We start from the raw sequence: 57,671 nt of genomic DNA on the forward strand, positions 1-57,671 counted from the left end.
TATATAGAAACAATAAAGTATGACTTCTTGCTGAGATTTAGGATAATCATCAGCAAGAATCCTGCTTCGCAGGACAAAATTTGTCTTGACGACAAATTATGGTCAGGTACGGTTCTTGATTTTCCTGATGAAAATAAGAACCTATAGAATTTCAATGATTAGGATTTTTGCACAATAACTATTGTGAATAAGAATATTTGCCTTAATCAATCATTTGGATGCATATGAAAATTACCTTCAAGTTGTTCTGTTTTAAGAATATTTATAAATGCATGAGGGTCAATCTTTAGTATTTCTGCAGTTACACGTTTAATTTCATCACTTGATACAACGGAATAAACTATAGTCCTTTTATCAAGTTCATAAGCACCATATGCATGAATATCAGTTGCACCATGGTTGGTTATTTGATAAATACGTTCTGTAACACGTCTAGGATGTTCTGTAATGATTAAAAGAGTGTTTTTCTTGTATCTTTTATATAGTATATGAATTACCTGTGTGGAACTGAATTGGAAAATAATAGAATACAAAGCCTTATTCCAACCAAACAAATATCCATCACAGATAAGCATAACGGCATTCAATCCTAAGATATAATTAAAAGAATCAATTCCGAATTTCTCTGACAAGTAAATAGCGATAAAATCGGTTCCTCCGCTGGTAGCATCAGCACTTAAGCATAGTGTAATAGCAAATCCATTTATTAAACCTCCAAAGATACTGATGAGCAAAATATCATAAGTAAATGCATGAATAGGAATTATATCAGTTAGCAAAGTTATGGTTACTATTGTTATACAAGAATAGATGGTAAATTTTTTTCCTATTTTTTTATACGCCAGAATAATAGGAAAGGAATTAAGCAGAATATAAATTGGGCCATAAGGTAATTCCCGATGAAAGAAGAACGAAAAAATGTTTTGAATAAGCAAAGATAAACCTGCGAAACCACCAGGTAGTAGATTACCAGCTTTAACAAAGGTTCTAAGGTTGACTGACATTAAAATGCCGGCAGATATACACAGAATTATTCTGGTTAAATCTCTTTTTTGAAATTCAAATCGAACAGGTTCAAGGTCAGATTGATTATTATCTTTTTTCATATTAATCTCCTGTAAAAAATAATTAAGTTGTTTTAATATATTATTAGTGTTATTTAAACAAAAGCCTTTATGAATATCTCAAGGCCGATGATAATCAAAATGCTACCCCCAAGGAAATTTGCATATGAGTTTACTTTTTTTCCAAATATTTTGCCAAGTTTAACCCCAAATACGCAGATAGCATAGGTTACAATCGCTATTATCAAAGAACTTAGAAATGCTTTAATAAAGTTATAAGATGAAATTGTAAAACCAACTGAAAGGGCATCAATTGAAGTTGCTATTCCCTGAATTAGCAAAGTCTTTAAGGAAAGCTTTTCGTGGATGTTTTTTTGCCCATTTTCTGTATTGATACAGTCATTATCAATATTGGATTTAGCCTTGGATTCGCGAATTCCTTCAATAATCATTTTTGTTCCAATGTAACTAAGAAGGATAAGTGCAATCCAAGGAATAAATTTTTGGAAAGTTTTAAACCATATTGAAATAGTGTGGACACAAATCCAACCAGTAAGCGGCATTATAAACTGAAAAAATGCGTATATAAGCGCCATTTTTGCATGCCTTTTTCTAGACATGGAAGGTTCTTTAAGACCATTAGCTATGCAAACAGAGAATGCATCCATGGCAAGTCCTATTCCTAAGCCAACACTGTTGATAAAAAAAATAGTCAGGAAAAACATAAAATACCTACCTTTGATATAATTCATGACAAAAAAGTTTGTTATTGTATGACTTCTTGTCACTTATATTCAGAAACTCGCATTTACTGCGAGTTTCGTGAGAACAAAAGTCAAGCGGCAAACTGGTTCAAGGCGAAGCCTTTTTAAATGGCCAGTTTGCGTGGTTTTTGGAACGCAGTGACAAAAATTTATAAATTATCAGCACATAAAAACTCATGCAAAATCAAATTTTCGATATAAACTTGATTTCACATGAGTTTTGAATGTATGTAAATACAAAAACAAAAAACTCCGATTGAGTATAATTACCTTTTATCATGTATTAGAAAGCAATTAGCCAGTTAAAAATATATTTAAAAATATATTCAATACAAACTGCTATTCACATCTTGCAATCTAATAAGAATATCATGGTAAAGCTAAAATTTCAATAGGTATATGCTTTTTGATAGTGTCAAATAATAATAATATTATTATTGTTGTTATTTCCCTATAAACTTTAATACTTCAGACTTCTGCTTTGCACCTACACTTTTATCGACAAGTTTTCCGTCTTTTACCAATGCAAGAGTAGGAATACTCATAACGCTGAACTTCTCTGCAAGGTCGCTTTCTTCATCGACATTTACTTTGAAAACTTTTATATCATCGTTTTCTTCTGCAATCATGTCAACGATTGGAGACATCATTTTGCAAGGACCGCACCAATCTGCGTAAAAATCAATCAAAACTGGTGTAGTGGAATTTAAAACTTCGGTATCATATTCTGCTAAGGTAATTTTCTTTACTTCCATGCATTTTTCCTCTCTCTTTAAAATGAAAAATTAAGGTTATATTTTAAATATAACAAATACTTAATTATTTGTCAGTTGCTTTTTTTCCATTTTATTATGAAAGATAATAGGTCTGTTACTTTTTTAGTGTGTAATTAATGAGGGAAAGCTACTTGATTAGGTATATTTTAGTAATGAGTTCACTTTAGTTTGTAACAGCCATCTTTCAAATCAATAGTAGAAGCAGTTATTGCTTTGGTTACACCATCTAAATCTCTTTTTTGAATGAATTCAAAGATATATTTTAGATTTTTACATAAATCTTCTTTGCCATATTTTTGAACGTACTGCAAAAGCATACTTTTAAATAAATCTTTTATCCCATGAATAATGAATATAATTAAAGAATTTGATGCAAGCAGAGCCATTTTTTCATAATATATATATGTATAATCAACAATTTCATTGTTTTCATCAAGGCTTGATATATATTCAATATGACTTCTAAGAATTTGTATGCTGTCATCATCTGTATATGCTATAATGCTTCTGCAGATAAGCTGTTCTAGAAAGCATCGAAAATCTAAAAGATCTTTTATATCTTTTTCATAGCAAAAATAATTAGAATAGTGAGTTAGTCTAAGTAAGGTATTTATATTTCCTTTTGTTCGGAAATCATCAACAAAAGCCCCTTGTCTTGGAGTAATACAAATAAATCCATCATTTTCGAGTTCTTTAAGAGCAGAATTAATTGTATTTCGGCTTATATTAAGTGTGTTAGATAGTTCTCGTTGGGTAGGTAACTGATCACCAGGGGTAAGATTCTGATGCAAAATAAGCTTGATTATATATTCAATGACTAATTCTTTACTACTATTTTGGTTAATATCAGCCATAATTATCTCCTAATTACATTTATCACAAATTCTAATAATATATCGGTTTGATGATAAGGTGGATTTAGTATTTAAAATAGTAACATAAAATCTAATAACTATAATCACAAAAATAGAATGGAAGCGTAAGTGAATTTCTAAAAAAGAATATGAAAGAAAGTCGTGACAAAGCACATATACAGACAATTAAGTAATGATGCTCGACTTGAACAGTAGTATAAAAAGAAGTAAAATTGTAGATGTTATAAGGATTTGAAGATTATTTTATAGAAATGTTTGCATTTTATTAATGCTTGTTTGAGGTGACTATGCTAGTTCATAATGAAGAAGATTTTAAGTATATCATGCAGGATTTTGAAAAATATTATTTTGGAGCAAGATATACTTATCAGGAAATTATTGATTCTAATCTGATACCATTTAAATTTAAAACAATGATTGAAAGATATATTGCTAGGAATATAGATAAAGATACTACGCTTGAAAGTCATTTTTATTATATGACCAAAGAATCTGAAGGATATAAGTGTTTAAAACTATTACGGACCAGGGTTAGAGTTTCAGAGTTGGCTACATGTGGATTACTCCAAAAAAAAGAACGTTATGTAGAAAGAATTATTCCTGTTGAAAAACTTGTTAAGATGGATATCGAAGAGAAAAAAGAAAAGGCGATTGTGATTCGTGAAATACTAATTTCTAAGATGTCACTTATGGTATTTCAGGTTTAATTATTATTTGGGAGAGAAATATGCAGAAAGTAATCTATTTATCAGAATTGGATTTATATATAAAAGAATTAGAAAAACCAGTTGTTTCTTATATTAAAGAGGGACAGATTGAAACATACGAGAGCTTCGATACGTATACTATTGCTGCGTTTGATTGGTATAATTTATTTGATGAAAATGCTAAACCCGACCAGATTCTTATATATATTGATAGAAATGATATTTTCTTTATCTGTGAGAATGCCGATGCTTATAAGGCGGCAAATTCTTATTTTGAAGAGGGAATGACCAATGATTTAGTATTATATAGCTTTTTGAAAAATACCATGAAAGGCGGAATGCGAATCATGGAAAAGATGGAAACCGAAGTATACAGTCTTGAAGATGAGGTTAATAATGGCTCTAAAGAAGGGCTTAGTGAGCAGATTTTTGCTATGCGTGACCGAATACGTCATGTAAACAGGTATTACGAACAAATTGAATTTCTTATTCAAGAGTTTTGTGAAAATGATAACTATATGATTTCAGAAAATGAGATTAGAAATTTTGAAAACTTGAAAAATAGAGCGATTCATTTTAACACAATGGCGGCCCATCTTAGGGATTATATAATGCAGGTTAGGGAGGCTTATAAGGCACAAATCGGAATAGAACAGAATAATCTTATGAGAGTTTTTACAATGGTTACATCTATTTTCATGCCTCTTACGCTTATAGTGGGATGGTATGGAATGAATGTCAAGATGCCTGAGACGACATGGGAGTATGGATATATATTTGTCGCAGTTTTATGTGTTGTAGTATGTGGTATTTGGATGTACGTGTTTAGAAGAAAAAAATGGCTGTGAAGTGTCTTACTGATAGTATTATGCTAACATAAAAAGAGCCAAAATAACTTGGGGGGATATTGTGGCATATTATTTGACATTATAATCTTGTTTATGCTAACATATCTAAGTTAGCACGATTCAGTGCAGTTCTGCAAGAATTATCTGGTTGCTTCAACCTAAAATTCAGCATAATAATTGCATTAATATTTGACAAGTTCTACTATTTATCCTAAAATGGTTTAGTAAAAAATATGCTAATAATACACTTAAGATAAAAAAGTAGAGATAAGCACATCTAGGGTATTGAGGGGAATGCTATCAATAAGCTTTTTAATGTAATACCCTTTGGAAACGTTTTTGTTGCGCATAGGCGCAAAGAAAGGATTGTATGGAAAGAGAAGATAAACAAAAAGCATTAGAAGCTGCCCTTGGTCAGATTGAGAAACAGTTTGGTAAGGGCGCTGTTATGAAACTTGGCGATCCTATGAATCAGATGAATGTAGAGACTATTCCTACAGGATCACTTAGTTTGGATATTGCGCTTGGTTTAGGTGGAATTCCTAAGGGACGTATTATCGAGATTTATGGACCTGAATCATCAGGTAAGACAACTGTTACACTTCACATGATTTCAGAGGTACAGAAGAGAGGCGGAATTGCCGGATTTATTGATGCCGAACATGCGCTTGATCCGGTTTATGCCAAGAACATTGGTGTAGATATTGATAATCTTTACATTTCTCAGCCGGATAGTGGAGAGCAGGCGCTTGAAATTGCAGAGACTATGGTTCGTTCTGGTGCAATTGATATTGTAGTAGTCGATTCAGTTGCAGCTCTTGTTCCTAAGGCAGAAATTGATGGTGATATGGGTGATTCTCATGTTGGACTTCAGGCAAGACTTATGTCTCAAGCGCTTCGTAAGCTTACAGCTGTTATTAGTAAGTCTAATTGTACAGTTGTATTTATTAACCAGCTTCGTGAAAAGGTTGGAGTTCTTTTTGGAAGTCCAGAGACAACAACTGGTGGACGTGCGCTTAAGTTCTATTCATCTATTAGACTTGATGTTCGCAGGACAGAATCTTTGAAGGCAAATGGAGATATTGTAGGAAATCACACAAAAGTCAAAGTCGTAAAGAATAAGATTGCACCGCCGTTCAAGACTGCTGAATTTGATATTATGTTTGGACGAGGAATCTCTCACTCGGGCGATGTTTTAGACCTTGCTGCTGATCTTGATATTGTCAATAAGAGTGGTGCTTGGTATCAGTACAATGGCGAGAAAATTGGTCAGGGACGTGAAAATGCCAAGAACTATCTTGAAGATCATCCGGTAATGATGGCTGAAATTGAAGCACAGGTTCGTGAACATTATGAACTTCCTGAAGATGAGTATACCAAAAATCAGATTAAAGAAGCTCTTTCTGCAGGAAAAGCAGATGAGAAAAAGACTGATAATGTAGATGAAGCTGCATCTAAAAAGACTACTAAGAAAGCGAAAGCAGAAGTCTAATGATCATTCTTGAAATAAAAGAATACGATAAAAAAAGATGTGAGATTCTCCTTGATACAGATGAAAGATTTCTTTTGTATAAAGGAGAAATCAAACATCTGAAATTACAGAAAGATATGGAAATTGCTGAAGAAGTCTATTCTGAAATTATTGCTCTTCTTAAAAAAAGAGCAACTCTTCGAGCTATGAACTTATTACAGGTAAAGGATTACACAGAATACAAACTAACCGAAAAGCTTAAAGAAAGCGGTTACCCAGGGATATGTATAGAGTCCGCAATTGAATATGTTAAATCATACAAATATGTTGATGACTACAGATATGCATCTGATTATGTGAAATATCAAATTGATAAACGTAGTGAGAGAAGGATTAAACAGGATCTTGCTCAAAAAGGAATTGATAGCGAGATTATTGAAGAAGTATTAGATGAAGTAAGAGATGATAATCCTGATGCAGAAATTGGCCAGATTAAAAAACTATTAGAGAAAAAAGGATATTCAGAGGATATGCCGTACAAAGAAAAGCAGAAAATAATGGCTTTTTTATATAGAAAAGGATATTCTCAAGATTTAATTTATAAATCAATTAACATTTAACCGTATAAAAAGCAGTAATTTAGTAGTTTTCCTTGACATGTACCACTAATAAGCATACAATTAAATTGTTGTAAAATTGTATAAATCAATGCTTTAAAATCGCATGATATACAAAATATTGTACAATGAAAATTGAATAAGGAGGTGCTCCTGTAATGATTATTGAGGCTGTCAAACTAGCACTAGTTGCTCTCGTTTCAGCTATCATTGCAGTTCTGGCTACGAATTTTCGTCATAAGAAAATTGATATGCAGAAGATAGGCAATGCACAAGAGAGGGCAAGAAAAATCATTGACGATGCTCTTGAGAAAGCAGAAGAGGACAAGCGTGTAAAATTACTTGAGGCAAAAGAAGAATCTCTGAAAGTCAAGAATGAGCTCGAAAAAGAAGTCAGAGATAGACGTGCAGAAGTACAGCGTTCAGAACGTCGAATTCAGCAGAAAGAGGAAAATGTTGAGAAGCGTTCAGAAGCAATCGAAAGAAGGGAACAGTCTCTATCAGCTCGTGAAGAAAATCTCAGCAAAAAAAGTGCTGAAATTTCAAGACTGAACGAGCAAAGAATTGAAGAACTTGAGAAAATCTCAGGTTTAACTTCTGAGCAGGCAAAGGAATACCTTTTAAAGATTGTCGAAGATGATGTTAAGCATGAATCTGCTGTTATGATTAAGAACGTTGAGGCTGAAGCAAAGGAAGAAGCAGACAAGAGAGCGAAGGAAATCGTTATTGGTGCTATTCAGAGATGTGCTGCTGATCATGTTGCTGAATCGACTATTTCTGTAGTACAGTTGCCAAATGATGAGATGAAGGGACGAATTATCGGACGTGAGGGACGCAATATTCGTACTCTTGAGACAATGACAGGTGTGGATCTTATCATTGATGATACTCCTGAAGCTGTAGTTATCTCGGGTTTTGATCCTATTAGACGTGAAGTTGCTAGAATTGCACTTGAGAAACTTATCGTTGACGGACGTATTCATCCAGCCAGAATTGAAGAAATGGTTGAGAAAGCCAAGAAAGAAGTGGCTGCCGAGATTAAAGAAGAAGGCGAATCTGCAGCAATGGATGCAGGAGTTCACGGATTACATCCTGAAGTTATTAAACTTTTGGGAAGACTTAAATTCCGTACTAGTTATGGTCAGAATGTGTTAAAGCATTCCATAGAAGTGTCTATGTTATGTGGACTTATGGCATCAGAACTTGGTTTGGATACAAGGGTTGCAAAGAGAGCCGGATTATTACATGATATCGGGAAGGCTGTTGATCATGAAATGGAAGGCTCACATGTACAGCTTGGTGCAGATATTTGTAGAAAATACAAAGAAAGTGCGCTTATTGTCAACGCAGTAGAAGCTCATCATGGAGACGTTGAACCACAATCACTAATTGCAGTGCTTGTTCAGGCAGCTGATACCATTTCAGCAGCAAGACCTGGTGCGAGAAGAGAGACACTCGAAACATATACTACTAGATTGAAACAGTTAGAAGATATTACTAATAGTTTCAAAGGTGTGGATCATTCATATGCTATACAGGCTGGAAGAGAAGTAAGAGTTATGGTAGTACCAGATCAGGTTAGCGATTCAGATATGGTCGTTATGGCTCATGATATTTCAAAGAAGATTGAGTCTGAAATGGAATATCCTGGACAAATTAAAGTAAATGTTATACGTGAAAGCAGAGCTACTGATTTTGCAAAGTAAATTTAGGGTCAGAATCTTTTTTGGGTTCTGACTCTTTTTTTGTGAAAGGTTTGCATAGTGTGTTAGGTTATGCTAACATCTTGATTAAGAATAATTAATGTTGCTTTTTATAGCAGCAAGGAGCTCATTACACTAGCATTCTATTGAAAAGAGGTAACGGTTGAAATGCACGAATCAGGTGAAGATTACTTGGAAACTATTTATGTATTAAAACACAGGAACGGAAGTGTGCGTTCTGTTGATGTTGCTCAAGAACTCAATTTTTCCAGGCCAAGTGTTTCTAGGGCTGTTGGAATATTGAAGCAGAACGGATATCTTACTGTGGCAGAGGATGGAGAACTTATTCTTACTAAACAAGGTATAACAAAAGCTGAAAGCGTATATGATAGACATACTAGTCTTACAAAATTTTTGATAATGACAGCTAAAGTCGATGCAAAAACAGCAGAAGCTGATGCATGCAGAATAGAACATATTATTAGTCAATCCACTTTTGCTGGAATAAAGAAATATATTAAGGAAAACGAAAAAGAAAATGAATAATGAACATATTGAAAACACGCTTCCTGAAGTATTCAGGAAGCGTGTTATGAAAATGATGGATAATGAATATGCGGATTTTGTTAAGTCATTATGCATTGAACCTAAAAAGGCACTTAGATTAAATCCATTAAAATCCCGAGAAGAAGATTTGGAAAAAACAGATTTTTCATTACAACGCATTGAATGGGAAGAAAATGGATATATATATTCAGATAAAGACGAACCTGGAAAGTCATCGCTTCATATGGCAGGGATGTATTATATTCAAGAACCTAGTGCTATGGCTCCTGTTACATATTTGAATCCTCAAAAAGGCGACAGAGTCCTTGATTTGTGTGCGGCTCCAGGAGGAAAGAGTACGCAGATTGCGGGGAAACTTGGTGGAGAAGGAATTCTTATTTCCAATGAAATAAATGCTAAGAGAGCAAAAATATTAGCAGAAAATATAGAAAGATTAGGAATTAGGAATGCTATGGTATTGAATGAGACACCGCAGCATTTAAGCGAGAGATTTGAAGGCTGGTTTGACAAAATCCTAGTAGATGCACCTTGTTCTGGTGAAGGAATGTTTAGAAAAAATACAGAAGCTATAAGTGAATGGTCACCGGAAAATGTTGAATTATGTGCTGATAGACAGGATGAGATACTTGATTATGCTGAGAAAATGCTAGCTCCGAATGGAATAATAGTATATTCTACATGTACATTTGCTCCGGATGAAGATGAAGGAACAATTTATCGCTTTCTTTTAAGACATAGGGATTATCATTTACTTGATACACATTTATATAGTGGAATGGATCATGGAGTGAAGGATTTTGCAAAATGGAAAACGTCAGATGAAAGTACATGGACTTATACTAATAAATTTGAAGATGAGGATATTGCTGATTCGTTAACAAAGTGCATTAGACTTTGGCCACATCATTTAGAGGGAGAAGGACATTTTCTTGCTATATTAAAGAAAAATGAAGTAGCTGATAATGGTCAAAAAATAGCATATTGTTTTGGAGGTTTCCAAAAAGGATTTACAATTGAGAAAAATGAGATAGCAGGAACTAAAGACTCCTTTAGCAGGAAGAGTTCATCATTTGAGAGTAAAAATCAAAAGGCAAAACAAAAGAAAAATTCAAAAAGGACATCTCCTGATAATGGAAGACAACTTGAAAATGCATTTAAGATTTATCAGGATTTTGCAAATGATACTTTGACTTCAAAGGGAATAAGTAAGCTTAACGGTACTTTTTTTCTTTTTGGAGAACAGGTTTATTTAGCACCTGATATTATGCCTTCTACTACTGGTTTGAAAGTGATGCGTCCAGGTCTTCATCTTGGAACTTTAAAAAAGGATCGCTTAGAACCATCACACGCTCTTGCACTTTATCTTGATAAAGATGATGTTAAGAGAAGGGCTGAACTTCCAGCAGGTAGTAATGAGGTTAATGAGTATACAACGGGCCTTACAATAAATATAAATCTTAAGGAAAGCGGATGGTGTCTTATTACAACAAATGATTTGAGTCTTGGTTGGGCAAAAAGCGATGGCAAAAAGTTGAAAAATCATTATCCTAAAGGCTTAAGAAATATGATATGATATTATTTGGAATATTGTTTTTGGTTGATGAAGCATTATGACAAGGAGTTTCCATGGACAAAGAAGTATTGTTTAGTAATAATATTCGTAAGTTTTTAGGAAAGCTTCCAGTTGGTCTTGCTGTTTTGGGTTATTGTAAGGGTAGGATAACGTTAGAAGCAGTTACAGATGCCTTAGCTAAAGAATTCAATGTTAGTACGCAGGGAACTGATCTTACTATTGAACTTTTTAGGCATATAATTCATCCAAATGATTTGCTTAAATTAAAAAATTTTTTCATGACCTTGCAGATTGCTCCAGGGACAAGAATGTCGGAGGTTGCAAGATTAAGAGCCATGGATTCGCATGATTATAATTGGTATCGCATAGGTGCGTGCGCGCAGCAGATTGATGATGATTTTTCTTTGGTGTATGCAGAATACGCGAATATTAATGAATTGCAGATTCAGAGCCAGAAAAATGAATATGATAGTGAGAGAAGTTTTAACTTGTTAGAAACAATTCTTGACACAACTCAGGTTCCGATATTTTGGAAAGACAAAAACAGACGTTTTTTAGGCGGAAATAAGGCTTTTAGACAATATTTTGATTTGTTAAGAGATGAGGATTTTATCGGAAAAAATGATGAGGAAATGGGATTTCATCCTGACCCGGAAGTCTTCAAAAATGATGAAGAAAAGGTGCTAAAAGGCAATTCCACCTATATGGTTCATGGAAAATGTTATAAAGGAAAGAATATTAGAGATATTCTTGCAACCAAAAATCCAATATATGAAAGCGGAAAAGTAATCGGCCTTGTCGGAAGTTTTTTTGATATGACTCATACTTTTGAGCAGGAAAGAGAAATAAAGACTCTGAATGAGAAGCTGAATATTGCGCTTGAAAATGAAAAAATTGAATCACAAAAAGCTAGTGATTTTCTTGCACAAATGAATCATGAAATTGAAACTCCTGTAAGTTCAATTATTTCGCTTGCAAATCAGTTGAAGAGTAAGGAAATAAGTGATGAATGTCTGGAAGATATTGACAAGATTATTGCATCTGCAAAATATCTTAAGCATATTTTAGGTGATGTTCGTGAGCTTAAAAAAGGCCATATTGATAATTCATCACTGATTTTCTCAAATACATCAATTGACGATGTGCTTTCTGATGTAAATAAGATTATCGAGCCTTTGGCAAGACAGAAAAATATCGTTTTAAAAATTAATGATAGAGATCTTGTGAAACGCAATTTCGTTGGAGACAAACAGCGAATTGATCAAATATTAGTTAACCTTCTGAGTAATGCTATTCGATTTACAGATGATAATGGACATGTTGAGCTTGAGCTACATCAAAAAAAAGTCGGCAAAGATATAAAAATGACTTTCGTAGTTAAGGATAACGGATGTGGAATGAATCCGTCGTTTTTGCAAAAAATTTTTCAACCTTTTGCTCAGGAAAACAGAAATGCTGATAAGTATGGATCAGGTGCTGGGCTAGGTCTTACTATTTCAAGATATCTTGCTAAAATGATGCATGGAGATATACGAGTTGAAAGTAGTGAGGGGTTTGGTTCAACTTTTATAGTATCCATTATTGTTGGTGATTCTAATACTATTGAGAAGAAAAACAAGAAAAAATCAGATATAAAGCAGTTAAAAGGTAAAAGAATACTTATTGTTGATGATAATGCTATAAATCGCCAGGTTGCAAGTAGTATTTTGCAAGATGTAGAATTAAAGGCAGATTGTGTAGAAGATGGAGAAAGTTGTATTTTGACATTTTCGAAATCTAAAGATGATTATTATGACGCGATTTTACTAGACCTTCAGATGCCAGGATTAAATGGTTTTGAAGTATTACAGAAAATACGAAGTCTACAGCGCAGGGATGCGAAATCAATACCTATAATAGCAATGTCAGCTGATGTTTTTGAAGAAAGTGTAAAAAATGCACTTAGTCAAGGCATGGATGGTTATCTAAGTAAGCCACTTAATCAAAAACAAGTATATGAAACATTGCAAAGACTTCTTTAAGAAATATATGGAGAATTAGTAAATGAAAGAAGAACGTCCAATTTATGTTGTAGGACATAAGAATCCTGATACTGACAGTATTTGTGCAGCTATTGCATATGCAAATTTAAAAAAAATTGTTACAGGTGAATTATATGAAGCAAGAAGAGCTGGAAATCTTAATGAAGAAACCAGTTTTGTATTAAAAAAGTTTGGAATTGAAACTCCAAAACTTTTGGAAGATGTTAGAACACAGGTACGAGACTTGGAAATCAGAAAGATTGCAGGTGTTGAAAAGTCTATCTCACTTAAAGATGCATGGGAGAAGATGAGAAGCGCCGGAGTTGTAACTCTTTGTGTTACAGAAGATCAAAAGCTTCAGGGACTTATTACTACGGGTGATATTGTGACATCTTACATGGATGTATATGAAAGCAGTATATTGGCCAGCGCCAAAACTTCTTACAAAAATATCGTAAAAACTCTCGATGGAGAGATGATACTAGGAGATATAAACGGTTACGTTGAAAAGGGAAAGGTTGTAGTTGCCGCAGCAAGTCCTGAAGTCATGGAGAACATTATTGAATCAGGAGATGTGGTAATACTTGGAAACAGGTATGAGACACAACTTTGTGCACTTGAAATGGATGCAGATTGTATTATAGTTTGTGACGGAGCAGAGGTTGCACAGACAATTCAAAAGCAGGCAAAACAGCATAATTGTAAAATTATAAGAACACCTCATGATACTTTTACAGCATCCAGACTTGTAAATACAAGTATGCCAGTTGAGCATTTCATGAAGGATGATAAGCTTGTAGCGTTCCATCTAACTGACTATATTGATGATATTCAGGAAATTATGGCACAGATGCGACATAGATATTTCCCTGTTGTGGATGATGATGATAACTATGTCGGAATGATTTCTCGAAGAAACTTCCTTGGTGCAAAGAAGAAGAAACTTATATTAGTAGACCACAATGAACAGAGTCAGGCAGTAAATGGTGTTGAAGCTGCAGATTTGTTAGAGATTATAGATCATCACAGATTGGGAACTATTTCAACATCAGGTCCTGTCTTTTTCCGTAATCAGCCGCTTGGTTCGACGTCGACTATTGTATATCTTATGTATCATGAGTATAATATAGAAATTGATAAAAAAATAGCAGGACTTCTTTTAGCTGCTATTTTATCTGATACTTTGATGTATCGTAGTCCAACATGTACAAAAGTTGATAGAGATGCAGGAGCAGATCTCGCAAAAATAGTAGGAATAGATCCTGAGGAATTTGCTAGAGAGATGTTTCATGCCGGAAGTAATTTGGGCAATAAAACAGCAGATGAAATAATTCATCAGGATTTCAAGAAATTCATGGTTGATAATAAGACTATAGGCATTGGACAAATAAATTCCATGAGTTTTGAAGAACTTAAGGAAATCAGAACAAAGATTCTTCCACAGCTGGAGAGTGTTGTTGAGAATGATCATTTGGATATGGTTTTCTTTATGTTGACAAATATTATAAAAGAATCTTCAGAAGTTATTTTTGCTGGAAATAATGCGCAAAATGTACTGGAAAATGGCTTTTCAGTAAAGGCCAAGGGGCAATCCGTACAATTAAATGGTGTTGTATCCCGTAAGAAACAGCTCCTTCCTACAATAGTGGATACAATGGAAAGTTAAGATTATTATTTATGAAACCAGAACAAAGTTTAGAAAAATCAACAAACGTATTAAAATCTGTTATTGAATTACTAAGTCAAAATCAGAATTCATATGCAATTATATATAAAGTTTTTAAGCTTGTAAGCCAAATTGTTCCAATTGCACGAGTAGAGATGTCAATTACGGCACTTCCAGATGGAATGATTATTGATTCCAAAAGAGATTTTTTTTATATAGCGTTTGATACAGGTCATTCTACTAAGAAAAAGAATCTTTTTGAGAGCATGGTATTTGGAACCAAGGAAAAAAATGTAGAATTTATATGCATTCCTAAAGATGGATGTGAATTTTCACAGGATGATTTAGACTATCTTAACAAGGTAACAGGTATTCTATATATTCATGTAGAAAGAACTTGTATTCGATTTGCACTTGAAGAAAGTTACGTAGTCCAGAAATTAACTGGACTACCTAATGCAATAGGATATTTGAGACGTTTGCATAGTATTTACAGTTCTGGTGATATTCAAAAATATACAGGTTTTTTCTTTAATATTCGCGGATTTGGTCAGCTTATGTATGATTTTGATGCTGAGGAAGTTAAGAAAATTTCCAAGCGTTATGCAATAAGGCTTCGTGAATTAGTAGATGAGGATGAGGCTCTTTGTCATACGGGCTGCGATAACTTTGCTGCGCTTATTAAGAATGAACATAGTGATGAATTCTTAAGAAGAATTGAAAAAATTGAAGTATATGGAGTCAGAAATGATGAAAGAGTTCCCGTTGAAATCAGTGCAAGAATAGGCATTTACAGAGTTGATAAGAATAAATGCACACATTCAGCGGAAATTTTATCACAAGCTTGTGCGGCTATGAATTATGCAAGGCAAAAGCATTTAATGAAAGCAGAAATGACTCCAAGACTCTATGATGAAATAATTTTTGACAGACAAGTTTATGCTAATCTTTCAGAGGCTATTGAGAAACAGTGTATTAATGTGTTCTATCAGCCTAAAGTTAACCTTAATACAGGTGAGCTTATAGGAGCAGAGGCACTTGCAAGATGGAATTACGAAAAGAACGGAGAGTTACTTAATCCGGATGATTTTATCCCTGTTTTAGAAAAATCAACCAGAATAAGCGAAATGGATTTCTTTGTTCTAAAAAAGGTATGCGAATTTCAGGCTGAAAGAAAGAAAAAAGGTGAGTATATCGTTCCGATTTCTGTTAATTTCTCTCGAAGAGATTTGGAAATCGGTAGACTTGCAGAAAAAATTGATGAAGTTGTTAGAAGTTATGGGATAAACAGAACAGATATTGCTATTGAAATCACAGAGACAGCATATGTAGATGAAAAAGATACGCTTCTAAATTTTCTTTGGGATATGAAAAAGCTTGGGTATATAACTTCTGTTGATGATTTTGGGACAGGAAATTCATCATTGTTTATGATAAGAGAATATCCTGTTTCTGAAGTTAAAATTGATAAGTCGTTTATTAACAGAGTTGAATTAAGAACTGAAGATGAAGTTGTTGTTGGTGCAATGATTAATCTTGCTCATAAGCTTGGAATACATGTTATTGCGGAAGGAACAGAGTCTTTGATGCAGATTGAGTTTTTGAAGAAACTTGGTTGTCATAAGGCTCAGGGATATTTTTTTGATAAAGCACTTCCTAAAGAAGAGTTTATCAAAAGGTTAAGTATGAAGAAGTATGACATTATGCCTAATAAAGAGTACAATATTTTAGGCAGTAATTGCGAAATTTTGCAATTTAATTATTGAGGGAAAAGTATGGGTATTGTTATTAGTGTTTATTCCAAAAATGCCTGCAAAGAGTTTTTTCTTACAGGTGACGAAAACACAGTACTTTCAATCCATTTAGAAAAAAGAATGTTCAGGATTGAGGAAGATGTTGCCACTTCACTTGAGAATATTGCAGGTGAGTGGCATTTTTCCGCGATGCCTAATGCCAAAATATATCATAGAAATGAGTTATATGATGGCAGGGCGATAAATCCTAAAGATATATATTCACTTCGTACAAGATACGGAGAAATCTTAGAGATTTTTGTAAGTGAAAGAAAAAGTCCATTAATAGTCTTTAATAAATACATAATTCCTGATAAACCACAGTTTACAGTTGGTAGTGATTCTAGAAATGATATTTGTTATAAGTATTATCAGGGAAATTCTAATGTGGTATCAGGTCTTCATGCAAGTTTCTCTAAAATTGGAAATGATGGTTGGCAGATTCAGGATTTAAGCTCAAATGGAACTTATGTAAATGGTGCTATGCTTTATGGTTCTCGTCAACTTGTCTTTGGTGACAAGGTGGAGATATGGGGACTTCATATTGTATTTTTGGGAGAAATACTTGCCATCGAATCTTTCAATGAAGTAGTTGTATCGCCTGTTTTCAAAAGATTCAAAATTAATGAAGATGTCATTTCATCTGTAGAAGATATCGATGTGAAAAATTTTGATTATAAGCCTCCAGTACAGTATTATCATAGACCTCCTAGAAATATGGATAGAATGGAGTCTGGAGATTATTATATTAAAGTTCTTCCTGATAATGAAAATAGTAAAGAAGTCAGAAAAGCTTATTCAGATTACCTTAATTCTGAAGAAAATAAAATTGCCACTTGGTATCAGAAAAATGTTTATATTCTAAGAGCTCGTTACCCTAGTAGTATAGATATTTGTGGCTCAGATCATAGTCTTCCCAGACTGTTGTGGAGCAGAAATAAAACGCATGCTGATTTTTTATATCATAGACTTGGACGAGGCAGAATGCCTTTTCAGGTTCATGTTAAGTTACCTAAAGAACAGAAATTCTTTACTGGAGATAGTTTGCGAGACAGGGCGGAGGATCTTACTAAAAGGTTTGCCATGCTTGAAGATGTACCAATATGTGTGGATCTGAAAGTTGAGAGTCTTATAGGTATAGTAGGAGGAAAAGGCAGAATCGGCTGTTATGAGATTGTCTACGATCTTGTTGCTCAAATAGCTACTCAAAACAGTTATACAGATGTTAAAATGGCTTTTTTAACAAGAGGACAGGCTTCAGGAGATGATACGTGGGAATTTGCATTATGGCTTCCTCATGTATGGTCTGAAGATAAAAGAAGACGTTACGTAGCATTTGAAAACGATGAAGTTAAAGATGTGTGCTATGATCTTACAAATGTTTTTCGTAAGATTTCCAAGAATAAAGAACATTCTTCGGAATTTCCTCATTATGTAATTTTTGTAGAAGATCAGAATCTACTCAAAGATGAACTTCTTTCTAAATATATTTTTGACCCTGAAAATAAGGAAAATATAACAACTTTTCTTATGGCAGAAGAAATATCAGATTTGCCTAACAGCTGTAATACAGTTATTGAAAATGATGCTTCTTTTCAGGGATTATTCCGACTAAGAGAAGGAAGAGATTTCGGCACTCGGATAATGTTTGACAGACTTTCACAGGCTACTATCTGTGATATGTCAAGACGTCTTTCTGATGTACATATCATTGGAGAAAATCAAAGTGGTGAAATTCCTACATTTGTTTCATTCTTTGATATGGAGAAAGTAATTTCATTAGATGAACTAAGGATAGAACAAAGATGGTGTCATAATAATACTTTTGAGAGCCTTCGAGCAGTTATCGGGAAAAAAGCTGGTGGCGGAGATTTGTATCTTGACTTACATGAAAAATATCATGGTCCACATGGACTTATAGCAGGAACAACAGGTAGTGGTAAGTCTGAACTTCTTCAAACTTTTATTCTATCGCTTGCTGTGAATTTTAGTCCTGAAGATGTCAATTTTTTCCTTATAGACTATAAAGGTGGAGGAATGGCTAAAGCTTTTGCAAAACTTCCACATCTGATTGGTCAGATATCTAATCTATCAGGCAATCTTGCTAGAAGAGCAATGATTTCAATAAAAAGTGAGAATAGGCGAAGACAGAGAATTTTTAACGAAAATGGCGTAAGTCATATCGATGCTTATACTAGATTATATAAGCGCCACGAAGTTAATGTTCCTTTGCCTCATTTGTTTATAATTATAGATGAGTTTGCGCAACTTAAAGCAGAAGAACCTGATTTTATGCGTGAGCTTATTAGTGTTGCACAGGTAGGACGAAGCCTTGGGGTACATCTTATTTTGGCAACACAAAAGCCTGGCGGAGTTGTAGATGACAATATTTGGAGCAATTCCAAATTTAGAATATGTCTTAGAGTTCAAGATCAAAAGGATTCTTTAGAAGTGTTGCACAAGAGTGATGCTGCATTTCTTGCAAACCCAGGCAGAGCTATTTTGCAGGTTGGAAATGATGAATTATATGCTGAATTTCAATCTGGTTTCTGTGGCGAAATTTATGATCCTGATGAATATCTTTCTAGTAGAATTACTGCCAGGCTTATTACTAACACAGGAAGAGCTGGTCTTATTTCTGATTATACACAGAGTCGTAGAAGACAGGAACTTCGACATAACTGGATAAAAAGAGTTTTGAACGGTGAAGATATTGAAACAATTACCAATGAAAGATTGATGCAAAACTTTGAAACTTTGGCAGAAGAAATAAGAAGCGAAAACATGAATCTAACTGATGATGAATTTGCTGATAAAATTTTGATTGAGAGTGAAAAAAGAGGTATTCGTATTCCTGAAAGAAGAGAAAAAACGCAGCTTGAAGCAACTTGCGAGTATTTAGCAAAAGAAAGCGAAAGATTAAATAAAACAATTGACAACAAGCTCTGGCTTCCAGAACTTGGGGAAAAGATAAATCTTGAAGAACTTGAAGATTATAATAAGTATTCAAGTTCTGAAAATGGAGTTTGGAAGAATTATAAAGAAAAAAGTGTACTCAGAGCCTTTGCTGGTCTTCTAGATGACCCCGTTCATCAAGAGCAGACACCACTTGTTCTTAATTTTTCTCAAGATGGAAATACAGCTGTCTTCGGAATGGCTATGAGCGGAAAAAGTACATTTTTGCAAACAGTCATTTTTTCGATAACACAGCAGTATTCGCCAAGTGATGTTAATATCTATATTGTTGATTTTGGTGGAAGACATCTTTCTTGTTTTGAAGATGATGCTCATGTGGGCGGAATTCTATTCGACAGTGATATGGAAAAAATGCCTAATCTTATCCATATGATGGAATATACGCTTGAGAGAAGAAAGAGAAGATATGAAGGAAGCGGTTTTAATGCATTTCATGAAAAAGGCGATCCATTCATCTTGTTTGTTCTTGATGATATAGCATCATTTAGAGAAAAAACTGAAGATAAGTATCTTGAACAGCTTATTTTGCTTGCAAGAGAAGGAATGGGAGTTGGAATCTTTATGCTTATTACAGGGGTAGGATTTGGTATAAGAGATATTCCTGTGAGAATGTCTGACAGCCTTAGAAAAATAGTGGCTTTGCAGCTTCCTGATAAAGTGTCATATTTAGATGCTTTGAGGATTCAGAAGATAAACTCACTTCCTGACGAAGGCATACCAGGCAGAGGTCTTGTTATTTCAGATTCAAACGTATTAGAGTTTCAGACTGCGTATGCGGTAGATACAGATGAGTATGGCCGAAATAATGGTATAAAAACTCTTTCAAAAGAGCAGTCTGATAAATATACAGGAAAAAGAGCAGCTACTGTTCCGTTTATTCCCAAGAAACCTACGTACCAGCTATTTGAGGAGGCGATTAAGCGTCATATAGCTGAAAGCGGAAGTGATAAAGAAAGCCTGTGTACAAATGAGCTTGCTTTTGGTTATAATAGAACGAGTGCACAAATTGAAAGTATAGATTTGAGAGATACATATTTATATCTGATAAGTGGCAGAAGCAGATGCGGAAAAACCAATTTGCTAAAAGTTTTACTTAAAACTTCTGAGTATGTCAATGCCAAGAGTTATGTGATAGAAACAGATGGAAGCGAACTTAGAAGAGAAGCAGAACAAAGAAATGTTCCATACTATACAGATGTATTCGAGGTATGTAATCTTTTAAAAGAACTCGTACCTTTATTCAAGGAAAGAGCTAACATTCGTAAACAACTTCGCTTTGAAGGAAAAAGTGATGATGAAATTTTTGAATGTATGCAGGAAAAAGAGAAAATATTTGTTTTTATAGATGATATTATTTCTTTTTCTCTTCTTGCGCATAGTAGCGAAGGAGAAAGGACTAATCTTGCGGGTGCAATTTCTAATCTTTTCGAGAAGGGAAGTCTGTTGAATATTTATTTCTTTGCAACCTATAATGACGAAAAACGTATTCAGGCAGCGGGATTAAAAGTATTAACAGAATTTTTGGAGTATCGAAAAGGAATACATCTTGGTGGTATGGCTGATGGACAGAATGTTCTTCGATTTGAGGGAATTCCTTATAGAGAACTGGTATCAGCATCTGCTCCGGGACTTGGCTTTACAGCTTCAACAAATGGGCAGATATCTCAGAAAGTTTTAATACCACTTGTATAGAATAATAGTTACTGCAAAGACTATGAGTGCTGCGCAGGGATTAAATACTAATGGACAGAAAGGGTTAAATGCATGATAAGATATCTTGCGTTGATGAGCAGCAGACTGGAAACAAGGCAGTTGCAAGAGCTTATTCCACAGTATGCAGCTAAATATACAGATGAAAAATGGGAATATTATTATAGTGAGAATGTAGATTCTGTAATGGGACATATAGAGCAGTATTCTAAACAGGACGTTATAGGATGGGATGTGACAGCAAATGGTGCAGAAGAAGAACTGATTAACTTGCGCAAACACTGTCCAGCTTCATTTTTGATGATTTTTGCATCAAGTAGAATGAATCCTATGAGATATGTTAAGGCTGGAGTTAATCCGGATTCTCTTGTTTTGAAACCATATGAAAAAGAAGATTTAATGGAAGTATTAGATGAGTCATTTTCTGTTCTTGGTGAAAGAATAAGCAAGAGCAAAAATGATCTTCTTACAGTTTATACAGGAAATGCTCAAAAGTATCTTCAGGTTGATATTATCGATTACGTGGAAGCTAGAGAGAAGAAAGTTTTCCTTAAAATGAAAAAAGAAGAATACGGAATGTATGATTCTCTAGAAGATATATCTAAAAGGCTACCACATAGTTTTGTGCGATGTCATAGAAGCTATATCATCAATATGTCTCATATAGACAAAATGTTTTTGTCAGAAAATTATATTATAATGAAAAACGGTGATAGAATTCCCGTTTCTAGAACTTATAAGAAGGCGGTAAAAGAATATGGCATCAAAAATATATAGAGGGTTTTTGTTTAGCCGTTTAGAGTTGGCAGTTTTATTATTGTCTGCTGGAAGAAAGAAAATTGTTGGTCCAAGACTTCCTCATAAGGAAGAGGTTTCAGATATTTCAATGCTTCAGGCTGTTTTCAAGCTTACCAAAAGAGGACTCTTGGATGCAGGAGATACTGACAAGGATAGTGTCACTCCATCGGAAGAGGCATTTAAATTTTTGAAGCCCATGCTCGAGGCTACAAGGGTAATTGAACTTACACCATATGATGATGAGTGGAAACAAAAGTTTTTGTATGTTACATCTGATACAGTGGCTATTATGGAGCTATCTCAAAATGTAAAAGAAGACCAGCTTGCTATTAGTTCTATTCCAAGAGAAGATTTAGATGAATATCTTAGAATTGGATTTGATTTAGAAGATGTTCTTCCTTCTAAATATGAAAAGAGTGAGGAATACATTAAAGAAATAGATCCAGAGCAGATTCAGCTTCAATATCTTAAAGCTTTGAAAGTACCTGGTCCGTGCACTATGAAAGAGTGGATGGATGAAGTTAATAAAGTAGCAGGTGTAGAAGCTGTATTTGCACTTCGATTTTTCAGAAGCAGCGATGGAGAACTCACTCGATTGGGAATGATGTGCAGAGGAAAATATATGAATTATCGTATTGAATGTAGTGCTAGTAACATTCTTGATGATGAAAAAAATTCAATGCAGGTCTTTATAGATAGCGAAGAACTTTGGAGTGATTTATAAAATCCTTTTATGTAAAAAGAGGCATTTAACATGATTTTGGTAGATGTTGAAGTTATGTCTTTGGATAGAAGATATCAGTTTAGTCTGGATGAAAAGGCTAAAGTTGGCGGCGTTTTGCGTGAGATTGCTGACATTTTATGTCAGAAGCATCATTGCCGGTTAATCGGAGATATTGACGAAATGGTATTGTGTTCTAAGAGAAGAGAATGTATTCTTGATAAGAATCTATCTCTAGAATCACAGGGAATTCACAATGCTGACAGAATAATGTTGGTTTGAAGGAAGAATAAATGCGAGTAAATACTAAAGTTTTATTTGAAAATGTAGAAGAAAGAGTCGAAATTTATAAAAAGACTGAAGCAATTCTTGCTGAACTTGAGATAATCGAAAAGCAGCTTAAAAACGAAGAACCAGACAGCAGTGCTTTCATGGAACTTCATAAGATTCATGAAAAGCTCGAGAAGGATTTTATTAAGTTAAGACAGATTGGTTCAGCGTTTAGTACAATAGTTAAAATATATATGGATACAGATAATTTCATAACTGATCATTCTGATGGAGAAGGCTTTATGTATGAATGCAGAGAAGAAGCATTGATGAATTATTTAGAGCCGCTTGAAAGCTCGTATTTGAAGGTGGTTAGAGGTGAAAATCTAGATGATTGAATAAGGGAGAGGTTTTTGAACGTGGACGAGTTTGAAATAGATGTAAATGAACTTCTAGGTGATGTACGCAGTTTTGAAGAGTGTGTTCGCCGTTTGAAGAAGCTAAAAGATGATACCTATGATAGGTTAACTGTTGAACAAAAAAAGACAATAGATACGACAATGACAAATCTTGAAGCGTTTTCTAACAGCCTTAAACTTTCAGCTGAAACCTATTTAAAGGCTGAACAGTCTGTTAGAGAATTAATTGATGGAATACGAGTTGGAGAGGACTAAGTAGAATCAATGAGTCGTGCAGAGAATGAAATAAAAGAACTAGAGAGAATAATGGATAGAACAAAAGCGTATTGGAAAGGGGATGCAGGACGCGTTCATCGTGAAATTTTTGATGAGCTTACAGAAGAACTTTATAAAATGGCTGCTGTTTTGCCTGAAGTAGAGGAAAAACAGCATTCTGATATAGTATTTGACAGTCAGATTATTGATTAATTATCAAAGTCAGTAAAGGATAGAAAAATGAATAGTGAGAAAATATATGATCCTGAAAAATATGGAAAAACAGCTGATAAGATAGAAGAACTAGCTCTTATGCTAAGAAAAGAGACAGTGGATAAGCTTGAGGAAGCAGATGCCAAAGTAAGAGAAAACTGGAAATGTGATAATGCGTCGGCTTTTGCAACAAAATGTCAGATAATGCTAGACAAATTGAATGAAGATATTAAAGAATTAGAAGTACTAGCTTCTTTGATGCATGAAGAAGCAGATAAGCAGCGTGAAAGGAACTAAGGAACATGGAAGAAATCAGCTCTAATGTTTTTATAACAATAATAGCTATATTAGCAGTATTTATTATTGGACTCCTTGCCTATATAGCACTTAATGCTTTGAATCAGAGAAGAGCTGAAAAAGAAGCAAAAAAATTGTCAGAAGCAAGAAAAACTTTTGCCAATAATACATTAAATACCGTTAATAGTGTTAATGGTGTCAAGGCAGCAAATGATAGCGATAATGTTTTTGTTAGCTCTGAACATAAGACAGTGTTCGTAGATTTACCACATTATGATACAAGCGGAACAATGTTCCTTTTTCAAGGGCCATCAAGAATTAAACTTGTTGATAAAGACAGGCCTGATAAGGTCTTTGACTGTTCTTTATCTGAACCTGTTGAAGTGGGCTTTGACACATCATGCAAAGTTTGTGTAAACTATGATGAGACTGTTTCTAACAAGCATTGTAGAATTTATGTTTCAGGTGGCAAGACGTACGTTGAAAACCTTAGTCAGACAAATGTTGTAATTGTAAATGGTCAGAAAATTGATGAACCGATAGCTATTTTTTCGGGTACTGAAATAATACTTGGAAGAGTGAGATTATTGGCAAGTTTTTAATAGTTAAGGGAGGATTAACGTGGGGGATTTGCGTTGTCCGCATTGTTTGGAATTAATCCCTGAAAATGTCGAAAACTGCATTTTTTGTGGGAAAAAGATAAAAATGAAGAATCCTGATTTTACGTTGCCTATTGCAACAGTACTTCAGGACAGATATTATATCGGATGTGCTATTGGTCAGGGCGGATTCGGAATTACGTATTCAGCCTGTGATACACGTCTTGATAAGAAAGTTGCAATAAAAGAATATTATCCTGAAAGGCTTGTGCTTAGAAATCCTGATAAAAGTGGTGAGATTATGCTTATTGCTTATGACAAGGAGGATTTGTATGAATTAGAAAAGGCAAATTGTCTTCAGGAGGCGAGAACACTTGCAGATTTTGAAGGTGATGAAGGCGTAGTCAGAGTACAGGATATTTTTAGTCAGAATAAAACTGTATATATAGTCATGGAATTTTTGGAAGGAGTGACGCTTGAACAGTATAGAAAGCTCAATCCGGATATTTCTTTTGAGGAAATATATGTAATGTTAGAGCCTATTATGAAAGTGTTATCCAGAATTCATGAGCGTGGAATTATTCATCGTGATATAAGTCCGTCCAACATTATGATACAGCCAGATGGAAGTGCTAAGCTTCTTGATTTTGGTTCTGTTAGCCGTTATCCTTCATTTAAGGCTCATGGAGGAGCTCCACTTGCGATGGACACTAATCCGCCTGTTTTTACGAAGAAAATCGAGAAACTTCCTGCTTTACTTAAGCCAGGATATGCCGCTTATGAAGAATATGACAGATCAGTCGAAATAGGGCCATGGACAGATGTTTATTCTTTTTGTGCAATGATATATTACCTTTTGACTGGAAGTGTATTAGAACCGGCAGATAAGAGAAATGAAGAAACAGATCTTATGATAAGACAGCTTCTTTTGGAAAAGCTTAATAAAAGGCAGCAGCAAGTTATAATGAATGGAATAGAGCTTGATAAGGATAAACGAATTGGCAGTATGGAAGAACTTATGGAAGAACTTAAAAGCTCATGTGTGCTGGATTCTTCAAATGGAATACTATCTGTTTTGTCGGGATTGTTCACAAAAAAATGATTATTGGAGATTTTATGTCACAAGAAAAGGTTGTTGATGCAGTTATTTTTGATTTGGACGGAACAATAACTGATACTGAAAAATACTATAAAATTGCTTGGCCTAAGGCTTTGAATCATTTTGGGTATGAATGTGATGAAAATATTGCATTAGAGCTTAGATCCTTGGGAAGACCTTTTGCTCCTTTAAAATTCAAGGAATGGTTCGGAGAAAACTTCGATTATTATAAAGTTAGAGAATATCGTAAGGAAATTGTTGCAAATCTTATAAAAGAAGGTGGAATTCCTTTGAAAAAAGGGGCAGTGGAGATTCTTACTTGGCTTAGAGAAAATGGAATACTTACAGCACTTGCCACGGCTAATGATTATGAGCGCACTAAAGGGTATTTGGAAAAGCTTTCTTTATTTGACATGTTTGATAGAATAATCTGTGCCAATATGGTTGAAAAAGGAAAACCAGCACCAGATATATACAGCTATGCTTGCAAAGAGTTAGGCTTGTCACCAGATAGAACGTTTGCTGTCGAAGATTCACCCAATGGAGTTACATCGGCCTTTGAAGCGGGCTGCAAGGTAATCATGGTACCGGATTTGACAAAGCCTGATGAAGAACTTGAAAAGAAGTTATATAGATGTGTTGATGATTTAACTATAATTAAAGAGTTGTGTTTTAAGTAAAAACCCCCTTAAATGCGTAGTGTTTCAATAATAGCATAAACAAAAAACATATTACAATTATCAAGAACAAGAAAAGAAGGAACTTATTGTTATAATATAAGCTCCTTCTTATTATTTATATAGTAATAAAAAAGCTTGTTGATTCCTCAACAAGCTTTTTTTAGATGCCGGTGATGGGACTCGAACCCATACGCCATTGCTGACAACAGATTTTGAGTCTGTCTCGTCTGCCAATTCCGACACACCGGCATATATGTTTATTTCTGCCTTGGTTGTTCCCTGCGACAGCTATATCAATATATCATATCTATACTAAGTGTGCAATAGTTTTTTTGAAAAAAATCAAAAAAATTTTATTTTGTGAAAATTAAAAAAATATATTGACAAAGTCCAAGCAGGATAGTAGAATAACAAAACATAAGGACAAGGGCGTCTTAGAGATTATCTCTAAGACGCCTTTATTGTTTTATAGGGATTTTGAAAAACAATAGTTTATTCAGCTTGTCCTTTTTTACAAATAGTGCGTTAATCCCGGGTACGCATTCTTTGTATTTCTATAGGTTCTTGTTTTCATCAGGAAAATCAAGAACCGTACCAGACCAAAATTTGTCGTTAAGACAAATTTTGTCCTGCGAAGCAGGATTCTTGCAGATGATTATCCTAAATCTCAGTAAGAAGTCATATTTTTCTGAATAAAAAAGAGTTTGGGAAGAGACAAGTTCTCTAAAAAAAATAAAGTTAAAGCGGTGCAATGGGGCATCAAAACATTGGTTTTGAATCCTGTTGCACCGCTTTTTTCAGGAGGAAGAAAAGTATGAGTGAGGAAATTCTTAGCGCGGTTAATTCCAGCGTATTTGCGGTTTGGTTCTTGATAGGTGCAGCTCTTGTATTTTGGATGCAGGCTGGTTTTGCAATGTGCGAGGCTGGTTTCACAAGAGCCAAAAATACAGGTAATATCATAATGAAAAACTTGATGGATTTCTGTATTGGTACAGTTGTATTCATCATCATAGGTTTTGGACTTTTCCTTGGCGAAGATATGATGGGAATTATTGGTAAACCTGGATTTGATATTTTTACAAATTATTCAAATTTCGATTGGTCAAATTTTGTATTTAACTTAGTGTTCTGTGCAACAACTGCTACAATTGTATCTGGATCAATGGCTGAAAGAACAAAGTTTATTTCGTACTGTGTATACTCAGCAGTTATTTCAGCAGTGATTTATCCTATTGAAGCACATTGGACATGGGGCGGCGGTTGGCTTTCACAGATGGGATTCCACGATTTTGCCGGTTCTAACTGCATTCATATGGTGGGTGGTATCTCAGCTCTCATCGGAGCAGCTTTATTAGGACCTCGTATTGGTAAGTTTGAGAAAGATAAATCTGGAAAGGTAACAAAAGTTAATGCTTTCCCAGGACATAATCTTACAGCCGCAGCACTCGGCGTATTTATTCTCTGGCTTGGATGGTACGGGTTTAACGGAGCAGCTTGTAAATCAGTAGAACAGCTTGGTTCAGTATTTGTAACAACAACAATATCTCCAGCACTTGCAACAGTTACATGTATGATTTTTACATGGATAAAATATGGTAAGCCTGATGTTTCAATGTGTCTTAACGCATCTCTTGCCGGACTTGTTGCAATCACAGCACCTTGTGATGTAGCAGATGCCTTTGGATCAATTGTAATAGGTATTGTAGCTGGCCTTCTTGTTTGCTTTGGAGTATGGTTCCTTGACTATAAGCTTCATATTGATGATCCTGTAGGAGCTGTTGCAGTACATTGCTTAAATGGTATTTGGGGAACTCTTGCTGTAGGACTTTTTGCCACAAATACAGCTCCAGGATATTCTATCGCTGATTCTAAAGGAAAAGAAATGCTTGGTCTTTTCTACGGTGGCGGATTCAAGCTTTTGGGAATACAGTTTGTTGGAATGTTTAGTACAGCTGCATGGACAACAGTAAGTATTACAATCACATTCCTTGTTATTAAAGCAGTAATGGGACTTCGCGTTAGTGAAGAAGAAGAAATTCTTGGTCTTGATGCAACAGAGCATGGTCTTGCATCTGCTTATTCAGGATTTGCTATTATGGATGTTTCCAATACTTTGAACATGTCTATTAATGATAATACAGACCTCGGAGCTGATAGCTATGAAGAGGCTTCAGAAATACAGAAAAATGCCTCTGTAAAGGTTGTAACAACACCTATGCATACAGAGTCAGGCATTTACAAAGTTGTTATTGTTGCTAAGTTATCTCGTTACGACAAGCTCAGAAGAGCAATGAATGATCTTGGCGTAACCGGTATGACTGTAACCCAGGTAATGGGTTGTGGCATTCAGAAAGGCTCAGGCGAGATGTATCGTGGAGTTGAAATGGATGCCACACTTCTTCCTAAGATTAAACTTGAGGTGGTAGTGAGCACGATTCCGGTAGAGAATGTTATAGAAGCTGCTAAGAAAGCCCTTTACACAGGTCACATCGGAGATGGAAAGATATTCATCTATAGTCTTGATAATGTTGTAAAGATTCGCACAGGCGAAGAAGGAATTGCAGCACTCGCAGATGTCGAGTAAAGACTGATATAATTTATAACAAAAGTTAAACATCTACAAAAAATAAAAATGCTTTTACCAAATATTTATATGACTTCTTGTCACTTATAATCAGAAACTCGCATTTACTGCGAGTTTCGTGAGAACAAAAGCCAAGTGGCAAACTGGTCCAAGGCGAAGCCTTTTCAAATGGCCAGTTTGCGTAGTTTTTGGAACGTAGTGACAAAAATCTATACATAATGGTTTTAGACGCACAACTTCCTACCTGCGTTTAAAATACTAAATCCTTTTTTAGAAGTGCTGCTAGCAATCTGAGGCTCAGCACTTCTTTTTTTATAGAAATTCTGCTGACAGGGGAACATTTATTATTGCAAGAAGTCCGTATTATGGTTGTAAAAATACATTGAAAAAATAGAAATATGTTATTGTTAATGGGTATAAAAGATAGAATAAAAGAATGAAAATCAGAGTGAATTTAATCAATTTTGAAAAAATCAAAAACGATAAAGTGATATCTTATAAGAAGAAAACTACTTGGCATAAATCAATTTTAAAATTAAAAATACTTCCATGAAAAAATCAGAAAATCAAGTAAATATCGAATCCAACCATAGTATTCAATTGCGTAAATCTACCTTTAAATCAAAAAACAAAAGAAAAAACAAACGTAATAACGATAAAATAACGCTTGATAATTTAAGTTGTATGTGAGAAAATTAATTTTGAAGATTTCAAAAAAATAATTCTTTCGTGTTGACAAAAAAATAATATGCAGTAAAATGTATTTTAATACAACTGCTTTATCGAAGTGAACCGATAAAGAGGTGAAAAGATGCTGTTAAAAATATAAGAAAGCGAGCCTTGCTTTCTGTGTGATAAAGTGTAACAGATAAAAAAGGTGGAGGTATTTAAGTTATGGCTAGAGTCTATAATTTTTCAGCAGGTCCAGCAGTATTGCCAGAGGAAGTTTTGTTAGAAGCTCAGAGAGAATTACTCGATTATCATGGATGTGGAATGTCTGTTAACGAGATGAGTCACAGATCTAAGACATTTGATAATATCATTCAGACAGCAGAACAGGATATTAGAGATTTATATAATATTCCTGATAATTATAAGGTTTTGTTTCTGCAAGGGGGTGCTTACCAGCAATTTGCAGCTATTCCTATGAACCTTATGAAGAACAAGAAAGCTGGTTATATCGTAACCGGTCAGTGGGCTAAAAAGGCTTATCAGGAAGCAAAGATTTATGGAGAAAGTGTAAAACTTGCTTCTTCAGAAGATAAGACATTTACATATATTCCGGATTGTAGTAATCTTCCAATCACTGACGATATGGACTATGTATATATATGCAAAAACAATACAATTTACGGAACTCATTTCTCCAAACTTCCAAATACAAAGGGCAAAGACCTTGTAGCCGATGTATCTTCATGCTTTTTGTCTGAACCTGAAGATATCTCCAAATATGGAATAATCTATGGTGGAGTTCAGAAAAATGTAGGCCCTGCAGGACTTGTTATCTCCATTATTCGTGAAGATCTTATTAGAGATGATGTAATGCCATTTACACCTACGATGCTTAAGTTCAAAACACAGGCTGATAAAGGGTCACTGTTTAATACTCCTAACTGCTGGAGCATATACATGTGCGGCCTTGTATTCAAGTGGCTTAAGGCAAATGGCGGTCTTAAAGAGATGCAGGCAAGAAATCAGGAAAAGGCAAAGATTCTGTATGATTATCTTGACAACAGTAAGCTCTTTAGACCAACTGTTACAAATGTTGAAGACAGAAGTCTTATGAATGTTCCATTTGTTACCGATAGTGAAGAACTTAATGCAAAATTTGTTAAAGAGGCAGCGGAGAATGGACTTGTTTCTCTTAAGGGACATAGAACTGTAGGCGGAATGAGAGCATCTATCTATAACGCAATGCCTAAGGAAGGCGTAGAGAAGCTTGTTCAGTTCATGGATAAATTTGAAAAAGAAAACTGACCAATTATAAGGAGAAAAGGTATGTACAAATATAAATGCTTAAATCCAATTGCTAAGGTGGGACTTAACAATTTTTCTGATAATTTTACAGCAACTGACAATGTTGATGATGCAGATGGAATTCTTGTAAGAAGCGCAGTAATGAATGACATGGAATTTTCCGACAAGCTTCTTTGCATTGCAAGAGCAGGTGCGGGTGTTAATAACATTCCGCTTGATAGATGCGCTCGTCAGGGAATTGTAGTTTTCAATACTCCTGGAGCAAATGCAAATGGAGTTAAGGAAATGGTTATTGCAGCAATGCTTTTAGCATCCCGTGATATTATCGGAGGAGTAGAATGGGTTAAGGCTAATGCGAGAGATCCTGAGATTTCCAAACTTACCGAAAAGAGTAAGAAGAAATTTGCAGGCACAGAAATTGCAGGAAAAAAACTGGGAATAATCGGACTTGGAGCAATCGGTGTAAGAGTTGCAAATGCTGCTAAACTTCTTGGAATGGATGTTTATGGTTTTGATCCATATCTTTCTGTAGATGCAGCATGGAATCTTTCATCTGATGTTCATCATGTAACAAATGTAGATGATATCTATGCTAAATGTGATATTATCACAATCCATGTTCCTGCGCTTGATTCTACAAAGGGGATGATTAATGACGCAGCTATTGCCAAGATGAAGAAGGGTGTAATTATTTTGAATCTTGCAAGAGATATTCTTTGTGATGAGAATGCAGTCCTTTCTGGTATTAATTCTGGAAAGATACGTAAATATGTTACAGATTTTCCTAACAGTACAACAGCTGGTCATGACAATTGTATCGTTATTCCTCATCTTGGAGCATCAACTCAGGAGTCAGAGGATAACTGCGCAGTAAAAGCAGTAATGGAGATGATGGACTACCTCAATAATGGAAATATCAACAATTCAGTTAACTATCCTAAGGTTGATATGGGCGTATGTACTAAACCAAGAGTAGCTATTTTCCATGAAAATGTTGCAAACATGATTTCACAGTTTACTCAGGGAATTGGTGAACTTGGAATTAACATTAACACAATGGTTAATAAATCCAAGGGCGATATTGCATATACAATGCTTGATCTTGAGAGTGAAGTTGATGAAGGACTTGTAAAGAAACTTGAATCAATAGAGGGTGTTTTCCGAGTACGTGTAGTACGCGGTAATCTGTAAAGAAAAGGGAGTAAGTATGGCGATTGTAAGACCATTTAAGGCATATCGTCCGTCAGAAGAATATGCAAGTAAAGTTGCAGCACTTCCATATGATGTAGTAAGCAGTAAAGAGGCAAGAGCGGTTGTAGAAGACAATCCGCTCTCCTTTTTATCTATAGATAGAGCAGAAGTGAACTTTACCAAAGATACGGACATGTATGCCGATAAAGTATATCAAAAGGCAAGTGAGCTTTTGGAAAAAAGAATAAACGAAAAAGTATTCATACAGGATAAAAAAGACTGCCTGTATATTTATGAACAGACTTTTAGAAATCGCACACAGACAGGACTTGTATGTTTATGCTCAGTAAAAGACTATGAACAAAATGTTATAAAAAAGCATGAGAACACTCTTGCAAAGAAAGAACAAGATAGAATACGCCATATCGACACATGCAGTGCACAGACAGGACCTATTTTTCTTGGTTATAAACACGATGATCAGATAAGAAATTATATTTATTCTTTTAAGAAAGATAAAAATCTATTATATGATTTCACGTCTGGTGATGGAGTGGAAAATAAAGTCTACATAATTGATGATGAAAAAGCCTGTAAGAAAATATCAGAAATGTTCAGGAAAACTGGGGCTTTGTATATAGCAGATGGGCATCATAGATGTGCATCTGCAGTAAGAGTTGCAAATAAGCGAAGAAATAAAGATACGGAAGAAGTAATGGACAAAGAGTATGAGTATTTTCTTTCTGTCATTTTTCCTGATGATGAACTTATGATTATGGATTATAACCGAATCGTAAAGGATTTAAATGGCTATACCAAAGAAGAGTTTCTAAATCTTGTATCTCAAAGATACGAAATAGAGTTAATGGGTAAAGAACCCTATTCTCCGAAAGAAAAATATGAAGCTGGAATGTATCTTGGAGGCGAGTGGTACAAGATAAAGGCAAGAAAATGTTGTCAGAACAAAGACGCTGTTGATAACCTTGACGTAGCTATTTTGCAAAATGAAATACTCTCACCTATTCTGGGAATTGATGATCCTAAAAATGATTCGAGAATAGATTTCGTTGGAGGCATACGAGGTCTTAGAGAACTTGAGAAAAGATGCGAAAATGGTTTTGAAGTTGCTTTTGCAATGTTTCCAACAAGCATAGAGGAACTTTTCAACGTAGCAGATAATAAGAGGCTGATGCCTCCAAAGTCTACATGGTTTGAACCTAAACTTTTGAGCGGCTTATTTATTCATAAATTTTGAAAAAACTCGATAATTATATGATTTTATGTTAAAATATAGTCAATTATCCATTCTTGGGGTATTCATGGATAATTGGCTATATTTATGTTTTCAATAAAGGTAAGAATTAGTTAGTAGTAGTAGCATTGCCGCTTTTTAAGGCAAAGGCCTGTTAAAGCGACATTTAATGGAAAATAGGGAGGAGAACCACCTTGAATAATAAGCTTTACAAACTGATGAATTGGCCCGAAATTGAAGAAATAACATATTCGGACGGAAAAGATCCGCACCGCATTCTTGGTGCACATAAGGTTGAAAATTCACTGCTTATTCAAACTTTTAGACCTGAAGATACCAAGGTCAGCGTCATAGCAAAAGATGGAAAAGAATACGAAATGGAGATGACAGACGAATCCGGATTTTTCGCAGTTCTTGTTCCATATAAAAGTAACTTTTGCTATAGTTACAAAGCTGTTGATAAGCAGGGAAAAGAACATATTTTTCATGACCCTTATAATTTCAAATCACTGTTTACAAGAGAAGATGGAATCAAATTTAACAGTGGAATTCATGACGCGGTTTACAAAATCATGGGTTCGCACAGGATGGAAAGAGGCGACGTAAAAGGCGTTAATTTCGTAGTATGGGCGCCGGATGCGCAAAGAGTTTCTGTTATCGGAAATTTTAACGGATGGGATGGAAGAATCCACCAGATGCGTATGGTTGATGCAAGTGGAATCTTTGAGATTTTTATTCCTGAAGTTAATGTTGGTGATGAATATCAGTATGAAATAAAGACAAAGGGAAATGAAATCTTTGTTCGTCCTGATCCTTATGCATTTAGAATGAAAGATTATAGAAGCGAAGTTTCTATAGTTTCAGAGCTGGGAACAATTACCTGGGAAGATTCTTCCTGGCTTTCATTAAGGAAAAAATATAACAAAGAAGAAAGTGCTCTTTCTATATGTGAACTTTCACTTGATAACTTTGCTCAGACATGCATAGAAGAAGGCGAGAGTACCAATTATAGAAATCTTGCAAAAGAAGTTATTAAATTTGTGAAATCAAATGGATTTAACGCAGTTGAACTTCTTCCTGTATGTGAGCATGAACCTGAGCATAAATATGAAGTCTATAGCTTTTTTGCAATAAAAAGCGAATATGGTGAACTTGTTGATTTCATGGCATTTGTTAATGAAATGCACAAAGAGGGGATAAGAGTAATTCTCGACTGGACTCCAACATATTTTCCTAAGAGAAATGTTGGTTTATCATATTTTGATGGAAATCCTCTTTACGAGTATGGAAATGCGATGAAGGGAACTCAGCCTGGTACAGAAAGACTTATTTTTGATTACGGAAGACATCAGGTTACAAATTTTCTTATTGCTAATGCACTGTATTTTCTTAAGGAGTTCCATATTGATGGATTACGCCTTACAGATATTTCAAAAGTCTTGTATTTGGATTATGACAGAGCACCAGGAGAATGGACACCTAACATATATGGTGGTTATGAGAATTTGGAAGCTGAGGAATTTTTCAGGGATCTTACAAAGTTTGTTACAAAGGTTGATGACGGTATTCTTATGATTACAAAAGAAACTGCCTGCTGGCCCCATCTAACAGATGATGTAGATAACGGAGGACTGGGCTTTGACTATAAATGGAACAACGGATGGACAAGAGATTTTCTTGGATATATGCAGGTAGATCCTTTGTTTAGAGGACAGCATCATAATGAACTTACGTACTCCATGTTGTATTCGTATACAGAAAAGTTTATTTTGTCCTTGTCACACGAGGATGTTGGTGGATATACTTCATTGAAAAACATGATGCCGGGTGATGAGAATCAGAAGGAAGCAAATGTAAGGATGGCACTAGCGTATATGTATGTTCATCCCGGAAGAAAAATGCTCTACCATGGAATGGATAGCCTTTCTATGGAAAAAGGACTGCATCTTGAAAACTTTATGTATCATTTGAACATGATGTATTTTGAACATCCAGCTCTATATGAGCTTGATGATGTGGCAGCTGGTTTTGAATGGATTAATTCCATGGCAGCAGATTTGTGCATGATGTCGTTTGTTAGAAAGAGTAGTAAAAATGAAGAAGAACTCTTAGTAGTAGTGAATATGGCAGGAGTTGAGAGAGAACTTAGAGTAGGTGTGAATAATGATGGAAGATATCAGGAAATTTTAAATACAGATTCTGCTGATTTTGGTGGTAATGGTATAGTCAATGATCACAAGATTGAAGCTGAGCTTACACCAGCTGATGGCAGAAAATACTCTGTTGTATGCCATATGGCTCCATTGTCACTTGCTGTATTTGACTATATTCCTTATACAGAAAAAGAGAAGAAGATTCGTAAGATAAGAGAAGAAGCAATTGCAAGTAAGCTGAAAGAACAGGAAGAAAATAGACAGAATCTTTTATCGCAGCATGAGAAAGAAGAAGCAAGACTTCTTAAAGAACTCAAAGAAAAGTACGAGAGAGAACTTGCACAGCAGCAGAAAGCTATTGAAGAAAAGTATGAAAAAATAGAAGAAGAGAGAATCTTCGCAATAGTATCTGAAGATAGCCCTGAGGCTAAGAAGACAGTAAAAAAGACAAGTAAGAAGACTACAACTAAGCAAGCAGCTGCAAAAAAAGTAACGGCCAAGAAGACGGGAAAGACTTCTTCAAAGAAGGCTGCAGCGAAGAAAGAGCCAACTAAAAAGCTAGAAGTTACAGATACAAATAAAGCTGTTGAAGAAATAGTTCCAGGTGAAAATGCCCAGTCAGATACAAAGGGTGAAAACTAATTTTTTTTATTCTTTAGTGGCAACAAGATTAAAACTTTTTTCTAAGCTATATTAAATTTCTTAAATAAATGTGTGAAAAAAGCTCTATGGCGCGTAGAATATATGTGTCATAGAGCTTTTTGTAATACAAGACTAAAAGAAAATTGATGTTTATGCGCAAATCTAGTTGCCTTGTTTTTTTTATCAAAAAAGCTTATATCGATTCTTCCAAAAAAATAAGATTAATTCAAAATTAATCTTTTATAAATCCTATAAAAAGACGAAATAAATAATAATTAAAGCAATTATAAGATTTTTTCCTAAGATAGAGTTCTTTTTGGAGGTAATGTATGAGTGACGGTAATATATCCTCTCTTGTGTACACTGATGATAATTGTATTGGATGTAATAAATGTATTAATGCGTGCCCTGCTATGGGAGCATGTATGTCAGTGGAAGATGATGAAGGAAAAATCAGAAGAATAGAAGTTAATCCTGATTACTGTGTCTCATGTGGAGCGTGTATCGATGCCTGTAAACATGATGCCAGAAAATTTATGGATGATACAGAAAGATTTTTTGCCGATTTGAAAAAAGGTGAAAAATATCGCTTCTTATTGCTCCGGCATTTTTAGCCAATTATCCAAGAGAATATAGTTCTGTTTTGGGAGGTCTTAAAAAATGTGGAATTAATAGAATAATATCTATATCATTTGGTGCAGATATTTGTACATGGGGATATCTTAACTATATTTTAAAGTACAATTTTATAGGTGGAATTTCGCAACCATGTCCTGCTGTTGTCAGATATATAGAAAACTATACTCCAGAGCTTATTCCAAAACTCTTCCCAGTCCAATCACCGCTTATGTGTGGCGCAATCTATGTCCGAAAAGTTCTGGGACTTCAGGATAAACTTTGCTTCATATCTCCTTGTATCGCCAAGAAACTTGAAATTGATGATCCTAACAATAAAGGACTTGTTCAATACAATGTTACCTTCAACCATTTGATGAAATATGTGAAAGAACATAATATCACAGGACCAAGTGCTACAGATGAAATAGAATATGGTCTTGGTTCGATATATCCTACGCCTGGTGGACTAAAGGAAAATGTTCACTGGTTCCTTGGAGAAGACGTAGCAGTTCGTCAGATAGAAGGCGAAAAGAGAATGTATGAATGGCTTCAGGCAAATAAAGATCGTATTAAAGGAGGCAAGACTCCATTTACATTCATAGATGCACTTAATTGTGAAAACGGATGCATATGTGGTACTGCAGTTGACCCTAAGATGAGCAAAACAGACGATGCTTTGTATAATCTTTTGAAAATAAAAGAACAGTCAAAGAAAAATAAAAAAGGTGATGCATGGTCGAAACCAGATACTCCTCAGAAACGTTTCGCAAACTTTAATAAGCAGTTTAAAAATCTAAAGCTTGAAGATTATCTTCGTAAGTATACTGACAGGTCATCTACAGCTTCATATAAAGAACCAACCGAAGCACAAAGAGATGAGATTTTTAATTCCATGGGCAAAACTGCACAATGGTCTAGAACAATTGATTGTACTTGTTGTGGTTATGAGACTTGTAAAGAAATGGCAAGAGCAATATTTAACGGCTTTAATGTTAAAGAAAATTGTATTTATTATCAGAAAGAATTGGTACAACAGGAAGTTAATAGAGCAGAAAATCTAGCTAGGGAAGTTAAAAAGAGACACGAAAAAGAAGAAGCTGAAAGAGTAAGGCTTATAGAGGCGATAGAAGGAATAAATCGAGAATTTGATGATTTGAACTCTGCTATTGACATAATGATGAAAGGCAATGACTCTAATGCTAGAGATTCAGAGAGCATAGCAGGTAAGATATCAGGAGTAACAGAGTTTACTGAAGAACTAAAAGAATCAATGGAAGCTATTAGAGGACTTATTGACCAACTTGCTGTGGATAGCAATAAAGTCGTAAAGATTGCTAATAGCACAAATCTTCTTTCGCTTAATGCTTCAATTGAAGCTGCACGTGCAGGAGAAGCAGGAAAAGGTTTTGCTGTCGTTGCATCAGAAATAAGCGCACTTGCTGCAAACTCAAAAGAAACGGCAAGTAACAGTACTGCCAATCAGGTTAAGATAGATAGCGCAGTAGTGGATATAATCGGGAAATCTGAATTGTTGGCAGCAGGAATAAATGAAATTAATAACATGACTCAAAATCTAGTGGCTTCAACAGAAGAAATGTCTGCAAAGACAGAAAATATAAGGGAAATAATAAGAAAAGTTAAAGTGGTATTGGATGAACTTACAAGTTAACAATCTCGCATTTTTACAAATATGAGGAATTCGCTAATTTACTAAAGTAAATTGGTACTTCCTCATATTTGTTAGGGTCATAAAATCAAAGTATTATGCATGTAAACATACTTTTTTGTTTTATATAATCTGTTCTGATGTTTGTATATTTCGTCGCAGACACGCTTTCGCTTGATTATAAACGTAATGGTTCGTAATGCGCTAAAAAACAGCGCATAAGAACCAACGTTTATAAACAGTTCTGCTCATGAAATATTACAAACCATCAGAACTCATCTAATTAGTTCAAATAACAAAAAGGTATAAGATTTTGGAATAAAGTGACAAAAACCACGCAAACTGGCCATTTAAAAAGGTTTCGCCTTGGACCAGTTTGCCGCTTGACTTTTGTTCTCACGAAACTCGCAGTAAATGCGAGTTTCTGATGATATACGAAATGCTCCTTGACAAGTCAATCTCGCATTTCTACAAATATTCGGAATTCGCTAATTTACTAAAGTAAATTGCTACTTCCTCATATTTGTTAGGGTCATAAAATCAAAGTATTATGCATGTAAACATGCATATACTTTGACTTTTGACACCTATATCATCTATAATATCAAGGTCTTATATTTTTAAATTCTGATATTTTTTACAACTTTAGGGAGAGGAAATGGGAAATAACTTATTTTTTATTACGGGAGTATTACGGATTTTTTCTGGTGCGATTTCTTTAGCATCAACATCAGCCTCATCAGTATCTAACGCTACATCAACAGCAATGTCAAGTGCTTCATCAGCTGCCTCAACAGCAATGTCAAGTGCTTCATCAGCTGCCTCAACAGCAATATCAAGTGCTTCATCAGCTGCCTCAACAGCAATATCAAGTGCTTCATCAGTCGCTTCAACATCTATGTCAGATGCTGCTACAACAGCGACTACAACGATATCTAATGCTTCTACAGCAGCTACTACTGAGAGCGTAAGTATAGTGGAAGAACAGGTTGCTCAGACTTTATCCAATCTATCAGGAGAGAAAGTTGATACTGGAGTTTTAAGTCAGTTTTTTAGAAATTTTCCTCAAATGGCATTTGATTGGCTAGTTCATGTATTTATAGCACTTGTATTTGTTTTTATCTTCTGGAAATTAATTGATTTTGTTGCAAAAGGTTTTCGAAAATCAATGGAAAAAGCTAGAGTAGATGAAAGTATGATTCATTTTTTGTGTCTGCTTTTTACAGCAGGACTCAAAATGCTATTAGTATTCATCGTAGCAGCTCAGCTTGGAATCAATACTTCGAGTATTATTGCAATTCTTGGTTCAGCAGGTGTGGCTATCGGCCTTGCCGTTCAAGGAACACTTTCAAATCTTGCAGGTGGAATACTTATACTTTTGACTAAACCATTTAGGCTAGGTGATTACATTATAGAAGATACAAAAGGACATGAGGGTACAGTCCAGGAAATATCTCTTTTTACAACTAAACTGCGAACAGCAGATAATAGAATAATAATATTGCCAAATGGCGATTTGGCTAACACATCTCTTACTAATTCGACCAAAAACAAAATAAGATTACTGCAGGTAAGCGTAGACATATCCTATGACTCTGATATCAAGATTGCAAAAAGAGTTCTAGAAAAGACTATGGAGAACATGGACTTTACCCTTAAGGATAAAGAATGCCGCGTAGTAGTCGATAACCTTGGAGACAGCTCGATTAAACTGCTATTAAGATGTTATGTCGAGTCTGTTAATTACTTAAATGCAAGATGGGAATTAACAGAAAAGGCAAAGCTTACGCTTGACTCAGCTAATATCCAGATTCCATATCCTCAGCTGGATGTGCATTTGCGTAAGGATGAGTGATATAAGTGAATAAAAATAATAAGTAAACTTTAACAGAATATTGTGGATGAAAAGAGTAAGTGTGTATTCAAAAAGGTTCTTGACTTTCTAAATGGAAGCAAGAACCTTTTTGTGTAAGTGATTATCATAAATGAAAGCAAGCATCCTGCTTCGCAGGACAAAATTACTCTTGACGATAAATTTTGGTCTGGTACGGTTTTTGATTTTCTTGATGAAAACAAAAACCTGTGACTTCTTGCTGAGATATAGGATAATCATCAGCAAGCATCCTGCTTTGCAGGACAAAATTACTCTTGACGATAAATTTTGGTCTAGTACGGTTTTTGATTTTCTTGATGAAAACAAAAACCTATACCTTTTTGTTTTTTAAAATTTTAATGATTAATGTTGATATAAATAACATTTTTAAATGGGAATTTTTTATGAATCTAAAATTTATTATACTCTTGCAAAAACTTTTTATCAATACAAAATATCTTTAATATCGTACAAATATATTTGAATGCTTGAATTATATGGTTTTCAAGGTATGTCATTAAGCCCGATATTATGATACTATCGTGCATTTTTGTGCAATTTTTCTTGCTGATCTAAAATCTTAATCTATTTCACTACATAAATGTTGTTCTAAAAAACACTTTTTAGAACGATTTTTCTGACAAAAAGGTATAGTTTTTTGTTTTGGTTAAAAAACAAGATTATATCGAGTTTGTTCTATTAAGAATTATATTTGATGATTAGAAAAAACTTCAACTTCAAAGATTCATAAAGGATAATACTATGACTGATAACATCAAGATATACATCGCATATCACAAAAAGTGTAAGGTTATCCGTGGTGACTACCTTTATCCGATACAGGTTGGCGCAGCTAACAGTTCTGAGCATTTTGAAAATATGCTAAGAGATGATGATGGCGATAACATTTCAAGAAAAAATCGTAGCTATGGAGAAATGACAGCACAGTATTGGGCATGGAAAAATGATGATGCAGATTATTATGGATTTTTTCACTATAGACGATTTTTGTCATTCTCTGATAAAAAGTATCCAGTTAGTAGATTTGAAGAAGTTGAAGAAGAGTACCTTTCTGATAAAAATATCAAGAAGCTAAATTTTACTAAGGAACACATGAGAGAAATAATAAATAGCTATGACATTATTACTTCTTTTCCGGTGAGACTTAAGAACCTGCGTTTTAGCTTCAAGAACAATTATAAGCAGTATGTAGCTGCTAAATATCAGCATCACGAAGATATTGACCTTCTTCTTGAAATAATAAAAGAGAAAACTCCTCAGTATTATAAACAGGCACATAGGTACTTTTTTGATATACCATATGGCTACTTCTGCAATATGTTCATTATGAAAAAAGAACTGTTTCAAGAGTATTGCGAATGGGTATTCCCATTACTGGATGAATTTGAAAAAAGAAGAGATTATTCAAATTATTCAATAGATGGAGAACGGCTGTGTGGATACCTGGGAGAGCGACTTTTTGGAATATTCTATGAAAATAAAAAGAAAAGTCATAAGTATAAGACATTAGAGCTTCAGAGAGTATTATTTAAAAATGCTGAAGAAATAGAACATCCAGATATTAAAATAGGAAAAAATGATGTTCCAATAGTTATTGCGTCTAATGATTATTATGCTCCATATATTAGTACTTTACTTCTATCTATTGCTGATTATACAAATATTGATAGAAACTACAAGATATTTATTTTGACACATGATATGTCAAAAGATAATAAGATAAAAATAGAAGAAACTGTAAAAAATAAAGAAAATATAGCATTAGACTACATTGATCCATGGTATCTTCTTGATGGTTACGATTTATACACAAGAGGTCATTTTAGTGTAGAGACTTATTACAGATTGGTTCTTCCTGAATTGTTCAATACAGTAAAAAAACTAGTATATATAGATGTTGACATGATAGTTAAAGCAGATATTGCAGAACTTTATGACACGAATGTTGAAGGGTATCTGCTAGCAGCAGTTCATGATGCTGATACAGCGGGTCTTTATAACGGTTTCCAAACGGACAAAAAAGAGTATATGGATTCAAAAATGAAAATGAAGGATCCATACCAGTATTTTCAGGCTGGTACACTAGTCATGAATCTAGAACATTTTAGAAAGACATTTACTACCAAAGAAATCCTTGATTTCTCAGCATCACAGAAGTGGCAACTGCTTGACCAAGACATATTAAATGTATTGTGTGAAGGTAAAGTGAAATTTCTAGATATGTCATGGAATGTTATGTATGATTACGCAAGTATAAGATTAAAAGAAATAATAAGACTTGCACCAAGATGGCTTTATGACATGTATGTGGAAGCTAGAAAACATCCGAAGATTATACATTATGCAGGTCCAGAGAAACCATGGCTTTTCCCAGAAGCGGATTTTGCAGATGAGTATTGGAAGTATGCAAAAAGAACGCCATACTACGAGACGATGCTTTATAGAATGAGCAGTTATGCAAGTAATAAAGAGAAGGAAAATGAATACAACAGAAAAAATGAAGAGCGAAAAAGAAAACAAAACCCATTAATAAAGACTATTAGATGTTTAAGACTATATGGCATAAAACATACTGTTAATGAGATAAAACGAGAATTAGCGTATTAATGTAAATTATTTGAAGAGGTGAGAATGGAAAGATTAGATTTCGATAAGTCAACAAAATATAGTTCTATAGAGGCTTCTATACATTTGTGTAGATACTTAAATGCAAAAAACTATTGTAAGGATAAAAAGGTGTTAGATGTTGCTTGCGGAGAGGGATATGGGAGTGCCTTGATAAAAAATTGGGGAGCTGCAAAAGTTATTGGTGTAGATTGTTCTGAAGAAGCTATAAAAATGGCAAAGAAATATTTTAAGCAAAATAATGTTGAATATATTATTGCAGATGCATGCAAGTTGCCTTTTGAAGATGATAGTTTTGATCTCGTTGTGTCATTCGAAACTATCGAACATGTAGATGATGATATAGCCTATTTAAAGGAAATAAAAAGAGTAGCAAAAAAAGATGCGGTTATCATAATTTCATGTCCTAATGATCCATATTATTACAAAGATAGTGAATGTGATAATCCTTTTCATAAAAGAAAATATACTGCTTATGATTTCAAGAAAATTACCATTGAAGTATTGGGAGAGAATGTTCATTGGTCATATGGGTATGGGCTAAATGGTTTTATGAGTTTAGATGAAAGTGAGTGCACTCATCCTGAAATGAAGGATATAGATGAATTGAAAATGTTAGATATCCTTAATTTTATAGAAAGCAAAGAATGCTATAGAGTTAAGGCAGATAGATATTTAAACAATTGGAATACAAATTATTATGTTGGTGTTTGGAATGCTGATGTATATATGCCGCTTCCTGTCGTGTTTTTTCCAAGAGAAGTATTTATTAATCCAGAGGATCCTATTTTTGCAGATATAAATGAATGGAAAAGTGAGTATTATGAGAAACTTTCAGCTTGTAATGAGGTCTTGAAGCAAGAGGAAAATGCGTATTCTCCTAAAAAAATGGACAACAAGGCGAATCAAGAGATACAAGAATTAAAAAAATGCAATGACGAATTAAAAAAATGCAATGACGAATTAAAAAAACGCAATGACGAATTAAAAAAACGCAATGACGAATTAAAAAAACGCAATGATGAATTAAAAAAATGCAATGATGAATTAAAAAAGGAAAAGTACCAATTATTGAAAAAATTAAACGCAGAAAAGCTAAAGACAACAAGAACAGAGAATTTGTTGGAATTAGCTGATTTTGAGAAACAACGTTTGTGGAGTAGAATAGATCTTTTCGAAAAACGTCAGTTAGAGCTAGAGGATGTATCGAAAGAGTATGAAAGATACAAAAATAGCCATAGTTATAAAATAATGCAACCAATTCGTAGACTATATGATGTTATAAAAAGTGAGTGATTCATTATGAATAGAGATAAGCTTCAGAAAGGCTGGTTGGTAAAGGAACTTCCATATTATACGAGTGATTTTCACAGTTTTATCGGAGTTGAAAATATTAGAGATAGAGTTTCATTTGATAATATAGGTAAGGGCGGATGTAATCTTACGATTGCTGTTCTTTCGATGAATCGATCATATTTAACTATCAGACTAATGAATTCCATTAAGGAGAAAGTGACGGATTTTAGAGGAGAATTTCTTATTGGCGATAATGGCTCAGATAAGTCTGAACTAAATCAAGTGAAAAAAGCTATTGCGGATATGCCTTTTTCTTGCAGAATTATTGAGTTTGGAAAAAACTATGGAGTAGCGGGAGGCAGAAACAGATTATTCAAAGAAGTGCAGACAGACTGGATACTTAGTTTAGACAATGACATCTATTTTACAAGTAATCCACTAAAAAAAATCCAGAAAGATATTAATTTTCTTGGAGTTAAGTTTCTAGTAATGCCATTAAAAGATAAAAATGATAACAATGGTGGTTTATTCGGGGCAAATATCTATGTTGAAGATAAAAATAGTCGATGTGCCGTGGGATTAGGCACGGCCCTTCTTGCTAAAGATTTAGAAATGGATACCGAAGAAGAGCCGTTTCTATGTACTGCAGTACCAGGTACAGCAGTAGTAAATAAGCAAGCTTTTTTTGAAGTTGGTGGTTTTGATGAAGGGATGTTTGTTGGCTTCGAAGATACAGAATTTTCATTAAGAGTTTTTCAAAAGGGATATAAAGTTGGCTGTTGTGGAATGGTTTGTTTATATCATGATCACCCTAAGGCAGAAAAAAATGTAGATATAGATTATGAGAAAGAACGTTTTTCTAGGAAAAAACTGTATGAAGCAGCCACATATTTTGAAAATAAAACGGGTTTTACAGTATGGGATAATGCCGTGGCTCAATGGATAGATGAAAGAAGAAATGAGACGGGGATAGAAGAGACCAAAGATGATGTAATACTTGCCAAAACCAAGAAGAAAGTAATGTTAGTTATAGACAGAGATAGTTGGGCTCTTGATCATGTGGCAGATGAGATAATAGCTAATTTGTCTGATAAATATACCTTTGGTAGGATATATGGCACAGATATAGATAATGTTGCAGATGTTTTTATTCTTGCTAGAGATTATCAAATTATTCATTTTATGTGGAGGGGGCATTTGTCTAGTTATTGGGAGGATTACCCACAAAATAGAATTAAAAATCTTGGATATACCGAGGCTGAATTTCATAAAGAGTTTATTGATGGTAAAGTGATTTCTACAGAAGTATATGATCATTTATGTTTAGATGGAGAAGAAAAGCATATAACAGATAATTTATTCTTTAATGAAAACACATTATTAACAGATTATGCTGTTTCATCTAAGAAGATTTGGAAAATCTATAATGAAATGCCAGATATTAGAATAAAGCCATCAGCAGTAATTCCAGATGGAGTAAATCTATCAAAATTTTATCCTAAGAATTTGGAAAGATTTGAGCATATGAATAATAGAAAAATTGTATTTGGCTGGGTAGGTAATAGTAAATGGGTAGCTGGCGATATAAAGGGTATTTCTTCTATAATCAAACCTGCTATAGAACTACTTCAGAATCAAGGATATATGGTAGAGTTATTAACTTCAGATAGGCAGAATCAGCTTATTGCACATGATGATATGGTGGATTTTTATAGTCGAATTGATTGTTATATATGTGCTTCATCATGCGAAGGAACACCAAATCCGGTGTTGGAAGCAATGGCATGTGGTGTACCAGTTATTTCGACTGATGTAGGTATTGTGCCAGATGTATTTGGACCACTTCAGAAACAATTTATATTATCAAATCGTAGTTTTTCTTGTCTTGCAGACAAGATTAAAGAGTTGTTAGCAGATAAAAAAGATTTTATAGAACTGTCAAAAGAAAACCTTATACAGATTAAATCTTGGGACTGGAAGGAAAAAGTAAAGGCTTTTGATGAGTGGTTTGATAGTTTTGATAAAATTTAATTTTATTTGTGCTGTTATGAGATTCTGACAGGAGAGATATAACCTGATTCTATCAGATACTTTTTTGAACGTTTTCATTTGTCAGTTGTTCTCAAAGCATCCAATGCAAAGAAGTCGAAAGGCGTCAACCCGCTCCGAATTATGAGTTATGCCTTTGCTTTGGTTTTTAGAAACAAGTCTATGTATATGGACATGGTTCTTAGAAATAGCGAATTAGCTTTTGACAAGGATACATACTATCGTTTTATGAACAGCATCAGCATAAACTGGATTCGCTTCACAACACTACTTGCTGCCAACATCTGTAAGGAATCTATTACTCTTGATACATCTGAAAACAGAGTAATGCGCTTATCATTGATGACTCCACTTATTCAAGGAGTTGCTCCAAAAAGGTAGAAATGCTTGCAAAAATATATGATCATGCTAAAAATGTGTACATTTATGGATTCAGAATGCTTACTCTTGGGTGGACTGATGGAAATACATTTCTTCCGGTTAACCACATATTACTTTCATCATTAAGCAAATGCCAGGTCAATGGAAGCAAGCCTATTGATCACAGAAACAATGGTTACAAACGTAGAAGGCTTGTCCTCATGAAGGGAACAGATGCTATGATCGAACTTATCAAAGAAGCCAAAAAAGCAATGATTCCCGCTGACTATGTACTTTTTGACAGCGGGTTTGCTTCAACCAAAACACTCATCGCTGTACAGAAACTTGGCTATGAAGTTATTGCCATGATAAAGCGTTTCTGAAAAAATGACTTTCAATTATGAAGGGCAGAAGAACTCCCTCAAAGAAATATACAAAATGAACTGTAAGCGTCGTGGCAGGTCAAAGTATCTGCTTTCTGTTGTTGTAGGTGTTGAGAAAGATGGCACTGATATTCCTGCTAAAGTTGTATATGTCAGGAATCGTTCCAATCAGAAAGATTATCTTTGCCTAATATCAACAAACATAAACATAGATGAAGAAGAAATCATTCGTATTTACTCAAAACGCTGGCAGATAGAGGCTTTCTCAAACATAATGATTGAGGAATTTGATCTCGATGAAGAAAAAATATCTTCAGTGATAGACAAATTTGTATCTGCGCTTACACCATCCATGCAACGCCATCTTCAGGCAGCATGATTAGTACTTAATTGCCAATTTTTATTGAATTATCAAGGTTCAACCGCAATTTTGTAACTGCGAAGTTTCAGTATGTAACTCGTAGTCGGTTTAACAAATGCCTAATTTACTGGTTTTTTGTTAAACATCTACAAAAAAGAATAGAGAGAGGAATTGTTTGTTAGTAGTAATGGATTATTGGAGGCACAATGTTTACCGATATCAAGAACATCTGGCAATTCAGAGATATGATATTTGAATTAACGCACAGAGAACTTCGCGGCAAGTACAAGGGCTCTGTGCTTGGATTTTTGTGGACTTATATTAATCCTTTGATGCAGATTTTGGTGTATGCATTTGTATTTTCGCAGATATTTAGAAGCGGAATAGAGGCATTTCACCTGTATCTTATTGTGAGTATGTTTCCTTTTAATTTCTTTACAGGTGGAGTTATTCAGGGACTTGGAAGTATTAGGTATCAGGGAGATTTGGTCAAGAAGGTGTATTTTCCAAGGCAGATTTTGCCTATAGTATCCCTGACTGTTAACTTTGTGAATTTACTTATATCTTTCGCTATTATTTACAGTATTCTTCTTGTGTCAGGATGGGGGATTAACATTAGAGTTCAGGGGTGGCTTATTCTGGTGATGGCATGTGAGTATTTCTTTTCTCTTGGACTTGCGCTGATGCTGTCGGCTATAGAGGTGTACTTTAGAGATATTGAGCATATTGTGTCGGTGCTTATGATGATCTGGATGTATTTAACGCCTATGTTCTATAGTATCGAGGTTATTCCGGAGAAATTCCTGCCAGTGTTCTACTGTAATCCTATGCTATACATTATTGGTATGTATCAGCAGATTTTATATTACAAGAGGGTTCCGGATGTAATGTATCTGGGGAAGGCGGCTCTTTTTGCAGCTGGTGTTATGGCGATTGGAAGTGTAGTGTTCAAGGTGCTCGAGAAGAGGTTTGCAGAGGAGTTGTGAATATCTGCTAATTACATGAGGGGATATATCTGAAAATATGACGAGAGATGCGATTATAGAAGTTAAGGATGTATACAAGAACTTCCGAGTGTATTTTGATAAAGGAAGTATGCTTAAGGAGCAGTTTGTTAATCCTGGAAGGTCCAGGTACGAGGAAAGGGAGATTCTTAGAGGGATTTCTTTTAAGGTGTATCGGGGTGAGACTCTGGCTCTTATAGGGCAGAATGGGTGTGGTAAGTCTACTACGCTTAAGATGCTGACGAAGATTCTTTATCCTAATAAGGGATCTGTTACAGTCAATGGCAAGGTGTCTAGTCTTATTGAGCTTGGTGCTGGTTTCCATCCGGATATGAGCGGCAGGGAGAATATCTATATCAATGCATCGATTCTTGGTATCAAGAAGGAAGAGGTGGATAAGAGAATTGATGAGATTATTAGGTTCTCTGAGCTTGAGGAGTATATAGACAATCCGATCAGGACGTATTCATCTGGTATGTATATGCGTCTTGCTTTTTCTGTTGCTATAAATGTGGATGCAGATATTTTGCTGATTGATGAGATTTTAGCTGTTGGTGATCAGGCTTTTCAGGAGAAATGTATCAGGAAACTTGATGAACTGCGTGCTTCTGGAGTAACTGTTGTGTTGGTATCTCATTCTATGAATCAGATACAGGAGATAGCTGACAGGTGTATTTGGATTGAGAATGGGCAGATAAGGGAAGATGGAGATACAGCCTCAGTGTGCGAGCACTATGAAGAGGCTATGACTAGACGCAGGGAAGAAAGAGATGAGCTGGAAGAGTCTGAGAGGAAAAGGCAAGAGCTTGAGAGAAGCATATGTGATGTGAAGGTGTCAGGAAGCATATCAGATGATAATGCAGGGATTACTGATAGTAATCATAAGAAACTAAATAAAGAGAAAATTCGTAAGATAAAGAAGGCTCAAAGAGATAAGATGCTACAAGATAAGCGCAAGAAGCAGGAAGCTTTTTCTTCTAAGTGGAAGGGCGGAGGAATCCAGGGTAGATACCTTATTTCGGTAGTTATTATAATGCTTATGACTCTTTTGCCTGTTTGTGGTTATGTGTTTGTAATCGGCTGGGATAGTGTGCCGGAGGATGTAGCGTCTGTAACGGAGAGTTCTCTTTTAGTTAAGGTATTTGGGTATGGATTTTTGGCACTTGGAAGAGTGTCGATACCTATGATGTTGATGTTACTTGGGTTTAATTTACTTAATGATGATTTTAGTACTCGCACAAAGCGTGTTTCTTATTATCGTAAGGTGTTTTTGCCGGTTGCAATAGTGTGGGAAATTTGGGCGATTTTTTATCAGTTTTTTCTATATGTATGGAATGGACGAGGATTTAATCTCAGTGTTTGGATAAGGGAAGCGCTGCTTATTAAGTACATTGATGTTGGTAATTTGTGGATAATGAGATTTATACTGCTGTTTATGCTACTTACGCCTTATGTGGCACTTGTATTACAGTGGTTTAAAACTAGCATGTTGAGATTTCTTATGATTATTGGCTGGGTGTTTATTTTTCTTTTCCCGGGGCTTGATTATTACGGGCAGGCAAATGGGGGAGATAAGAGTTTTCCGCAATCTCTTGGAACGTTTTGTTATTTCTTTTTCTTTTGTCTGGGATTTCTCCTCTCAAGGTATATGCAGAGGGTGTTCAAGGGAAGCAAAGAGGTTGCATTTTTTATTATTTCTTTTGTGATGACGGTGTGGTCTCAGATTTTCTTTGATGCAAGGGGTGTGGGATATCTGATTAAGCCTACATTTTTCGGGGTGTCTTTAATGGCACTGTTTGGCTTTGATTTGCTGTTGAGGTTTAAGGTGGAGGATATGTTTCCTGTAATTGGGAGTTTTGTTAGAGAAGCTAATAAGTGTGTTATCGGTGTGTTCTTTATAGCTGGTGCTGTGCAGATGGTATTGTCAAGGTTTGTGTTCAAGGCATTTGGAGCGCAGGAAGGTAGTGGGGGAGTGATACTTTCTTTAGAGTGCCTTTTGATGTGGATAAGTGTAGTGGTATTGTCTTTTATTTTGGTGAAGCTTGTAAGAGCGGTAATGAAAAGTGCGCGGAAGGTTGAGAAATCTTCTGTCAGGGAAAGTTCTTATTTTGGAAAATGATTATAAAAAGTTTAAGTGATAGGCTCTTGTTTTCTAAATGAAGGCAGGAGTCTATTTTTCTTGCTTATAACGTTATCTGTCATGTTATAGTTATTATATAAAGATACATGAGCAGATTTTATCTGAGGGACTATGGTTTTTAATTCCATTTTATTTCTTTAGGTACAATCTTAAAGAGTTGGATGCTTCAACTGACAAGATTGAAGCCATGAAAGATTTTTACACAGAACTATGGCAAAGACTTGAAGAATATGTTGATAAAGGCCTGATTACAGAATTTGAGAAATGTTCTATAAAAAGCTATGTGCGATAAAGTAGTAGAGGCATTAGCATTTAATTTTGATAATGTCCAGAAAGGAATTGGTGAGATTATGGGTGGACAGATTTTAGAATATGAAGCAAAGAGAATAGCAAGAGAAGCGGCAGAAAAGGCAAGAATAGAAGCCAAAAAAGAAGCAGAGGAAAAAGCCAGAAAAGATATAAAAGAGGCATCTATTAAAGCAAGAAAAGAGGCAGAAGAAAAGGCTAAAAAAGATATAGAAAAAGCAAGAAAAGATGCTGAAAGAATGAACATAGTGGCAATAACTAATATGATTTCTTTTGGTGTACCTAAGGAAAAAATTTTGGAAAAATATCCAAAAGATTTGTATGAAAAAGCTGTACGAAATATTGAAAATCAATCGTATGAACTTAAGGAGAATTAAATAGTAGTTTAATGTAGAGAGATTCTTACAAAAAACTATATATGAGTAGGTTCTTGTTTTTTTGATGAAAGCAAGAGCCTATTTTTCTTGCTTATAACGTCATCTGTCGTGTTATAATTATTATATAAAGATATAAAGAAAGAGGTTTTTATGGGAAATAGCAACACACCATATGATGATGCGTTTAGGACGCTACTTACAGATTGCAGCAGGCTTATTATTCCGCTTGTAAATCTGATGTTTGACACTGATTATCATATGGATGAAACAGTTACTCTGTTTCAGAATGAATCATTTATTACTGAGGGTGATGATAGTAAAAGGATAACAGATTCAAATTTCAGTATCGGAAGCAATATAAACAAACGATATAATATAGAATGTCAGAGCAATAGTGATGGCTCTATAATTATAAGAGTTTTTGAGTATGCAACACAAATAGCAATTTCAACAGCTACAACGAATGGAGATACTACTGTTTTTGAACTTCCTAGAACAGGAATTTTGTACCTTCGATCTACAAATAATACAAAAAAGCATAAGATACTTGTTAAAGCGCCAAACGGAGAGTGCTTGTCGTATACTATTCCAGTAGTCAAAGTTAAAGATTATACGATGGAGCAGATTCTATCTGAGGGACTATGGTTTTTAATTCCATTTTATTTCTTTAGATATAACCTTAAAGAGTTGGATGCTTCAACTGACAAGATTGAAGCCATGAAAGATTTTTACACAGAACTATGGCAAAGACTTGAAGGATACGTTGATAAAGGAAAAATCACAGAATTCGAGAAATGCTCTATTAAAGCGATGTGTGATAAAGTAGCAGAGGCATTGGCATTGAATTTTGATAATGTCCAGAAAGGAATTGGTGAGATTATGCGTGGACAGATTTTAGAATATGAAGCAAAGAGAATAGCAAGAGAAGCTGCGGTCAAAGCAGAAAAAAAAGGAGCAAACAAAGCAAATCTTTTGGCTATAAAGAATATGATTTCTTTTGGTGTACCAAAGGATAAGATTTTAAGCAAGTATTCTAGTGAGCTTTATGAAGAAGCATTAAAGCTTATAGAAGAGGATGAGAAGAGCCTTAAGGAGAACTAAAGAAGTTATAGGTTTTTGTTTTCATCAGGAAAATCAAAAACCATACTAGACCAAAATTTGTCGTTAAGAGAAATTTTGTCCTGTAAAGCAATATTCTTGCTGATGATTATTCTAAATCTCAGCAAGAAGTCATGGCTTCTTGTTTCTGTTATTTTAGCTATATGTATTACATATGAGTTTTGATAGTAGGTTCTTGTTTTTCAATGAAAGCAGGAACCTATTTTTCTTACTTATAACGTTATCTGTAATGTTATAGTTATTATATAAAGATACAGAAAAAGATTTTATCTGAGGGATTATGGTTTTTAATTCCATTTTATTTCTTTAGGTACAATCTTAAAGAGTTGGATGCTTCAACTGACAAGATTGAAGCCATGAAAGATTTTTACACAGAACTATGGCAAAGACTTGAAGGATATGTTGATAAAGGCCTGATTACAGAATTTGAGAAATGTTCTATAAAAGCTATGTGTGATAAAGTAGCAGAGGCATTAGAATTTAATTTTGATAATGTCCAGAAAGGAATTGGTGAGATTATGCGTGGACAGATTTTAGAATATGAAGCAAAGAGAATAGCAAGAGAAGCTGCAGAGAAGGCAAGAAAAGAGGTAGAGGAAAAGGTTAAAAAAGATAAAGAAAAAGCCAGAAAAGATGTTGAAAGAATACACATAGAGGCAATAACTAATATGATTTCTTTTGGTGTACCAAAGGATAAGATTTTAAGCAAGTATTCTAGTGAGCTTTATGAAGAGGCATTAAAGCTTATAGAAGAGGATGAGAAGAGTCTTAAGAAAAACTAAAGAGGCTAGGAATTCTTGTTTCTGTTATTTTAGTTATATGTATTACATATGAGTTTTGATAGTAGGTTCTTGTTTTTTCATGAAAGCAGGAGCCTATTTTGCTTATAACTTTATCTGTTATGTTACAATTTTTGCTATATATTGATTAATTTAGTATTTACTTGTACTATTGAAATTGAGGGTTAAAAAACAATGAAAGAAGAGGTATTTCAATGGGACAAGAAGCAAAAATCACAGTACATCCATCGTTTGAAATTGGGGAGATTTCAAACGAACTTTTCTCGGCTTTTCTAGAGCCAATTGGTACCATGGTAAATGGTACAATGTTCAATCCAAAACATCCAACGGCAGATGATCAGGGATTTAGAACTGATTTTATCGATGCTTTGAAAAAGACTGATTTACCAGCAGTTAGAATGCCAGGGGGGAATTTTGTATCTGCATGGCAGTGGAAAGATTCAATTGGGCCAAAATCTGAAAGAAAGGTTCATCTTGATCCAGCATGGCATCAATACATAACTAACGAGGTTGGTCATGACGAGTATCTTCAATGGGCAGAAAAAGTTGGAACGAAGCCTTTGTATACTGTAAATATGGGGACAGGGTCTATTCAGGATGCTATGGATCTTGTTGAATATACCAACCATGAAGGTGGTACATATTGGTCTGATCTTAGAAAAAAGAACGGTCATGAAGCTCCCTATAATGTAAAAACCTGGTATCTTGGAAATGAAATGGATGGTCCTTGGCAGCTTGGAGCATGGGACAAAAATCCTGAGGCTTATGGCTGTAAAGTGCTCGAAACATCCAAGGCTATAAAGTGGATTGATGAATCAATAAAAACAGGTGTATGCGGATCATCTGCTCCATTCATGGAAGGATTTCCGGCTTGGGATGAAGCTGTTCTTGACAAGTGCTATGACGTAGTTGACTACGTATCTGTTCATCATTATCACAGTGCTCCGCAAGGAGATATTAAGTCTCTTCTTGGAGGATCTCTTTATTATGAAGATTTTATTAATACAGAAGTTGCAATGATTGATTATGTTGCATCAAAACATAGATCTCCCAAAAAAGTTATGCTTTCTTTTGATGAATATGGAGCAATGGTTCGCCCGCTTCAGCCACTTCATCCAGGATATGGAAGATATAATATGGCAAGAAGCCACTATCATTTTGATCCTGAAAGGCGCTATATTCTTCATGATCCTGACAATATGAATGAACGAGAATTTCCTGGAGGAGATATGCTTCAGGCTCTGTCTATGGCATCTATTCAGCTTGCTCTTTTAAGGCATGCTGATAGAGTGAAGATCGGATGTATGACAGGCGGTCTATATGCTTTGGCTGCAGCAAATCATGATCATGTGTGGAATTCTGCATCTCATTATATATTCATGCATCTTTTAAAATATGCAAAGGGACTATCGCTTACTACTAAAGTTAGTAGTGAAACATATGATATGCCAGGGTATGCAATTGAAGATACATCTCAGTATACAGGGAAAGAAGGTGTAAACTTCATCGATGCTGCCAGCGCATGGGATAAAGACAATAATCGTCTTACAGTTTTTGCAATTAATAGAAATGAAGAATCTTCGTATCCTCTTACGATTGATGTTAAAGGCTTCGAAGATTATAAGGTTGTAAGTGCATTCAAGATGAAAACAGATGATTTAAACTTAAAAAACTCATTTGGAAATGATACACTTATTAGCCCGGAATCAGAAACAGTATATACTTTTGATAATGGTGAACTGAAAATCAATATAGAACCGTTATCATGGAATGTTTATGTTTTTGAAGCAGAAAAACCATAATAATATTTGAAAAAAGCTATAAATGAGGTATCTTGAATGAATTGATGTTATGTGTTAAAATTTATTTCTGTTGGCGTAATATTTGTAAAGAGAGGTTGGGGAATTATGAACAGAAGTAAAGGGCACATGATAATAAAAGCGTTAACATTTGTGTTCTCATTGGCATTTACCGTGCTATGTATGGAGTCTTTTTTCAAAGATCAGACTCCAAAAATGTTTAAAAAAGCATCAGGATTCTGGGAAACAGCACTTACTGTAGCAGCATTACCACTAATTGCAGTTTTATCGTTTTGCTTTGTTTATCTTTGTTTTAGAATCATTGTAGCAATTTACACGCATTTGATAGGGGACTATATTTACTTTAGTCTTATGGCTTTTGCTGAGTCAATGTTTGGAGGCTTTATTACTTTTGCAATCATTCTGCTTGGTATACTTAAGCTTATGGATGTTGTTAGTTGGTTTTTAGCTGTTTTTTGTGTACTGATTGTTGCTTTGGCAATTTATGATTTGGTTTCGATTATCAGATTTTTCTTTTGTAAAAAAGATAAAAGAGACATGGCTGCTTAATCACTTAGTCTGATATTTCATGACTTTGTATTACTTTTATTCAAAACTCGTATTTATTGCGAGTTTCATGAGAATATGACACAAGTTGCAAACTACTCCAGGGCAAAGCCTTATAAAAAAAGATGTCTACTTCTAAGGTATATATCAAAGTAATACCTGAAAGATAGACATCTTTTTTATTGCAGATAGAGTATTTTTATCTTTTGGCGATTTGTGATTTATTCACTATATTTTCGCAAAGACTTCCAGAAACAAGAATATCAATCTTTGGTAAAATGTAACTTATTTGTTATATTCTCGCAGGCCGCAGTAGTAGAATTTTTTGATTTTGGCTTTCAAAGAAGCCGGTTTGATTACGACAGCATCTTTACCAAATCGTTTGAAGTATTCTTCAAGCTGAAGTTCTGGCCAGTCGAAGTAGTAGAGATTTCCTTCAATCTTCGAGACAATAGGCCTGTTTTTGGTAATAGCTTTGAATTTTTTGATTCCATATTTGTTCAAGCGGACAACTGCATTTACTGTTATTGATACAGAATGAGGGCTTCGGATAGCTTTTTCCTGGAGCTCTTTTTGTAATTCTTTATCTATTTCAAAAAAATCAGAAGTCACGAAGACACTTCTGAGTCTGGAAATTCTAAAAGTTCGTGGCTTATCGGAATTAATATCATTGCATATCAGATAGTTACATTGTTCTTCCTTGGAAGGAGCGATGACATATGGCTCTACAAGATACGACTTTTCAATACCAGAGGTTGTATTAGTAAAAGAAAGAATCCGGTGTTCATTTATCGCTCTCTGGATATCTTCGCAAGATTCTTTGAATATGATTGTTTCTCTCTCGCTTCTTGGTATGGATAGATAAGAATTAAACATATCCTTGAGATATTGTGATAAAGAAGTGTCTTTTAGCATATTGTTTTCGATTATTTTCAGGATATCATAAGAGGCACCGCTTACAGTCAAGGTTAGGGCGAAGTTTTTGCCATTTGGCTGGGAAGCAGTTTTTATATAGGTTCTTATGATTTTGTCGGCAAGATTTGCGGCATCATTATCACTTATTGCTGTGATGCTGGATAAATCTTTTTTGATGCTTGAAAGAAGAATTTCACTATCATTCCTATAGCGGTCAAAGTAGTTGACGATTAGTGTCTTCAGGAAAGCATTGAGATTCACGGACTCGTCTTTCTTAGTGAACTCAAAGAGCTCTGCGTCGTTTATAAGTCTTGATTTTGTATCTTCTGAAAGATAGATTTTGTATTTCTCTGTCATGGTGTACCTCTTAATTGGGGTTGCTAATCTTTAAAATCAAAGCGTAAATAATGGATATTTAATATTATATTGGGGTTGTAATATAAAGTCAATCTGCATCTTTTTATCTCCAAATAAAAGCACTATCATTAAGTTACAACAAAGCGAAAGACACACACAGCAATTATTATGGCTGATTGGTTAGGGTAAGGCTTTATGGGCCTTCTTGCGGGTTCAAATCCCGTCCACTCCTTTAGGAGCTGTGTCTTGGATTAAAGGTGCAAACAGCAATTAAATTCGCGATTGAATTCGGGCGAAATGCCCGGGCACCTTGAAATTGAAATGCGTTGGAAAATAACTTTTTTTAATGCATTTGCTCGCGACATAAGGTAATTATGGAGGTCATACCGATGCTGAATTTTTTAAAAAAAGAAGCAAATAAAACATATACAGAAAACAGCGCAGTAACTTATGTAACAACTAATTCAGACTGCCTCGATCTCTTTGCGACAATAGGCGCACTCAGAAATGCATCTGATGAAGATATCATAACAAGATTTGTAAGAGCATATGCTGAAGATGCCAATTTAGCAATGAAGATGCTTTTCTTTGCAAGAGATATAAGGGGCGGCCTTGGCGAGAGACGAGTGTTTAAGGTAATCCTTAAATATCTTGCAGCAAATGAGCCAGAGTCTGTCAGAAGAAATATTGAGCATGTAGCTGAATATGGCAGATATGATGATCTTCTTGCTCTTTTTGATACACCTGTAGAAAA

At 34.7% G+C, this 57,671-nt stretch carries 48 protein-coding genes and 1 tRNA gene (1 of these 49 running past the window's edge); 43 read left to right on the plus strand and 6 right to left on the minus strand.

Annotated features, from left to right (window positions below; all coding sequences use genetic code 11):
* Positions 1–206 precede the first annotated feature (206 nt).
* The 4 genes from G634_RS17870 to G634_RS0103695 form a co-directional block, all read right to left on the minus strand.
* On the minus strand, positions 207–1,106 hold the full coding sequence (locus G634_RS17870) for a YitT family protein (protein ID WP_051233662.1): 900 nt from the start codon (positions 1,104–1,106) through the stop codon (positions 207–209).
* 53 nt (positions 1,107–1,159) lie between these two features.
* Positions 1,160–1,789, minus strand: coding sequence for a manganese efflux pump MntP (locus G634_RS0103685; RefSeq protein WP_026504153.1), 630 nt, complete (start codon positions 1,787–1,789; stop codon positions 1,160–1,162).
* 482 nt (positions 1,790–2,271) lie between these two features.
* A complete protein-coding gene (trxA, locus tag G634_RS0103690) occupies positions 2,272–2,583 on the minus strand; it encodes a thioredoxin (RefSeq protein WP_026504154.1) in 312 nt (103 codons plus the stop codon).
* A 179-nt stretch (positions 2,584–2,762) separates the two neighbouring features.
* Positions 2,763–3,458 carry a FadR/GntR family transcriptional regulator gene (locus G634_RS0103695; RefSeq protein WP_026504155.1) on the minus strand — a complete coding sequence of 232 codons (696 nt, stop codon included), beginning with the start codon at positions 3,456–3,458 and terminating at the stop codon, positions 2,763–2,765.
* A 308-nt stretch (positions 3,459–3,766) separates the two neighbouring features.
* Between G634_RS0103695 and G634_RS0103700 the strand changes: the two genes are divergently transcribed.
* The 21 genes from G634_RS0103700 (at position 3,767) to G634_RS0103800 (ending at position 26,482) form a co-directional block, all read left to right on the plus strand.
* Complete coding sequence (locus G634_RS0103700) at positions 3,767–4,186, plus strand: hypothetical protein (protein WP_026504156.1); 420 nt, start codon at positions 3,767–3,769, stop codon at positions 4,184–4,186.
* A 20-nt stretch (positions 4,187–4,206) separates the two neighbouring features.
* Positions 4,207–5,034 carry a CorA family divalent cation transporter gene (locus tag G634_RS20135; RefSeq protein ID WP_051233663.1) on the plus strand — a complete coding sequence of 276 codons (828 nt, stop codon included), beginning with the start codon at positions 4,207–4,209 and terminating at the stop codon, positions 5,032–5,034.
* Between the two features lie 370 nt (positions 5,035–5,404).
* Positions 5,405–6,526 carry a recombinase RecA gene (gene recA, locus G634_RS0103710; RefSeq protein ID WP_026504157.1) on the plus strand — a complete coding sequence of 374 codons (1,122 nt, stop codon included), beginning with the start codon at positions 5,405–5,407 and terminating at the stop codon, positions 6,524–6,526.
* Entirely contained in the window at positions 6,526–7,125 is a 600-nt protein-coding gene (locus G634_RS0103715; RefSeq protein WP_026504158.1) for a regulatory protein RecX, read from the plus strand. The genes recA and G634_RS0103715 overlap by 1 nt, the downstream gene beginning before the upstream one ends.
* A gap of 155 nt (positions 7,126–7,280) precedes the next feature.
* Entirely contained in the window at positions 7,281–8,828 is a 1,548-nt protein-coding gene (rny, locus tag G634_RS0103720) for a ribonuclease Y (RefSeq protein WP_026504159.1), read from the plus strand.
* A 165-nt stretch (positions 8,829–8,993) separates the two neighbouring features.
* Positions 8,994–9,371 carry a metal-dependent transcriptional regulator gene (locus G634_RS0103725; RefSeq protein WP_026504160.1) on the plus strand — a complete coding sequence of 126 codons (378 nt, stop codon included), beginning with the start codon at positions 8,994–8,996 and terminating at the stop codon, positions 9,369–9,371.
* Positions 9,364–10,965: an RsmB/NOP family class I SAM-dependent RNA methyltransferase gene (locus tag G634_RS0103730; protein ID WP_035798808.1), complete on the plus strand. Its 1,602-nt coding sequence runs from the start codon at positions 9,364–9,366 to the stop codon at positions 10,963–10,965. Before G634_RS0103725 ends, G634_RS0103730 begins: the two co-directional genes overlap by 8 nt.
* Before the next feature lie 53 nt (positions 10,966–11,018).
* On the plus strand, positions 11,019–12,986 hold the full coding sequence (locus G634_RS0103735) for an ATP-binding protein (protein ID WP_026504162.1): 1,968 nt from the start codon (positions 11,019–11,021) through the stop codon (positions 12,984–12,986).
* 22 nt (positions 12,987–13,008) lie between these two features.
* Entirely contained in the window at positions 13,009–14,652 is a 1,644-nt protein-coding gene (locus G634_RS0103740; protein ID WP_026504163.1) for a putative manganese-dependent inorganic diphosphatase, read from the plus strand.
* A gap of 11 nt (positions 14,653–14,663) precedes the next feature.
* Positions 14,664–16,418 (plus strand): GGDEF domain-containing phosphodiesterase, encoded by a 1,755-nt coding sequence (locus tag G634_RS0103745; RefSeq protein WP_026504164.1) that lies wholly within the window; start codon positions 14,664–14,666, stop codon positions 16,416–16,418.
* Positions 16,419–16,427: 9 nt separating this feature from the next.
* Positions 16,428–21,113: an FtsK/SpoIIIE domain-containing protein gene (locus G634_RS0103750; protein WP_026504165.1), complete on the plus strand. Its 4,686-nt coding sequence runs from the start codon at positions 16,428–16,430 to the stop codon at positions 21,111–21,113.
* A gap of 72 nt (positions 21,114–21,185) precedes the next feature.
* Positions 21,186–21,908 (plus strand): LytR/AlgR family response regulator transcription factor, encoded by a 723-nt coding sequence (locus G634_RS0103755; protein ID WP_026504166.1) that lies wholly within the window; start codon positions 21,186–21,188, stop codon positions 21,906–21,908.
* Positions 21,889–22,653, plus strand: a complete 765-nt coding sequence (locus G634_RS0103760) for a hypothetical protein (RefSeq protein ID WP_026504167.1) — start codon at positions 21,889–21,891, stop codon at positions 22,651–22,653. The genes G634_RS0103755 and G634_RS0103760 overlap by 20 nt, the downstream gene beginning before the upstream one ends.
* A 30-nt stretch (positions 22,654–22,683) precedes the next feature.
* Positions 22,684–22,932: a hypothetical protein gene (locus tag G634_RS0103765; protein ID WP_026504168.1), complete on the plus strand. Its 249-nt coding sequence runs from the start codon at positions 22,684–22,686 to the stop codon at positions 22,930–22,932.
* Positions 22,933–22,943: 11 nt separating this feature from the next.
* On the plus strand, positions 22,944–23,318 hold the full coding sequence (locus G634_RS0103770; RefSeq protein WP_026504169.1) for a hypothetical protein: 375 nt from the start codon (positions 22,944–22,946) through the stop codon (positions 23,316–23,318).
* A 21-nt stretch (positions 23,319–23,339) separates the two neighbouring features.
* The gene (locus tag G634_RS0103775) at positions 23,340–23,594 is read left to right on the plus strand and encodes a hypothetical protein (RefSeq protein ID WP_026504170.1); all 255 of its coding nucleotides are present in this window, start codon (positions 23,340–23,342) and stop codon (positions 23,592–23,594) included.
* A gap of 9 nt (positions 23,595–23,603) precedes the next feature.
* Positions 23,604–23,807 carry a hypothetical protein gene (locus G634_RS0103780; RefSeq protein WP_026504171.1) on the plus strand — a complete coding sequence of 68 codons (204 nt, stop codon included), beginning with the start codon at positions 23,604–23,606 and terminating at the stop codon, positions 23,805–23,807.
* Between the two features lie 27 nt (positions 23,808–23,834).
* Positions 23,835–24,104: a hypothetical protein gene (locus tag G634_RS0103785; protein ID WP_026504172.1), complete on the plus strand. Its 270-nt coding sequence runs from the start codon at positions 23,835–23,837 to the stop codon at positions 24,102–24,104.
* 5 nt (positions 24,105–24,109) lie between these two features.
* Positions 24,110–24,706: an FHA domain-containing protein gene (locus tag G634_RS0103790; RefSeq protein ID WP_026504173.1), complete on the plus strand. Its 597-nt coding sequence runs from the start codon at positions 24,110–24,112 to the stop codon at positions 24,704–24,706.
* Between the two features lie 19 nt (positions 24,707–24,725).
* The gene (locus tag G634_RS20140) at positions 24,726–25,805 is read left to right on the plus strand and encodes a serine/threonine protein kinase (protein ID WP_051233664.1); all 1,080 of its coding nucleotides are present in this window, start codon (positions 24,726–24,728) and stop codon (positions 25,803–25,805) included.
* Between the two features lie 14 nt (positions 25,806–25,819).
* Positions 25,820–26,482, plus strand: coding sequence for an HAD family hydrolase (locus G634_RS0103800; protein WP_051233665.1), 663 nt, complete (start codon positions 25,820–25,822; stop codon positions 26,480–26,482).
* Positions 26,483–26,647: 165 nt separating this feature from the next.
* Here the strand turns inward: G634_RS0103800 and G634_RS0103805 are convergent.
* Positions 26,648–26,731, minus strand: a tRNA-Leu gene (locus G634_RS0103805).
* A gap of 565 nt (positions 26,732–27,296) precedes the next feature.
* On the opposite strand from G634_RS0103805, the gene G634_RS0103815 reads away from it, so the two are divergent.
* From G634_RS0103815 to G634_RS0103915, 21 genes are all read left to right on the plus strand, one after another.
* Positions 27,297–29,066, plus strand: a complete 1,770-nt coding sequence (locus tag G634_RS0103815; RefSeq protein WP_026504175.1) for an ammonium transporter — start codon at positions 27,297–27,299, stop codon at positions 29,064–29,066.
* An 894-nt stretch (positions 29,067–29,960) separates the two neighbouring features.
* Positions 29,961–31,043, plus strand: a complete 1,083-nt coding sequence (gene serC, locus G634_RS0103820; RefSeq protein WP_026504176.1) for a 3-phosphoserine/phosphohydroxythreonine transaminase — start codon at positions 29,961–29,963, stop codon at positions 31,041–31,043.
* Positions 31,044–31,064: 21 nt separating this feature from the next.
* Positions 31,065–32,234 carry a phosphoglycerate dehydrogenase gene (locus G634_RS0103825; protein ID WP_026504177.1) on the plus strand — a complete coding sequence of 390 codons (1,170 nt, stop codon included), beginning with the start codon at positions 31,065–31,067 and terminating at the stop codon, positions 32,232–32,234.
* 16 nt (positions 32,235–32,250) lie between these two features.
* Complete coding sequence (locus G634_RS0103830) at positions 32,251–33,489, plus strand: DUF1015 domain-containing protein (protein WP_026504178.1); 1,239 nt, start codon at positions 32,251–32,253, stop codon at positions 33,487–33,489.
* A gap of 191 nt (positions 33,490–33,680) precedes the next feature.
* Positions 33,681–36,281, plus strand: a complete 2,601-nt coding sequence (gene glgB, locus G634_RS17885) for a 1,4-alpha-glucan branching enzyme (protein WP_051233666.1) — start codon at positions 33,681–33,683, stop codon at positions 36,279–36,281.
* Positions 36,282–36,610: 329 nt separating this feature from the next.
* Positions 36,611–36,895, plus strand: a complete 285-nt coding sequence (locus G634_RS21500) for a 4Fe-4S binding protein (RefSeq protein ID WP_242826759.1) — start codon at positions 36,611–36,613, stop codon at positions 36,893–36,895.
* A gap of 29 nt (positions 36,896–36,924) precedes the next feature.
* Complete coding sequence (locus tag G634_RS17890) at positions 36,925–38,568, plus strand: [Fe-Fe] hydrogenase large subunit C-terminal domain-containing protein (protein ID WP_242826760.1); 1,644 nt, start codon at positions 36,925–36,927, stop codon at positions 38,566–38,568.
* Positions 38,569–39,223: 655 nt separating this feature from the next.
* Complete coding sequence (locus G634_RS0103845; RefSeq protein ID WP_081676459.1) at positions 39,224–40,420, plus strand: mechanosensitive ion channel family protein; 1,197 nt, start codon at positions 39,224–39,226, stop codon at positions 40,418–40,420.
* A 780-nt stretch (positions 40,421–41,200) separates the two neighbouring features.
* The gene (locus tag G634_RS17895; protein ID WP_051233667.1) at positions 41,201–43,066 is read left to right on the plus strand and encodes a DUF4422 domain-containing protein; all 1,866 of its coding nucleotides are present in this window, start codon (positions 41,201–41,203) and stop codon (positions 43,064–43,066) included.
* A 24-nt stretch (positions 43,067–43,090) separates the two neighbouring features.
* Positions 43,091–44,380 (plus strand): class I SAM-dependent methyltransferase, encoded by a 1,290-nt coding sequence (locus G634_RS20145; protein ID WP_026504180.1) that lies wholly within the window; start codon positions 43,091–43,093, stop codon positions 44,378–44,380.
* A gap of 6 nt (positions 44,381–44,386) precedes the next feature.
* Positions 44,387–46,411 (plus strand): glycosyltransferase, encoded by a 2,025-nt coding sequence (locus G634_RS0103860; RefSeq protein ID WP_035798812.1) that lies wholly within the window; start codon positions 44,387–44,389, stop codon positions 46,409–46,411.
* A 159-nt stretch (positions 46,412–46,570) separates the two neighbouring features.
* Positions 46,571–46,810, plus strand: coding sequence for a hypothetical protein (locus G634_RS20150; protein ID WP_196805278.1), 240 nt, complete (start codon positions 46,571–46,573; stop codon positions 46,808–46,810).
* 2 nt (positions 46,811–46,812) lie between these two features.
* Positions 46,813–47,172, plus strand: coding sequence for a transposase (locus G634_RS20155; RefSeq protein ID WP_026504183.1), 360 nt, complete (start codon positions 46,813–46,815; stop codon positions 47,170–47,172).
* 55 nt (positions 47,173–47,227) lie between these two features.
* A complete protein-coding gene (locus G634_RS20160; RefSeq protein WP_026504184.1) occupies positions 47,228–47,551 on the plus strand; it encodes a hypothetical protein in 324 nt (107 codons plus the stop codon).
* A gap of 188 nt (positions 47,552–47,739) precedes the next feature.
* Positions 47,740–48,519: an ABC transporter permease gene (locus G634_RS0103880; protein WP_026504185.1), complete on the plus strand. Its 780-nt coding sequence runs from the start codon at positions 47,740–47,742 to the stop codon at positions 48,517–48,519.
* 37 nt (positions 48,520–48,556) lie between these two features.
* Positions 48,557–50,656 carry an ATP-binding cassette domain-containing protein gene (locus tag G634_RS21855; protein WP_081676462.1) on the plus strand — a complete coding sequence of 700 codons (2,100 nt, stop codon included), beginning with the start codon at positions 48,557–48,559 and terminating at the stop codon, positions 50,654–50,656.
* A 302-nt stretch (positions 50,657–50,958) separates the two neighbouring features.
* A complete protein-coding gene (locus G634_RS0103895; RefSeq protein ID WP_026504186.1) occupies positions 50,959–51,360 on the plus strand; it encodes a hypothetical protein in 402 nt (133 codons plus the stop codon).
* 150 nt (positions 51,361–51,510) lie between these two features.
* The gene (locus G634_RS17915) at positions 51,511–52,461 is read left to right on the plus strand and encodes a hypothetical protein (RefSeq protein WP_051233668.1); all 951 of its coding nucleotides are present in this window, start codon (positions 51,511–51,513) and stop codon (positions 52,459–52,461) included.
* Positions 52,462–52,835: 374 nt separating this feature from the next.
* Positions 52,836–53,261, plus strand: coding sequence for a hypothetical protein (locus G634_RS0103905; RefSeq protein ID WP_155830502.1), 426 nt, complete (start codon positions 52,836–52,838; stop codon positions 53,259–53,261).
* 212 nt (positions 53,262–53,473) lie between these two features.
* Complete coding sequence (locus tag G634_RS0103910) at positions 53,474–55,081, plus strand: alpha-L-arabinofuranosidase C-terminal domain-containing protein (RefSeq protein WP_026504188.1); 1,608 nt, start codon at positions 53,474–53,476, stop codon at positions 55,079–55,081.
* Positions 55,082–55,186: 105 nt separating this feature from the next.
* Positions 55,187–55,648 (plus strand): hypothetical protein, encoded by a 462-nt coding sequence (locus tag G634_RS0103915; RefSeq protein ID WP_026504189.1) that lies wholly within the window; start codon positions 55,187–55,189, stop codon positions 55,646–55,648.
* A 282-nt stretch (positions 55,649–55,930) separates the two neighbouring features.
* Here G634_RS0103915 and G634_RS0103920 read toward each other — a convergent pair whose 3' ends face one another.
* On the minus strand, positions 55,931–56,917 hold the full coding sequence (locus G634_RS0103920; protein ID WP_026504190.1) for a WYL domain-containing protein: 987 nt from the start codon (positions 56,915–56,917) through the stop codon (positions 55,931–55,933).
* A gap of 389 nt (positions 56,918–57,306) precedes the next feature.
* Between G634_RS0103920 and G634_RS0103925 the strand changes: the two genes are divergently transcribed.
* A protein-coding gene (locus G634_RS0103925; protein WP_026504191.1) for a DUF2828 family protein crosses the window boundary here: on the plus strand, positions 57,307–57,671 show its beginning. 1,123 nt of this gene lie beyond the right edge of the window; 365 of the gene's 1,488 nt are visible here — the first part of the coding sequence; its start codon is at positions 57,307–57,309; its stop codon lies beyond the right edge, outside the window.

It is taken from the genome of Butyrivibrio sp. NC3005 (assembly GCF_000424545.1).
Lineage (GTDB): Bacteria > Bacillota > Clostridia > Lachnospirales > Lachnospiraceae > Butyrivibrio.

Excerpts from the sequence above, each read along its gene's own strand:
- G634_RS17870 (WP_051233662.1), bottom strand. The coding sequence starts at position 1,106 with ATGAAAAAAGATAATAATCAATCTGACCTTGAACCTGTTCGATTTGAA.
- G634_RS0103685 (WP_026504153.1), bottom strand. The coding sequence starts at position 1,789 with ATGTTTTTCCTGACTATTTTTTTTATCAACAGTGTTGGCTTAGGAATA.
- trxA (WP_026504154.1), bottom strand. The coding sequence starts at position 2,583 with ATGGAAGTAAAGAAAATTACCTTAGCAGAATATGATACCGAAGTTTTA.
- G634_RS0103695 (WP_026504155.1), bottom strand. The coding sequence starts at position 3,458 with ATGGCTGATATTAACCAAAATAGTAGTAAAGAATTAGTCATTGAATAT.
- G634_RS0103700 (WP_026504156.1), top strand. The coding sequence starts at position 3,767 with ATGCTAGTTCATAATGAAGAAGATTTTAAGTATATCATGCAGGATTTT.
- G634_RS20135 (WP_051233663.1), top strand. The coding sequence starts at position 4,207 with ATGCAGAAAGTAATCTATTTATCAGAATTGGATTTATATATAAAAGAA.
- recA (WP_026504157.1), top strand. The coding sequence starts at position 5,405 with ATGGAAAGAGAAGATAAACAAAAAGCATTAGAAGCTGCCCTTGGTCAG.
- G634_RS0103715 (WP_026504158.1), top strand. The coding sequence starts at position 6,526 with ATGATCATTCTTGAAATAAAAGAATACGATAAAAAAAGATGTGAGATT.
- rny (WP_026504159.1), top strand. The coding sequence starts at position 7,281 with ATGATTATTGAGGCTGTCAAACTAGCACTAGTTGCTCTCGTTTCAGCT.
- G634_RS0103725 (WP_026504160.1), top strand. The coding sequence starts at position 8,994 with ATGCACGAATCAGGTGAAGATTACTTGGAAACTATTTATGTATTAAAA.
- G634_RS0103730 (WP_035798808.1), top strand. The coding sequence starts at position 9,364 with ATGAATAATGAACATATTGAAAACACGCTTCCTGAAGTATTCAGGAAG.
- G634_RS0103735 (WP_026504162.1), top strand. The coding sequence starts at position 11,019 with ATGGACAAAGAAGTATTGTTTAGTAATAATATTCGTAAGTTTTTAGGA.
- G634_RS0103740 (WP_026504163.1), top strand. The coding sequence starts at position 13,009 with ATGAAAGAAGAACGTCCAATTTATGTTGTAGGACATAAGAATCCTGAT.
- G634_RS0103745 (WP_026504164.1), top strand. The coding sequence starts at position 14,664 with ATGAAACCAGAACAAAGTTTAGAAAAATCAACAAACGTATTAAAATCT.
- G634_RS0103750 (WP_026504165.1), top strand. The coding sequence starts at position 16,428 with ATGGGTATTGTTATTAGTGTTTATTCCAAAAATGCCTGCAAAGAGTTT.
- G634_RS0103755 (WP_026504166.1), top strand. The coding sequence starts at position 21,186 with ATGATAAGATATCTTGCGTTGATGAGCAGCAGACTGGAAACAAGGCAG.
- G634_RS0103760 (WP_026504167.1), top strand. The coding sequence starts at position 21,889 with ATGGCATCAAAAATATATAGAGGGTTTTTGTTTAGCCGTTTAGAGTTG.
- G634_RS0103765 (WP_026504168.1), top strand. The coding sequence starts at position 22,684 with ATGATTTTGGTAGATGTTGAAGTTATGTCTTTGGATAGAAGATATCAG.
- G634_RS0103770 (WP_026504169.1), top strand. The coding sequence starts at position 22,944 with ATGCGAGTAAATACTAAAGTTTTATTTGAAAATGTAGAAGAAAGAGTC.
- G634_RS0103780 (WP_026504171.1), top strand. The coding sequence starts at position 23,604 with ATGAGTCGTGCAGAGAATGAAATAAAAGAACTAGAGAGAATAATGGAT.
- G634_RS0103785 (WP_026504172.1), top strand. The coding sequence starts at position 23,835 with ATGAATAGTGAGAAAATATATGATCCTGAAAAATATGGAAAAACAGCT.
- G634_RS0103790 (WP_026504173.1), top strand. The coding sequence starts at position 24,110 with ATGGAAGAAATCAGCTCTAATGTTTTTATAACAATAATAGCTATATTA.
- G634_RS0103800 (WP_051233665.1), top strand. The coding sequence starts at position 25,820 with ATGTCACAAGAAAAGGTTGTTGATGCAGTTATTTTTGATTTGGACGGA.
- G634_RS0103815 (WP_026504175.1), top strand. The coding sequence starts at position 27,297 with ATGAGTGAGGAAATTCTTAGCGCGGTTAATTCCAGCGTATTTGCGGTT.
- serC (WP_026504176.1), top strand. The coding sequence starts at position 29,961 with ATGGCTAGAGTCTATAATTTTTCAGCAGGTCCAGCAGTATTGCCAGAG.
- G634_RS0103825 (WP_026504177.1), top strand. The coding sequence starts at position 31,065 with ATGTACAAATATAAATGCTTAAATCCAATTGCTAAGGTGGGACTTAAC.
- G634_RS0103830 (WP_026504178.1), top strand. The coding sequence starts at position 32,251 with ATGGCGATTGTAAGACCATTTAAGGCATATCGTCCGTCAGAAGAATAT.
- G634_RS21500 (WP_242826759.1), top strand. The coding sequence starts at position 36,611 with ATGAGTGACGGTAATATATCCTCTCTTGTGTACACTGATGATAATTGT.
- G634_RS0103845 (WP_081676459.1), top strand. The coding sequence starts at position 39,224 with ATGGGAAATAACTTATTTTTTATTACGGGAGTATTACGGATTTTTTCT.
- G634_RS17895 (WP_051233667.1), top strand. The coding sequence starts at position 41,201 with ATGACTGATAACATCAAGATATACATCGCATATCACAAAAAGTGTAAG.
- G634_RS20145 (WP_026504180.1), top strand. The coding sequence starts at position 43,091 with ATGGAAAGATTAGATTTCGATAAGTCAACAAAATATAGTTCTATAGAG.
- G634_RS0103860 (WP_035798812.1), top strand. The coding sequence starts at position 44,387 with ATGAATAGAGATAAGCTTCAGAAAGGCTGGTTGGTAAAGGAACTTCCA.
- G634_RS20155 (WP_026504183.1), top strand. The coding sequence starts at position 46,813 with ATGCTTGCAAAAATATATGATCATGCTAAAAATGTGTACATTTATGGA.
- G634_RS20160 (WP_026504184.1), top strand. The coding sequence starts at position 47,228 with ATGAACTGTAAGCGTCGTGGCAGGTCAAAGTATCTGCTTTCTGTTGTT.
- G634_RS0103880 (WP_026504185.1), top strand. The coding sequence starts at position 47,740 with ATGTTTACCGATATCAAGAACATCTGGCAATTCAGAGATATGATATTT.
- G634_RS21855 (WP_081676462.1), top strand. The coding sequence starts at position 48,557 with ATGACGAGAGATGCGATTATAGAAGTTAAGGATGTATACAAGAACTTC.
- G634_RS0103895 (WP_026504186.1), top strand. The coding sequence starts at position 50,959 with ATGTGCGATAAAGTAGTAGAGGCATTAGCATTTAATTTTGATAATGTC.
- G634_RS17915 (WP_051233668.1), top strand. The coding sequence starts at position 51,511 with ATGGGAAATAGCAACACACCATATGATGATGCGTTTAGGACGCTACTT.
- G634_RS0103905 (WP_155830502.1), top strand. The coding sequence starts at position 52,836 with ATGAAAGATTTTTACACAGAACTATGGCAAAGACTTGAAGGATATGTT.
- G634_RS0103910 (WP_026504188.1), top strand. The coding sequence starts at position 53,474 with ATGGGACAAGAAGCAAAAATCACAGTACATCCATCGTTTGAAATTGGG.
- G634_RS0103915 (WP_026504189.1), top strand. The coding sequence starts at position 55,187 with ATGAACAGAAGTAAAGGGCACATGATAATAAAAGCGTTAACATTTGTG.
- G634_RS0103920 (WP_026504190.1), bottom strand. The coding sequence starts at position 56,917 with ATGACAGAGAAATACAAAATCTATCTTTCAGAAGATACAAAATCAAGA.